Annotated in this window: 62 protein-coding genes (2 of these 62 only partly in view); 22 read left to right on the top strand and 40 right to left on the bottom strand. The window is 71.5% G+C overall.

The window, feature by feature from the left end:
• From OG488_RS37240 to OG488_RS37210, 7 genes are all read right to left on the bottom strand, one after another.
• Positions 1 to 823, bottom strand: partial view of a DUF6397 family protein gene (locus tag OG488_RS37240; protein WP_329237702.1) — the 5' portion only. The gene continues 152 nt to the left of window position 1, outside the view; only the first 823 of its 975 coding nucleotides appear in the window; it begins with the start codon at positions 821 to 823; its stop codon lies beyond the left edge, outside the window.
• Positions 824 to 930: 107 nt separating this feature from the next.
• Positions 931 to 1341 carry a roadblock/LC7 domain-containing protein gene (locus OG488_RS37235; protein WP_329239290.1) on the bottom strand — a complete coding sequence of 137 codons (411 nt, stop codon included), beginning with the start codon at positions 1339 to 1341 and terminating at the stop codon, positions 931 to 933.
• Positions 1342 to 1510: 169 nt separating this feature from the next.
• Positions 1511 to 2146 carry a GTP-binding protein gene (locus OG488_RS37230; RefSeq protein ID WP_329237700.1) on the bottom strand — a complete coding sequence of 212 codons (636 nt, stop codon included), beginning with the start codon at positions 2144 to 2146 and terminating at the stop codon, positions 1511 to 1513.
• 171 nt (positions 2147 to 2317) lie between these two features.
• Positions 2318 to 2746: a DUF742 domain-containing protein gene (locus OG488_RS37225; protein WP_329237698.1), complete on the bottom strand. Its 429-nt coding sequence runs from the start codon at positions 2744 to 2746 to the stop codon at positions 2318 to 2320.
• Positions 2747 to 2849: 103 nt separating this feature from the next.
• Positions 2850 to 3287, bottom strand: coding sequence for a roadblock/LC7 domain-containing protein (locus OG488_RS37220; RefSeq protein WP_329237695.1), 438 nt, complete (start codon positions 3285 to 3287; stop codon positions 2850 to 2852).
• Entirely contained in the window at positions 3284 to 5857 is a 2574-nt protein-coding gene (locus OG488_RS37215; RefSeq protein WP_329237692.1) for a sensor histidine kinase, read from the bottom strand. Before OG488_RS37215 ends, OG488_RS37220 begins: the two co-directional genes overlap by 4 nt.
• Positions 5858 to 5932: 75 nt before the next feature.
• A complete protein-coding gene (locus OG488_RS37210; RefSeq protein ID WP_329237690.1) occupies positions 5933 to 6718 on the bottom strand; it encodes an MHYT domain-containing protein in 786 nt (261 codons plus the stop codon).
• 197 nt (positions 6719 to 6915) lie between these two features.
• Here OG488_RS37210 and OG488_RS37205 point away from each other — a divergent pair, with 197 nt between their 5' ends.
• Positions 6916 to 7515 carry a class I SAM-dependent methyltransferase gene (locus tag OG488_RS37205; protein ID WP_329237688.1) on the top strand — a complete coding sequence of 200 codons (600 nt, stop codon included), beginning with the start codon at positions 6916 to 6918 and terminating at the stop codon, positions 7513 to 7515.
• Between the two features lie 24 nt (positions 7516 to 7539).
• On the opposite strand, the gene OG488_RS37200 is transcribed toward OG488_RS37205, so the two are convergent.
• A complete protein-coding gene (locus OG488_RS37200; protein ID WP_329237686.1) occupies positions 7540 to 8445 on the bottom strand; it encodes an oxygenase MpaB family protein in 906 nt (301 codons plus the stop codon).
• A gap of 197 nt (positions 8446 to 8642) precedes the next feature.
• On the opposite strand from OG488_RS37200, the gene OG488_RS37195 reads away from it, so the two are divergent.
• The gene (locus tag OG488_RS37195; protein WP_443074262.1) at positions 8643 to 9512 is read left to right on the top strand and encodes a hypothetical protein; all 870 of its coding nucleotides are present in this window, start codon (positions 8643 to 8645) and stop codon (positions 9510 to 9512) included.
• 40 nt (positions 9513 to 9552) lie between these two features.
• On the opposite strand, the gene OG488_RS37190 is transcribed toward OG488_RS37195, so the two are convergent.
• From OG488_RS37190 to OG488_RS37180, 3 genes are all read right to left on the bottom strand, one after another.
• Positions 9553 to 10095, bottom strand: a complete 543-nt coding sequence (locus OG488_RS37190) for an MOSC domain-containing protein (RefSeq protein ID WP_329239287.1) — start codon at positions 10093 to 10095, stop codon at positions 9553 to 9555.
• Entirely contained in the window at positions 10092 to 10274 is a 183-nt protein-coding gene (locus tag OG488_RS37185) for a hypothetical protein (RefSeq protein ID WP_329237680.1), read from the bottom strand. The genes OG488_RS37190 and OG488_RS37185 overlap by 4 nt, the downstream gene beginning before the upstream one ends.
• 108 nt (positions 10275 to 10382) lie before the next feature.
• Positions 10383 to 11447: a fatty acid desaturase family protein gene (locus tag OG488_RS37180; protein WP_329237677.1), complete on the bottom strand. Its 1065-nt coding sequence runs from the start codon at positions 11445 to 11447 to the stop codon at positions 10383 to 10385.
• A gap of 258 nt (positions 11448 to 11705) precedes the next feature.
• Between OG488_RS37180 and OG488_RS37175 the strand changes: the two genes are divergently transcribed.
• The 3 genes from OG488_RS37175 (at position 11706) to OG488_RS37165 (ending at position 16557) form a co-directional block, all read left to right on the top strand.
• Positions 11706 to 14585 carry a DEAD/DEAH box helicase gene (locus OG488_RS37175; RefSeq protein WP_329237674.1) on the top strand — a complete coding sequence of 960 codons (2880 nt, stop codon included), beginning with the start codon at positions 11706 to 11708 and terminating at the stop codon, positions 14583 to 14585.
• The gene (locus OG488_RS37170) at positions 14582 to 15874 is read left to right on the top strand and encodes an SWIM zinc finger family protein (protein ID WP_329237671.1); all 1293 of its coding nucleotides are present in this window, start codon (positions 14582 to 14584) and stop codon (positions 15872 to 15874) included. Before OG488_RS37175 ends, OG488_RS37170 begins: the two co-directional genes overlap by 4 nt.
• A gap of 101 nt (positions 15875 to 15975) precedes the next feature.
• Positions 15976 to 16557 (top strand): N-acetylmuramoyl-L-alanine amidase, encoded by a 582-nt coding sequence (locus OG488_RS37165; protein ID WP_329237668.1) that lies wholly within the window; start codon positions 15976 to 15978, stop codon positions 16555 to 16557.
• A 27-nt stretch (positions 16558 to 16584) separates the two neighbouring features.
• On the opposite strand, the gene OG488_RS37160 is transcribed toward OG488_RS37165, so the two are convergent.
• The 13 genes from OG488_RS37160 to OG488_RS37100 all read right to left on the bottom strand — a co-directional run bounded on the left by OG488_RS37160 (position 16585) and on the right by OG488_RS37100 (position 25038).
• The gene (locus tag OG488_RS37160) at positions 16585 to 18249 is read right to left on the bottom strand and encodes an MFS transporter (RefSeq protein ID WP_329237666.1); all 1665 of its coding nucleotides are present in this window, start codon (positions 18247 to 18249) and stop codon (positions 16585 to 16587) included.
• A gap of 194 nt (positions 18250 to 18443) precedes the next feature.
• The gene (locus tag OG488_RS37155; RefSeq protein ID WP_329237663.1) at positions 18444 to 19118 is read right to left on the bottom strand and encodes a lytic polysaccharide monooxygenase auxiliary activity family 9 protein; all 675 of its coding nucleotides are present in this window, start codon (positions 19116 to 19118) and stop codon (positions 18444 to 18446) included.
• 107 nt (positions 19119 to 19225) lie between these two features.
• Complete coding sequence (locus OG488_RS37150) at positions 19226 to 19381, bottom strand: DUF6131 family protein (RefSeq protein WP_329237660.1); 156 nt, start codon at positions 19379 to 19381, stop codon at positions 19226 to 19228.
• 126 nt (positions 19382 to 19507) lie between these two features.
• Positions 19508 to 19804, bottom strand: a complete 297-nt coding sequence (locus tag OG488_RS37145; protein WP_329237657.1) for a gas vesicle protein K — start codon at positions 19802 to 19804, stop codon at positions 19508 to 19510.
• Complete coding sequence (locus OG488_RS37140) at positions 19801 to 20028, bottom strand: gas vesicle protein (RefSeq protein ID WP_329237654.1); 228 nt, start codon at positions 20026 to 20028, stop codon at positions 19801 to 19803. The genes OG488_RS37145 and OG488_RS37140 overlap by 4 nt, the downstream gene beginning before the upstream one ends.
• Positions 20029 to 20030: 2 nt before the next feature.
• The gene (locus tag OG488_RS37135) at positions 20031 to 20855 is read right to left on the bottom strand and encodes a GvpL/GvpF family gas vesicle protein (protein ID WP_329237651.1); all 825 of its coding nucleotides are present in this window, start codon (positions 20853 to 20855) and stop codon (positions 20031 to 20033) included.
• 24 nt (positions 20856 to 20879) lie between these two features.
• A complete protein-coding gene (locus tag OG488_RS37130) occupies positions 20880 to 21218 on the bottom strand; it encodes a gas vesicle protein (RefSeq protein WP_329237648.1) in 339 nt (112 codons plus the stop codon).
• Entirely contained in the window at positions 21215 to 22297 is a 1083-nt protein-coding gene (locus OG488_RS37125) for an SRPBCC family protein (protein WP_329237644.1), read from the bottom strand. Before OG488_RS37125 ends, OG488_RS37130 begins: the two co-directional genes overlap by 4 nt.
• Before the next feature lie 6 nt (positions 22298 to 22303).
• Positions 22304 to 23221 carry a histone protein gene (locus OG488_RS37120; RefSeq protein WP_329237642.1) on the bottom strand — a complete coding sequence of 306 codons (918 nt, stop codon included), beginning with the start codon at positions 23219 to 23221 and terminating at the stop codon, positions 22304 to 22306.
• Positions 23222 to 23234: 13 nt separating this feature from the next.
• Complete coding sequence (locus OG488_RS37115; RefSeq protein WP_329237639.1) at positions 23235 to 23483, bottom strand: gas vesicle protein GvpG; 249 nt, start codon at positions 23481 to 23483, stop codon at positions 23235 to 23237.
• 1 nt (position 23484) lies between these two features.
• A complete protein-coding gene (locus tag OG488_RS37110; protein ID WP_329237636.1) occupies positions 23485 to 24234 on the bottom strand; it encodes a GvpL/GvpF family gas vesicle protein in 750 nt (249 codons plus the stop codon).
• A 3-nt stretch (positions 24235 to 24237) separates the two neighbouring features.
• Positions 24238 to 24687, bottom strand: a complete 450-nt coding sequence (locus OG488_RS37105; RefSeq protein ID WP_329237633.1) for a gas vesicle structural protein GvpA — start codon at positions 24685 to 24687, stop codon at positions 24238 to 24240.
• 30 nt (positions 24688 to 24717) lie between these two features.
• Entirely contained in the window at positions 24718 to 25038 is a 321-nt protein-coding gene (locus OG488_RS37100; RefSeq protein ID WP_329237629.1) for a gas vesicle protein GvpO, read from the bottom strand.
• Between the two features lie 124 nt (positions 25039 to 25162).
• Between OG488_RS37100 and OG488_RS37095 the strand changes: the two genes are divergently transcribed.
• From OG488_RS37095 to OG488_RS37075, 5 genes are all read left to right on the top strand, one after another.
• On the top strand, positions 25163 to 25606 hold the full coding sequence (locus tag OG488_RS37095; RefSeq protein WP_329237627.1) for a hypothetical protein: 444 nt from the start codon (positions 25163 to 25165) through the stop codon (positions 25604 to 25606).
• A 2-nt stretch (positions 25607 to 25608) separates the two neighbouring features.
• Positions 25609 to 26628, top strand: coding sequence for a PHP domain-containing protein (locus tag OG488_RS37090; protein WP_329237625.1), 1020 nt, complete (start codon positions 25609 to 25611; stop codon positions 26626 to 26628).
• A 110-nt stretch (positions 26629 to 26738) separates the two neighbouring features.
• Complete coding sequence (locus tag OG488_RS37085; protein ID WP_329237622.1) at positions 26739 to 27701, top strand: iron-containing redox enzyme family protein; 963 nt, start codon at positions 26739 to 26741, stop codon at positions 27699 to 27701.
• Between the two features lie 45 nt (positions 27702 to 27746).
• The gene (locus tag OG488_RS37080; protein WP_329237620.1) at positions 27747 to 28430 is read left to right on the top strand and encodes a HemK2/MTQ2 family protein methyltransferase; all 684 of its coding nucleotides are present in this window, start codon (positions 27747 to 27749) and stop codon (positions 28428 to 28430) included.
• The gene (locus tag OG488_RS37075) at positions 28414 to 28614 is read left to right on the top strand and encodes a CDGSH iron-sulfur domain-containing protein (RefSeq protein WP_329237619.1); all 201 of its coding nucleotides are present in this window, start codon (positions 28414 to 28416) and stop codon (positions 28612 to 28614) included. The genes OG488_RS37080 and OG488_RS37075 overlap by 17 nt, the downstream gene beginning before the upstream one ends.
• A 6-nt stretch (positions 28615 to 28620) precedes the next feature.
• On the opposite strand, the gene OG488_RS37070 is transcribed toward OG488_RS37075, so the two are convergent.
• Positions 28621 to 29859, bottom strand: a complete 1239-nt coding sequence (locus OG488_RS37070; RefSeq protein WP_329237616.1) for an FUSC family protein — start codon at positions 29857 to 29859, stop codon at positions 28621 to 28623.
• Positions 29860 to 29986: 127 nt separating this feature from the next.
• On the opposite strand from OG488_RS37070, the gene OG488_RS37065 reads away from it, so the two are divergent.
• Complete coding sequence (locus OG488_RS37065) at positions 29987 to 30169, top strand: DUF6480 family protein (RefSeq protein ID WP_329237613.1); 183 nt, start codon at positions 29987 to 29989, stop codon at positions 30167 to 30169.
• Positions 30166 to 30780 carry an endonuclease gene (locus tag OG488_RS37060; RefSeq protein WP_329237609.1) on the top strand — a complete coding sequence of 205 codons (615 nt, stop codon included), beginning with the start codon at positions 30166 to 30168 and terminating at the stop codon, positions 30778 to 30780. Before OG488_RS37065 ends, OG488_RS37060 begins: the two co-directional genes overlap by 4 nt.
• Positions 30781 to 30786: 6 nt before the next feature.
• Here OG488_RS37060 and OG488_RS37055 read toward each other — a convergent pair whose 3' ends face one another.
• The 8 genes from OG488_RS37055 to OG488_RS37020 form a co-directional block, all read right to left on the bottom strand.
• On the bottom strand, positions 30787 to 31536 hold the full coding sequence (locus OG488_RS37055) for a hypothetical protein (protein WP_329237606.1): 750 nt from the start codon (positions 31534 to 31536) through the stop codon (positions 30787 to 30789).
• Positions 31537 to 31697: 161 nt separating this feature from the next.
• Positions 31698 to 31892, bottom strand: a complete 195-nt coding sequence (locus OG488_RS37050) for a hypothetical protein (protein ID WP_329237603.1) — start codon at positions 31890 to 31892, stop codon at positions 31698 to 31700.
• 136 nt (positions 31893 to 32028) lie between these two features.
• Positions 32029 to 32910 carry a phosphatidylinositol-specific phospholipase C/glycerophosphodiester phosphodiesterase family protein gene (locus OG488_RS37045; protein WP_329237600.1) on the bottom strand — a complete coding sequence of 294 codons (882 nt, stop codon included), beginning with the start codon at positions 32908 to 32910 and terminating at the stop codon, positions 32029 to 32031.
• A gap of 230 nt (positions 32911 to 33140) precedes the next feature.
• Positions 33141 to 34262 (bottom strand): acyl-CoA dehydrogenase family protein, encoded by a 1122-nt coding sequence (locus OG488_RS37040; protein ID WP_329237597.1) that lies wholly within the window; start codon positions 34260 to 34262, stop codon positions 33141 to 33143.
• The gene (locus OG488_RS37035; RefSeq protein WP_329237594.1) at positions 34259 to 35449 is read right to left on the bottom strand and encodes an acyl-CoA dehydrogenase family protein; all 1191 of its coding nucleotides are present in this window, start codon (positions 35447 to 35449) and stop codon (positions 34259 to 34261) included. The genes OG488_RS37040 and OG488_RS37035 overlap by 4 nt, the downstream gene beginning before the upstream one ends.
• The gene (locus OG488_RS37030; protein ID WP_329237591.1) at positions 35446 to 36414 is read right to left on the bottom strand and encodes an NADPH:quinone oxidoreductase family protein; all 969 of its coding nucleotides are present in this window, start codon (positions 36412 to 36414) and stop codon (positions 35446 to 35448) included. Before OG488_RS37030 ends, OG488_RS37035 begins: the two co-directional genes overlap by 4 nt.
• Positions 36415 to 36516: 102 nt before the next feature.
• Positions 36517 to 37116, bottom strand: coding sequence for a helix-turn-helix domain-containing protein (locus OG488_RS37025; RefSeq protein WP_329237588.1), 600 nt, complete (start codon positions 37114 to 37116; stop codon positions 36517 to 36519).
• Between the two features lie 91 nt (positions 37117 to 37207).
• A complete protein-coding gene (locus OG488_RS37020; RefSeq protein ID WP_329237585.1) occupies positions 37208 to 37939 on the bottom strand; it encodes a PIG-L deacetylase family protein in 732 nt (243 codons plus the stop codon).
• Positions 37940 to 38152: 213 nt separating this feature from the next.
• On the opposite strand from OG488_RS37020, the gene OG488_RS37015 reads away from it, so the two are divergent.
• Positions 38153 to 38725, top strand: a complete 573-nt coding sequence (locus OG488_RS37015; RefSeq protein ID WP_329237582.1) for a rhodanese-like domain-containing protein — start codon at positions 38153 to 38155, stop codon at positions 38723 to 38725.
• 47 nt (positions 38726 to 38772) lie between these two features.
• Here the strand turns inward: OG488_RS37015 and OG488_RS37010 are convergent, their stop codons facing one another.
• Positions 38773 to 40074 carry an alpha/beta fold hydrolase gene (locus OG488_RS37010; protein ID WP_329237579.1) on the bottom strand — a complete coding sequence of 434 codons (1302 nt, stop codon included), beginning with the start codon at positions 40072 to 40074 and terminating at the stop codon, positions 38773 to 38775.
• Positions 40075 to 40387: 313 nt separating this feature from the next.
• On the opposite strand from OG488_RS37010, the gene OG488_RS37005 reads away from it, so the two are divergent.
• Positions 40388 to 41212 carry an aldo/keto reductase gene (locus OG488_RS37005; protein WP_329237577.1) on the top strand — a complete coding sequence of 275 codons (825 nt, stop codon included), beginning with the start codon at positions 40388 to 40390 and terminating at the stop codon, positions 41210 to 41212.
• A 65-nt stretch (positions 41213 to 41277) separates the two neighbouring features.
• On the opposite strand, the gene OG488_RS37000 is transcribed toward OG488_RS37005, so the two are convergent.
• Complete coding sequence (locus OG488_RS37000; protein WP_329237574.1) at positions 41278 to 41553, bottom strand: DUF2087 domain-containing protein; 276 nt, start codon at positions 41551 to 41553, stop codon at positions 41278 to 41280.
• Between the two features lie 130 nt (positions 41554 to 41683).
• On the opposite strand from OG488_RS37000, the gene OG488_RS36995 reads away from it, so the two are divergent.
• The 3 genes from OG488_RS36995 (at position 41684) to OG488_RS36985 (ending at position 44859) form a co-directional block, all read left to right on the top strand.
• Complete coding sequence (locus tag OG488_RS36995; RefSeq protein WP_329237572.1) at positions 41684 to 42658, top strand: acetylxylan esterase; 975 nt, start codon at positions 41684 to 41686, stop codon at positions 42656 to 42658.
• Positions 42659 to 42766: 108 nt separating this feature from the next.
• Positions 42767 to 43933, top strand: a complete 1167-nt coding sequence (locus OG488_RS36990; protein WP_329237570.1) for a Gfo/Idh/MocA family protein — start codon at positions 42767 to 42769, stop codon at positions 43931 to 43933.
• The gene (locus OG488_RS36985) at positions 43930 to 44859 is read left to right on the top strand and encodes a PmoA family protein (protein ID WP_329237567.1); all 930 of its coding nucleotides are present in this window, start codon (positions 43930 to 43932) and stop codon (positions 44857 to 44859) included. The genes OG488_RS36990 and OG488_RS36985 overlap by 4 nt, the downstream gene beginning before the upstream one ends.
• A 73-nt stretch (positions 44860 to 44932) precedes the next feature.
• Here OG488_RS36985 and OG488_RS36980 read toward each other — a convergent pair whose 3' ends face one another.
• Positions 44933 to 45376: a nitroreductase family deazaflavin-dependent oxidoreductase gene (locus OG488_RS36980; protein WP_329237565.1), complete on the bottom strand. Its 444-nt coding sequence runs from the start codon at positions 45374 to 45376 to the stop codon at positions 44933 to 44935.
• A 322-nt stretch (positions 45377 to 45698) separates the two neighbouring features.
• On the opposite strand from OG488_RS36980, the gene OG488_RS36975 reads away from it, so the two are divergent.
• Positions 45699 to 47060: an FAD-dependent oxidoreductase gene (locus OG488_RS36975; RefSeq protein ID WP_329237562.1), complete on the top strand. Its 1362-nt coding sequence runs from the start codon at positions 45699 to 45701 to the stop codon at positions 47058 to 47060.
• A 188-nt stretch (positions 47061 to 47248) separates the two neighbouring features.
• Here the strand turns inward: OG488_RS36975 and OG488_RS36970 are convergent, their stop codons facing one another.
• Complete coding sequence (locus OG488_RS36970) at positions 47249 to 48112, bottom strand: aminoglycoside phosphotransferase family protein (RefSeq protein ID WP_329237559.1); 864 nt, start codon at positions 48110 to 48112, stop codon at positions 47249 to 47251.
• A gap of 91 nt (positions 48113 to 48203) precedes the next feature.
• On the opposite strand from OG488_RS36970, the gene OG488_RS36965 reads away from it, so the two are divergent.
• The 3 genes from OG488_RS36965 to OG488_RS36955 all read left to right on the top strand — a co-directional run bounded on the left by OG488_RS36965 (position 48204) and on the right by OG488_RS36955 (position 49745).
• Positions 48204 to 48824 carry an L-threonylcarbamoyladenylate synthase gene (locus tag OG488_RS36965; protein WP_329237556.1) on the top strand — a complete coding sequence of 207 codons (621 nt, stop codon included), beginning with the start codon at positions 48204 to 48206 and terminating at the stop codon, positions 48822 to 48824.
• 164 nt (positions 48825 to 48988) lie between these two features.
• Positions 48989 to 49180 (top strand): DUF6381 family protein, encoded by a 192-nt coding sequence (locus OG488_RS36960; protein ID WP_329237551.1) that lies wholly within the window; start codon positions 48989 to 48991, stop codon positions 49178 to 49180.
• 175 nt (positions 49181 to 49355) lie between these two features.
• Entirely contained in the window at positions 49356 to 49745 is a 390-nt protein-coding gene (locus OG488_RS36955) for a DUF2267 domain-containing protein (protein ID WP_329239284.1), read from the top strand.
• A 20-nt stretch (positions 49746 to 49765) separates the two neighbouring features.
• On the opposite strand, the gene OG488_RS36950 is transcribed toward OG488_RS36955, so the two are convergent.
• Positions 49766 to 50773, bottom strand: a complete 1008-nt coding sequence (locus tag OG488_RS36950) for an MsnO8 family LLM class oxidoreductase (RefSeq protein ID WP_329237548.1) — start codon at positions 50771 to 50773, stop codon at positions 49766 to 49768.
• A gap of 7 nt (positions 50774 to 50780) precedes the next feature.
• Positions 50781 to 51209 carry an ArsR/SmtB family transcription factor gene (locus OG488_RS36945; RefSeq protein WP_329237545.1) on the bottom strand — a complete coding sequence of 143 codons (429 nt, stop codon included), beginning with the start codon at positions 51207 to 51209 and terminating at the stop codon, positions 50781 to 50783.
• 97 nt (positions 51210 to 51306) lie between these two features.
• Here OG488_RS36945 and OG488_RS36940 point away from each other — a divergent pair, with 97 nt between their 5' ends.
• Positions 51307 to 53331, top strand: a complete 2025-nt coding sequence (locus OG488_RS36940) for a heavy metal translocating P-type ATPase (protein ID WP_329237543.1) — start codon at positions 51307 to 51309, stop codon at positions 53329 to 53331.
• A gap of 155 nt (positions 53332 to 53486) precedes the next feature.
• On the opposite strand, the gene OG488_RS36935 is transcribed toward OG488_RS36940, so the two are convergent.
• Positions 53487 to 53932, bottom strand: the 3' portion of a protein-coding gene (locus tag OG488_RS36935) for an endo alpha-1,4 polygalactosaminidase (RefSeq protein WP_329237540.1). The gene runs 433 nt beyond the window's last position; 446 of the gene's 879 nt are visible here — the last part of the coding sequence; its start codon lies off the right edge, out of view — the gene reads right to left on this strand; the stop codon is at positions 53487 to 53489.

Raw genomic sequence — 53932 nt, 5'->3', positions numbered from 1 at the left:
CGGGCTCCGGTCGGAACGCGGGGTCGCATCCGGGCCGCGGGGCGCCGCGGATCTCACGCGCCCGTTCGAGCTCCAGCGTCAGATTCACCCGACGCCAGAGGATTTCATCCGGATCGTCCGCCAGCATCAGCTTCGCCATGGCCTCCCTCCCGGCCATCGACCCCGGCCGGCCGAAGGCGGGATCCGGCTGCACACGGGCCAGATAGGCACGCTCGTAGGGGTCCTCCACCACCTCGGCGAGCTGCACCGGGTCCAGAGCGGATGCCTGCAGGGCGGCGCGTGCCCACGGGTCCGCCGCCCGGCTCAGCGACCGGTCGATCCTGCGCGAACGCCAGTTGCGCGCACGCCGGTCGGTGCCCGCCTCCAGCATGGTCCGCATTCCCACCGGGCTCTTCCCCGCGATCAGGTCGGGTTCCCGCGCGGCGAAGCCGAGGAGCTCGTCGACCAGGTAGAGCCAGACCACTGCGCGATAGCGGTTCAGATAGAACGCGACCGGCGAGACGCAGCCGATGCGGGCCAGGCCCGTGAAGCGCACGGGGCTGACTCCGAGCAGGGCGGCGCCTTCCGCCGTGCCCGCGGTACGCACCTGGTCGCGAAGCGATTCGGGGAATCCCGGCCGGGCGCGCAGCCGGTCGATCTCCTGCCGGCGGATACGCGGCCTCGCCCCTCCCGCGGCGGGCTCCGCTTCGATCAGGCCCAGATGGACGGCCAGGTCGAATTCACCTCGCTTCAACGTCAGTTCCTGAGCCGCGCGACCTGCCGACACACGCTCCGGCTCCGCCGCACCGGCGGTGGGCCTACGGGTGTCCTCCGTGATGGTCATGGCTTCTCTCCCCCGTGAGTCGAATACTCTGTGTGACCACGGTAGCCGGGGGAGGACACGCTCGCGGAGCCTGTGGACAACTCCTGCCGGTCCACGGAAAGAGCAGGTCAGAGGCGGTCGATACTCTCCACACCCTGCCGTGCCGTCACACCGAGGTGTTCACCCACGCGATTGACCAGCAGGGTCATCTCGTAGGCGACCTGGCCCACATCGGCTTCGGCCGCGGTCAGGACACAGAGGCAACTGCCGTCCCCCGCCGCTGTCACGAAGAGCAGCGCCTCATCGAACTCCACCATGGTCTGGCGCGCCCTCCCGGCCCCGAAGTGCCGTCCGGATCCTCGGGCCAGGCTCTGCAGTCCGGACGAGACCGCCGCCAGGTGTTCCGCGTCCTCCCGGGCCAGGCTCGTGCTGGCGCCGGTCACCAGCCCGTCGTTCGAGAGCACCAGCGCGTGCCGGATGTGCTCCACCCGGCCGGTGAGATCGTCAAGAAGCCAGTCGAGTCCCCGGTCCAGCGCCATGTGCTCGTCCTCCCCGTTCATCTGTTCCCCACGTCCGCGCAAGCCTTGCGCACGGCTCCCCTGCGGGCAAGCGCCGCACGGTCCCGGGGGCGTTGCTTCGCGCCACGGCCCGCCCGCCGTCGAGGACGGGGCTCCGGCACGCCCCCGGGCGGGGACGGCCGTGACGTTCTCACCCCGGACCGGACGCCTGACCGACCGATTCGAGCAGCCGCGCCGTATGCATGCGCCCGGCGTATTCGACCATGCGGATGAGGACCTCCTTGCCGGAGGCGCGGTCACGCGCGTCGCACAGGACGACGGGCGTTCCCCCGTCCAGATCCAGTGCCCGCGAGACGTCGTCCTCCGCATAGGTCCGTGCGCCCGTGAAGCAGTTGACGGCGACGACGAACGGGATACGGCGGTGCTCGAAGTAGTCGACGGCCGGGAAGCAGTCCTCGAGGCGCCGTGTGTCGGCGAGGACGACGGCTCCGAGCGCACCCTGCGCGAGTTCGTCCCACAGGAACCAGAACCGGTCCTGCCCCGGGGTGCCGAACAGGTAGAGCGACAGACCCGAGCGGATGGTGATCCTTCCGAAGTCCATGGCGACCGTGGTGGTGGTCTTCTGGTCCACGCCCCCGGTGTCGTCGACGGACTGACCGGCCTCACTGAGGAGTTCCTCGGTCCGCAGCGGCCGGATCTCGCTCACCGCGCCCACGAGGGTCGTCTTGCCGACGCCGAAGCCGCCGGCGACCAGTATCTTCAGGGCGAGCGCTCCGGACTCGCCGGAATCGTCCGCGTCTGTGCTGTCCACATGCTCGGAGGACATCGATCACTTCTCTCGCGAGTGCCGTCAGAGGGCGACAGCATGGCAATCAGAGGCAGTCACCAAGGAGGGTGAACGCAATGTGACTTATGTGTCCGTACGGGTTCGTTCAGTGCCCGGCCGGAGTCGTCATTCTTCGTGAGTAGGCGGTTCGCACGACCGTTCCCGGAGCTCTCAGAGCGCCCGGAGGCCGTCGATCACCTCACGCAGGATGCGTTCGTCAGGCAGTTGTGCGGGCGGGACGGGCCTGCTGACCCGTACGCAGCCGGCCTCCAGCAGGTCGCCGAGGAGCACCCGCACGACGCCGACGGGCAGGTCGGCGTCCGCCGACAGTTCCGCGACCGACTGGATCTCCTCCTGGCAGAGAGCGAGCAACGCCCGGTGCTCGGGGCCGAGCAACGCCTCGCCCTGCCTATCCTCCGCGTCGTCGTCCGCCGCCACGAGGGCGATCAGGTCGAACCGCACGCCGCTGGGACCCGCTTGCGTCCGGCCACCGGTGACCGCGTAGGGGCGGACCAACGGGCCCGCCTCGGCGTCGTACCACTGGCTGCCGGGCGGTACACCGTGTCCGGCGGGGGCGAGACCGTCGCCTGCGGCAGGCACGCCGTATCCGCGGCCGGGCGGCCCTCCGTCGACGCGCCCCGGCGGGGGAACCTCCGGGCGTCCCGGCGACACTCCGCCCTCTTGCATCCGCACGTGCCCGTCCTCAGCCCGTCGCCGGTGGTCCGGCGAGCCTCACCGGGGAGGCGAGGTGTTCGCCGACCCGCTTCACCAGGCGTGCCATCTCGTAGGCAACGAGGCCGATGTCCGCGAGGGCCATGCTCAGCACGGTGAGGCAGGAGCCGTCCCCCGCGGCGGCCACGAACAGGAAGCCGTCGTCCATCTCGACCATCGTCTGACGTACGCCCCCGGCTCCGAAGTGCCGCCCCGCGCCCTTCGCCAGGCTGTTGAAGCCCGATGCCACGGCAGCGAGGTGCTCGGCGTCCTCACGGCTCAGGGCGTGGGACGCGCCGACGGCGAGGCCGTCGTTGCTCAGCACGACGGCATGCCGGATGTCGGCGATCCGTGCGACGAGATCGTCCAGCAGCCAGTCGAGCTCGCCGGAGCCTCGGGAAGCCCTTCCGGGCCTCTCGTTCACGATCATGTCTGGTCTCCTTCGGTGTACCGGCGGAAGAGGGATGCGGGTGCGGAGCGTGCGCTGGGGGTTCTCCCGGGCACCGCCCCGCCGCCGCGGACCCATCCGTCCCGGTAGGCGGTCATGCGGTCGCGTGCCTGCTCGGGGGTACGCCCCACCGCGGGCGCGGACCCGGCGGCGTGGTGCTCGTCCTCCTCCCTGCGCGGCTGCTCGCGCAGTTGCGGTACGAGGCTGGCCTGCCGCACGCGACGGGGGAGCTCTCCGTCCTCCTCCGCGGAAGCCGCCCGCCGGTGGAGGGTCTTCACGGGGGCCGTGCCCGGCCGGGGTCCCGTCCGTCCGCCGGATTCCGTACTCGGTTCGAGGGCCGGTACGGCGACCGGGGCGGGGAACGCGGGGGGACGCGGGTGCGGGCAGGCACCGTGCCCCGGGCCCATGTCGTCCCTGGCCACGGTCGTCGAGCCGGCCGCGGCGTCCGCCGTGCCGACGGGCCGGCCTTCCGGGAGCCCGGCCTGGAGGCACGCGGTCGGCAGCAGGACCACCGCGGTGGTCCCTCCGTAGGCGGAGGTGCGCAACTGCACCTTGACGTGGTGGCGGGCGGAGAGTCTGCTGACGACGAAGAGGCCGAGCCGGTCGCTGTCGAAGAGATCGAGGGTCTCGGACTGCTCGATGCGCCGGTTGGCCTCGTCGAGAAGTTCCTTGCCCATGCCGAGCCCACGGTCCTCGATCTCGAGGGCGTATCCGTTGCCCACGGGCTCTCCGCTGATCCGCACCTTGGTGTGGGGCGGCGAGAACTGCGCGGCGTTCTCGACGAGTTCGGCCAGCAGGTGGGTGAGGTCGGCCACGGCCGCGCCCTTCACACCGGCGTCCGGCAGCGCGCGTACCTCCACGCGCGCGTAGTCCTCGATCTCCGAGACCGCGGCGCGTACGACGTCGGTCAGCGGTACGGGCACCCGCCAGGCGCGTCCGGGGGCGGCGCCGGAGAGGATGATCAGGCTCTCCGCATGCCGCCTCATCCGGGTCGTGAGGTGGTCGAGGCGGAACAGGTCACCGAGTTCGCCCGGGTCGTCGGCACGGCGCTCCATACCGTCGAGGAGGGCGAGCTGGCGGTGGACGAGGACCTGGCTGCGGCGGGCCAGGTTGACGAATACCCCGGAGATGCCGCTGGCGAGTTCGGCGCGCTCGACCGCGGCGTCGAGGGCCGCGCGGTGCACGGTGTCCAGGGCTTCGCCCACCTGACCGATCTCGTCGTGGGACGCACGCCCGGCCGGGGTCTCGGCCCGCACGTCGATCTCCTCGCCCGCGCGCAGCCGCCGCATGGCATGGGGCAGTTTGCGCCACGCGATCTCCAGCGCGGTGTCGCGGAGACCGACGAGTTCGACGACGAGCGCACGGCCGATCCGCACGGAGATCACCAGTGAGGCGGCGACGGCGAGGAATCCGAGGAGGACGGCCGCACCGGCAGGGCTGAGGAGCGCGCGTGCGAAGGGGCCCGCCGGGTCGGCCGCCCGGTCACCGGCACCCGTCTCGATGGCTCGCAGCGCCGTGCGTACCGCCGCCGCGTCCCGCTCCCAGGTGGCGGGCACCGCCTTCGCCGCGCGGCGGCCCGGCGGTGCTGCCAGCACCGCGTCCTCGGCCGCGGTGAGCCGCCGGTAGGCGCCGCGTTCGCCGAGGGCCCTCCAGGCCTCGCGCCCGGCGGCCGGAAGGTCGCCGCCGGACGCTGCGGCCAGCGTCCGGCGGGTCGCCACGGCCCCGGTGAACAGACGGAGCTGTTCCCCTTCGAGCGTGCCGGCCGGTGCGGCCGACGCCAGCAGCGTCTCCTCGCGTGCCAGCATCTCCCCGCTCCGGGCCAGTTCGAGCTGGACGCGGGACTCGGAGCCGGTCTCTGCGTCCTGGGTGCCGGTCAGGGCCCCGGAGACACCGAAGGCCGCGGTGATGGTCTCGGTGTACTCCGTGAACGCGGTGCGGGTCCCGGCGTCCGTGGCCGAGGTCGTGCCGGTCTCTTTCCGGGGCGGGTCCAGGAGCCGGGTGCGCAGGGCGCCCAACTGCTCCGCACGGTCCAGGAAGGCGCCGAGCCGGGCGGCCGCCCCCGCGGGAAGGATGCCCGCGTCGGCGACGGTGTGGTCGTCGTCCAGGCGGAGGGCTTCGAGCGCGGCGTCCGTCCGTGCGGCCCGGTCCTTCAGTGCGGCCACGTGGTCGGCGCCGGGATCCGCCAGTTGGCGGAGCGCCGCCGTGCGTTCGCTCTGGAGGGCGCCCACGGCCGAGGTGACCGGAGCGCGCACCGCTCCGTCCACGCGCTGGACCTCGCGCAGGCGCGCCACGTCCTGGGCCGTGGTGACGGTGGCGAACCCCCAGAGGGCGAGGAGGGAGACGACGGGCACCATCAGCAGCGAGATGATCTTCGCCCGTACCGTCCGGGGGCGCAGGGACCTCCCCCGCCCACCCTGCCCGGGCGGCTGTGCGTCGTGCCCTGGGCCTTCGTCGGCGGGCCGTCCTGCGTGTGCGCGCCTGCCGCGCGGCGGTGTCACCGGCCCGTCGGCGTGTGCACCGGGGTCCGGGGTCGTCGTGCGGGGTCTGCGCATGGCCTCCTCGTTCCGGGTGGGGAGCTCTGTGCCCCGAATGCTCTGTACGACAGGGGGGCCGTGGTCCGGCGTTCCTCAGGGGGTCGCCGCCCTCGCGGACTTGTCGTCGAAGGCCGCGACGGGCGTTTCGGAGGGACGTTCCCGGGCTGCCGGAGAAAGCGCGACGAACGCCGAGGTGAGGAAGAGGTACGACCCGAGGCCGACGGCGAGGGGAAAGATGAACTGCATCACCGTCGCGCCGGGCAGGGCGGATCCCGAGGGTGCGACCCGGACACCGACGGCCAGCATGCCCGTGTAGTGCATGCTGCTCACCGCCGCTCCCATGACCAGCGACGCGAGCGCCACCGCCCCCGGCGACTTGATGTTCAGTGCGGCCCACAGAGCCGCGGTGGCCGCGATGACGGCGATGGTCACCGACACCCCGACCAGCATCGGGTCATAGGTGACCGTGCCGTGGAGGCGCAGGGCGGCCATGCCCAGGTAGTGCATGCTGGCGACGCCGAGGCCGGTGGTGAGACCGCCGGCGAGCAGGGCCCGCGAGCGGTCGCGGCTGTAGCCGACCGTGAAGACTCCCGCCCCCACCACCAGCATGGCGACCAGCAGGCTGAGCAGGGTGAGCGGCACGTCGTAGCGGATGTCGGTGCCGGTGACACCGAATCCGAGCATGGCGACGAAATGCATCGTCCAGATGCCGGTGCCGAGCGCGGAGGCGGCCGTGAGGAGCCAGTTGCGGCGCGAACGGCCGTGGGTACCGAGTGCGCGCACGGTGCAGCGCAGTCCGAGAGCGGCGCCGATCGATGCCATCGCGTACGACAGCACGGGTGTCAGCCAGCCGAAGGTGGCGTGGTCCAGGTGTCCCATGGGTCCGGGACGCTAGCCCGCTCCGGAGCGCATACCAGGGGCGCATTCCGAAAGGTGCTGGGATATGACAGAGAGATGTTCCCGAACGATCGGGCAGGGTTCGAACGTGTGCACCGTATCGCGTCGTTTGCAGAGTTCGAACGTGTGCACCCACGCGCGTCGTTTCGCTCGGGTGCGGACTGAGCGATCATGTCCCCATGGCCGACGACCACACGCACGTCCAAGACTTCTTCACCCCGCGGGCGGCGGGCTGGGACAGCCGTTTCCCCGATGACGGCCCCGCCTACGCCGCCGCCGTCGACGAGCTGAGGCTGCGTCCCGGGGGCGCCGTGCTCGACGCGGGCTGCGGCATGGGACGTGCCCTGCCGGCCCTGCGGACGGCGGTCGGCCCCGGTGGGACGGTGCTGGGCGCCGACCTGACACCCGCCATGCTGGACGCTGCGCTGCGCGCGGGACGAGGAACGAGCGGCGCGCTGCTCCTGGCCGATGTCGGGCAGCTCCCCCTGCGCGCCGGAGCCCTGGACGCCGTCTTCGCCGCCGGCCTGGTCTCTCATCTCCCGCACCCGGCGCGAGGGCTCGAAGAGCTGGCGCGCGTGGTGCGCCCGGGTGGCCGGCTCGCCCTCTTCCACCCCGTCGGGCGTGCCGCGCTGGCCTCACGGCACGGCCGGGACCTCTCCGACGACGATCTCAGGGCCGAGCCCCGTCTCGCGCCGCTGCTGGCCGATGCGGGATGGCGGATGGACACGTACACCGACGAGGACAGCCGATTCCTGGTGCTGGCCGTGCGGAACGGCTGAGCGGTCGCCGGTGCCCGCTCGCCCTCACTCGGCCGAGGCGTCCGGCGTCCGTCCGCGCGGTACGGGACATCCCCACACGCCCGGGGTGGGGAACGTGCCGAGCCGGGCGACCTCGTAGCCCTCCGGGTACCCCTTGATCTCGGGGTTCTGCCGGGCGTGATGGGCCCTGGTACGCGGCGGCATGAACCGTACGGCACGTGCCCTCAGGCGCAGTGCGCCGCGGGTCAGCGCCCGGGCGGCCGGGCCCGGCCGCCCGTACCGGAACGCCCGCAGCAGCGCGTCGTCGAGCAGGGCGAGGGTCGCCTTGCGTACGACGGGGGCGAGCGGCCGCGGGTACCAGGAGCCCATCAGGTCCAGGGTGGCGTCGGAGACGGCGCGTGCGCCTTCGTCCCAGCCGAAGTGCTCGTCCTCGTAGGCGTCCAGCGCGTGCTCGAAGTCCTCGTACGTCCGCGGCACGTCCTGGATGCCCATGCGGGCACCGAGCGTGCGGTAGTACGCCGCGAAGGCGCGCTGCTCGTGGCCGGACAGCCTGCGCCAGCCGTAGGTGTCGAGCCAGCGCTTGGGCGTGACGACGAAGGTGCACAGCACATAGCGCATGTCGTCGTTGCTGATGTCGTAACTGCGGTGCATCCGGTTGATCCGACGGACGGCCGTGCGGCCGTCCTCGCTGTCGAAGCCGTGCTCGACCACGGCGTCGAGAAGGAGTGCGGTGTCGTCGTACCTCTTCTGTGAACGTTCCGTCAGTTCGCCCGTCTCCGCCAGCAGTCGGCCGATGCTGGGGACCGCGTAGGTGCGGTACAGGGCGAGTTCGAGGGCGCGGGTGATGTCCCAGGGGAATTCGTACGTCACGGTGAGGCGGTAGATCTCCAGGAAGTCCCGCTCCGGGTCGAGGCGCTGGATCTCCTTCAGCCGTGCGTACCGTTCCACCATGCTGTCCCCCTCGTCGGCCGGGCTCACCACCCTACGGGTGACGGACGGAACAGCACCACGGCACGAGGGGTCCCGAAGCGTACCCTCGCGGCCGGTCGTGATCTCCGGTTACCTGGCCGTTATCCCTTGTCAGGGCCTCGACGACAGGGTTACCGAGTAGTTAAGGTGCGCCGACGGCTCAAGCGATCTGATCTGGAATGAGGGTGGGTGCTGTGGCAGGGACGGACGACACGGTCGCCGATGACGACGCGCTGTTTGTGCTGACCGCGGTGCTGCTGACCCCCGCGCAGTTCCCCAGCGTGCTGGGCGACGACTACGTGGCCGCGTGTGCCGCGCTCGGCCTCGAGCCGTACGCCGAGGGGTACGGCCTCGTGCTCGGCCAGGACAGCGGGGGCGCCCGTTGGACCGTCGTCGTCGAGGACGTCTCGCTGGTGGCCGTCGCCATCGCCTCGTGGGACTGCGGGATGGAGTACGACCTCTCCCCCGACGACCGCTCGGTGGTGTGCGCGTTGCCGGGGTGGCCGCTCGCGCTCGCGGTCTCCGCGCCCGGGGTCCCCGAGCCGCACGACCCGTTGCCCGATCCCGACGGTGAGGGCCCCGATCCGCTGACTCCGCCGGACACCGAGGTCTGGGGCGCTCCGCAGCGGCGGCTCGGGGCGGACGAGATAGCTCTCCAGTGGGCCGCGTGGCGCGGACAGATCGACGACGAGACGGCGTTCGGCAGCCCCGGGGAGCCGGCTCGGGACGGTGCGGCGACGGCGGACGCCGGGAGCTCCGCCGGGTCCACGGGTTCCGGACAGCACCCCGGTGTGCGCAAGGCGCTCGCAGCGGCCCGGGAGTACGTCAGCTCTCCGCCTCCGCCCGGCCGGATCCGCTCCGCCTTCGCCCCTGGCGGGGCACGGACGCTGCGGGCCGACGGCCCCGGCTGGTCCCTGGTGGCCAGGACGGACGACATCGCCTTCGTCCTCCTGGACGAGGAGCCGGGCGAGGTCATGCCGGTCGGCCGCGGCCCCGAGCTCCCGGGGCTGCTGAAGTCGCTCGACGAGCTGGCCGTACGGCCGTCCTGACCGCGCGTGCCCACGCGGTCCGAGGCTCGCCCCGTGTGTCCTACACGCGCTCAAGGGGGCGGTGCGGTTCGGCGGGCAGCTCTGCCCTGACCGTGTCACCGGGCCGTACGGTTCCGCCGGTCGTGACGATGCCCATGATTCCCGCCCTGCGGACGACGGTGCCGTCGTCCGCCCGGCCGACGACCTGCTTGAGCAGGCCGTCCTGGAAGTGGTCGATCTGCAGGCACGGATTCCGCAGGCCGGTCACCTCGACGACGGCCTCGTCGCCCAGGTGGAGCAGGGTCCCCACAGGGAGGGCGAGGAGATCGATCCCGCTCGTGGTGATGTTCTCCCCGAGATCGCCCGGCATGACCTCGAACCCCGCCGCCCCCAGCTCGGCGAACAGTTCCTGGTGCATGAGGTGGACCTGACGCAGGTTGGGCTGCGTCGGGTCCTGGGCGACCCGGGAGCGGTGCTTGACCGTGACCCCGGCATGGACGTCACCCTCCACCCCGAGCCCGGCCAGCAGCGTCACGCTGTCCCGGTTGGGCTTGGTGAAGGAGTACTCGCCGTTGCTGCTGACCGCGGTGACCGTGCTGTTCAGCGCCCTATCTCCTTACGACTGATCCTGCGGAGCCTGCGTCGCTGTGCGGGGTCGAGCATGAGGTACCCCACCGTGGGTACGCCGATGAGGACCAGCAGCGACCACCAGAATCCGATGAACGGAATCAGGACGACTGCCGCGACGACTCCCCCGATGGCGATCTTTGCACCGTTCGACATGATCCGTGCCTCCTCCGCGGCCGGAGCCGCTCCTGATGGGAGAACGCCTGTGGTCCCCTGTCGGTTCCAGCCGCGCGGCGGCATCCTGCGGGCCGCCGGGCGGAGGTCCTAGCGGAGCGGCTCTCCGACCTCGTGCATGTGTTGCAGGGCCTGACGGTAGGACTCGATGATGCCCGTCTCCGCGTACGGCATCCCGATGGACGCGCAGTGCGCCTTGACCAGGGGTTGCGCCAGTCGCAGGTGGGGCCGGGGCATGCTCGGGAAGAGGTGGTGCTCGATCTGGTAGTTGAGCCCGCCGAGCAGCCAGTCGGTGAGGACGGCCCCACGCACGTTGCGCGAGGTGAGGACCTGGCGCTGCAGATGCCCCCAGCGGTCGCCGTCGGGGTCGGGCATCTCCATGCCCTTGTGGTTCGGAGCGAAGGCCATGCCCAGGTGGAGGCCGAAGAGCGCGTGGTGCACGAGGGCGAAGACGACGGCCTTGCCCGGGGACATGACGGTCAGGAGCAGCGTCGCGTACAGCGCGAGGTGCCCGGACAGCAGGATGCCGGAGAGCGTGCGCTCACGGACGGGCTGACGGCGCAGGAACTGGAAGCCGTAGATCTTGAGGGCGATGCCTTCGAGGAGCAGCATCGGGAAGAAGAGACGCGCCTGGTTGCGGGTGAGCCAGCGGGAGAAGCCCTCGCGCTGAGCGGCCTGCTTCTGGGTCCAGACCAGGGCGCCGACCCCGACGTCGGGGTCCTTGTCTACGTGGTTCGGGTTGGCGTGGTGACGTACGTGCTTGTCGTTCCACCAGGCCTCGTTCATCCCGAGGAGGAGGTTCGCGTGCACGAGGCCGAGCGCCCGGCCCGCCTTGCGGTCCCCGGTTATCTGGGCATGGCCGGCGTCGTGTCCGAAGAAGGCCGTACGGGTCCAGAGAACGGCCAGCGGCACGGCGAGGAACAGGTTCCACCAGGTGTCGCCGAGCATCACCATGCCGCCGATCACGACGCCGAGAGCGGTCAGGTTCGCGGCGATGCCCGCCGCGTACCAGCCGGTGCGCCGTTCGAGGAGACCCTGACCCTTGACGGTCTTCAGGAGTGGTGCGAAATCACTTCCGGGAGGCGGCGGGCCGGCCGGACTCTCCGATCCGTCGCGGGTGTTCGGCGCAACGGTGGCTTCTACCGCCTGGGGCATGACGTCTCCGGTTTCTGGGCATCTGCGCTGACCTCGTCAAACGTACGGATGGCGGGCCTGCGGCAGCCATGGCGCCATCACCCCGGCCGTACGGGGGGATTCCCCCGTGTCCGATGGTGGTGCGGGCTGTACCCCAGGCTTCAGAAGGCAGAGACGAGTGAGGTGGATCACTGCGCATCTCTCCCGGAACGGGCCGCGGGTGGAGTACCCTCGGCGACCCCGGGCTCACTAGTCAAATTTGAGGAATCTGACATCGCTGTGCACAGGCTCCCTGCGGCAACGCTCAACGAGATCACCGAACTGTCCCGCTGCTCCGCAGTCTTCCTCCCCGCGGATCCGGCCCGTACCGGCCTGATCGCGTTCTGGAATGCGGACGGTAGCACCCCTCCCCTCGATCCAGGGAGTCCGACGGAACTGACGGTCGCCGCGACCGACGGCAGCACGTACCCGGTCCCGGCGTTGCTGATGCCGGTGAGGGAGGCGCTGCCGGTCCTCACACGGGCGCGCGCGGACACGCTGGCTTCCCCGTCCACCGCGTTCTGGGGCACGGCCGGGGTCCTCGCGCTCCAACTCGTCGCGCGAGGACTGCTGCTGCCGGGACTGAGCCCGACGGACCGGGACGCCTGGCGGGCCGGCCCGCTCACCGCTGACGATCTGGAGCGGATCCAGGTCCTTGCGGCCTCCATGCCTCCCGAGGCCCACGCGGTGCCGCTCGAAGCCGAAGGGGCGGACGGCCCGGTGCTGCTGGCCGATCCCGAGCCGCTGCTGCGGTCGTTCCTCGACGCGGTGGTGGACGGCATGCCCCGTACGCCCGCGGCCGAAACCGTCACCGGCACACCGGTGTTCACCTCGCACGCCGCACAGCACCGCCCCGGGCTGCGCCCCTGGGCGGCCGATGTCGCCGCCGGTCACGATGCCGGTGTGCGGCTCTCCCTGCGCGTCGAGGTCTCAGGACTCACCGACGCGGAGGGGGCGGACGGCACCGGGCCCGCTCCCTCGTTCCGTGCGGTCCTCCAGATCCACAGCGTCCAGGATCCCGCTCTGGTCGCCGACGCGGCCGATGTGTGGGCCGACCGCTCCCCCGCCGCGTCGCTGTTCGGTCCGCGTGCCCGGATGGACGCCCTGCTCGCGCTGCGGCGCGCCGCGCGGGCCTGGCCCCCGTTGGCCCCTCTCCTGTCGGCCGCCGTCCCGGACGCGGTCGAGCCGGCCGACGAGGAGATCACGGAGTTGCTGGGCTCCGCCGCGAGGGCACTGGCGGCGACGGGTGTCCAGGTGCACTGGCCCAAGGAGCTGGCGAGGAGACTCACCACGCGAGCGGTGATCGGCCCGCGGGACGACGGCGCCGGGACGGCCCGCCGAACCGGGTCGGACACACCGTCCTTCCTGTCGGCCGACTCCGTGCTCGCGTTCGACTGGCGGTTCGCGCTGGGCGACAGACAGCTGAGCAGGGAGGAGCTCGACCGGCTCGCCGAAGCGGGAAGACCACTGGTCAGACTCCGTGACCAGTGGGTGCTCATCGACCCCGAGGACGCGGGACGGGCCCGCGGGACCCAGGACCGCACGGTCACGCCCATCGACGCACTGGGTGCCGTGCTGACCGGGACCACCGACATCGGCGGACGCCGGGTGCAGGTGGCCGCCACGGGCTGGCTCGAGCAGCTGCGGGCACGGATCGCCGACCCGGAGTCGGCTGAACACCGCGCGGTCGGACAGCCGGAGGCGCTGGACGCGACGCTGCGCGACTACCAACTGCGTGGCCTGAACTGGCTGCACACCATGACGTCGCTCGGCCTGGGCTGCTGCCTAGCCGACGACATGGGACTGGGCAAGACCATCACGCTGATCGCCCTCCATCTGCACCGGCAGGGCGTCGGATCGGCCGCGGGACCCACACTCGTGGTGTGTCCGACCTCCCTGATGGGCAACTGGCAGCGGGAGATCGAGAGGTTCGCACCCGGCACACCGGTACGCCGCTTCCACGGCGCGTCCCGCTCACTGGAGGGCCTGGCCGACGGCGAGTTCGTCCTCACCACGTACGGCACGATGCGTCTCGACGCCGCGCGGCTGGCGCAGGCGTCCTGGGGCATGGTCGTGGCCGACGAGGCGCAGCACGTCAAGAACCCGCGTTCGGCGACCGCCCGCGGGCTGCGCACCATCGGAGCGCGGGCCCGCGTCGCCCTGACGGGCACTCCGGTGGAGAACAACCTCTCCGAGCTGTGGGCGATCCTCGACTGGACGACCCCGGGGCTGCTCGGCCGGCTCGGGACGTTCCGCACCCGCTACGCGAGCGCGGTGGAAGGCGGCAGCGACCCCGCAGCTGCCGAGCGGCTCGCCTCACTGGTCCGCCCGTTCCTCCTGCGCCGGTGCAAATCCGATCCGGGTATCGCGCCGGAGCTCCCCCCGAAGACGGAGACCGACCGCACCGTCTCGCTCACGGCGGAGCAGACCGGCCTGTACGAGGCGGTGGTGCGCGAGACGCTCGAGGAGATCACCGGCGCGGACGGCTTCGCACGGCGCGGGCTGGTCATGAAGCTGCTGACGGCGCTCAAGCAGATCTGCAACCACCCGGCGCAGTACCTCAAGGAGGAGCAGCCACGGATCGTGGACCGGTCGGGCAAGGTGGAACTGCTGGACGAACTGCTCGACACGATCCTCGCCGAGGGGGCCGCCGTGCTGGTCTTCACCCAGTACGTGCAGATGGCACGCCTGCTGGAACAGCACCTGGCGGCGCGCGGAATCCGCACCCAGTTCCTGCACGGCGGCACCCCGGTCCCCGAGCGGGAGGCCATGGTGAACCGCTTCCAGGCGGGCGAGGCGCCGGTGTTCCTGCTCTCGCTCAAGGCCGCGGGCACGGGGCTCAACCTCACCCGCGCCGGCCATGTCGTGCACTTCGACCGCTGGTGGAATCCGGCCGTGGAGGCTCAGGCCACGGACCGTGCCTACCGGATCGGGCAGACGCAGCCGGTGCAGGTGCACCGGCTGATCGCCGAGGGCACCGTGGAGGACCGCATCGCTGCCATGCTGACGCGGAAACAGGGTCTGGCCGACGCGGTGCTCGGCGGGGGCGAGGCCGCGCTGAGCGAGTTGAGCGATGCCGAACTGGCCGAGCTGGTCGAGCTGCGAGGGGCTGCACGATGAACGAGGGTCACGAGCCGGAGCGTACGTTCGCGCCCCTCCCGCCCGCACAGGGCCGCGCCTTCGCCTCGTCCTGGTGGGGCCGGGCCTGGCTGAAGGCGCTGGAGGACACGGCACTCGACGGCGCGCAGCTGAAGAAGGGGCGGAGACTGGCCCGGGAGGGCGGAGTCGGCGCGGTGTCGGTCCGGCCCGGCCGGCTCACCGCGGTCGTGCAGGACCGCGACTCGTCGGCGTACCGCAGTGACGTGCTGCTCCAGGAGCTGAGCGAGGAGGACTGGGACCGCTTCCTGGACATGGCGTCCGAACGGTCCGGGCACATCGCGGCCCTGCTCGACCGTGAGATGCCGCCGCACCTGGTGGAGGACGCGGCCGCGGCCGGGCTCGAACTGCTGCCCGGGATCGGCGACCTGGAGCCCGAGTGCAGCTGCGACGCGTGGGACCACTGCCCGCATACGGGCGCCCTCTGCTACCAGGTCGCGCGGCTGCTCGACGAGGACCCCTTCGTACTGCTGCTGTTGCGGGGCCGTGACGAGCGGCGGCTGCTCGACGAACTGCAGGCGCGCAGTACGGCGCGAGCGGGCCGCGGGTCCGACGACGCGGCTCCGGCGGAGGACCTCGCCGACAGCCCGTCGCGGCAGGGCGTGCGGGCGGACGAGGCCTTCGCGGCCCGGGACATCCTGCCGCCCCTTCCGCCTCCCCCACCCCTGCCCGCGGAGCCGGGCCTGCCGCCGTCGCTGGACGCGGAGTGGGATCCGGAGGCCGGAATCGACGCTGCCGCGCTGGAGTTCCTGGCGGCGGACAGCGCCGTGCGGGCGTTCGCGATGCTGGCGGACGCACTCGGCGCGCGCCACGGACAGCAGCCCCCGGCAGCGGAGCTGACGCCCGAGCAGGACGCGGTGCGGCTGGCCGCCGGCAGCAGGGCCGGCACCCACGTCACGGCGCGGCTGGCAACGGCGTCCGGTCGCGGGCCGGCCGGGCTGGACGCCGCGGTACGGGCCTGGCGGTACGGCGGGGCGGCCGCGCTCGCGGTGTGCGACGAGGAGTGGCTGCCGGACCCGGAGATGCTCGCCCGGGCCCTGGCGCAGCTCGCCGCGGCATGGGAGGAAGGCGAGGGGCCCCGGCTCCGGGCGGCCGGAAACCGCTGGACGCTGGTCGGTTCCGGTACGCAGCTGCGGCTCGGACGCGACGGGCGGTGGTGGCCGTACATCCAGGAAGCGGGCCGGTGGCTCCCCGCCGGACCGGCGGAGGACGACCCCGGGGCAGCACTGGCCGGGGTCCTGTCCGGCACCTGAGGGCGGGACGTCACGCGCGGTTCCGCGCCTGCGCGGAACCGTACGGTGGGGCGGCGCGTGTGAGCCGTAGACCGGACCACGTCCCACGCACAGGAGTGCTGATGCAGCGCAGGCGGATTCTTCAGGGCGCCGCGGTCACGGCCGCCGCGGCGCTCCTTCCCGCGTCCGTCCGGGCCGTGGCCGCTCCCCCGGCGGAGACCGACTACGGGGGCGCACAGTGGTTTCCGGCGTCGGAGTCCAACTGCACGCCGTCGAGACGTTCTTCGGAGCGTCCTGTCGACCTGGTCGTCATCCACGTCGCCCAGCAGACGTTCTCGCAGACGGTCGGCATCTTCCGGAATCCGGCCAAGGAGGTGTCCGCCCACTACGTGGTGCGCTCGGGCGACGGATTCGTCGCCCAGTGCGTGCGGGAACGGGACATCGCCTGGCACGCGGGGAGCTGGGACCACAACACCCGCAGCATCGGTATCGAGCACGAGGGCTGGATCGACCAGCCCGCCTACTTCACCCACACGATGTACGCGCGTTCGGCGAAGCTCACCGCGGACATCTGTGACCGCTACGGCCTGCCCAAGGACCGCGCGCACATCATCGGCCACCACGAAGTGCCGGGAAGCGACCACACCGATCCGGGTCCCCACTGGGACTGGGTGCGCTACATCCGTCTCGTCAACCTGGCCTGAGACCTGTCCGCCGATGAGCGGCACACCCTAGCCAGGGGGCGCGGACCCGTCGCCTCCACCTCGTTCACGTGTCGGCATTCCGGCGTCGCGCACCCCTTCCGCACGCTCGTGACCGGCCGGGCCCTCCGCGGTGTCGTCGTCCACCATCGGCGTCGCCATGGCGCCGCCGCCCCGCAGGCGTTCCAGGTCGGAGGAGCGGACCTGGATGACGAGGACGGCGATCAGCGCGGCCACGACGGCGAAGACCGCCGCGGCGACGAAGGCACTGGAGACGCCCGAGGCCAGCACCTGGTCGCCCCACGGCGAGGGGAGCTCTCCCGTCCTGCGGAATTCGAGCTGCTGGGCCGGGGTCGCCTCGGCCATGAACCGGGGTATCTGGTCCGTCGCCTCGTTGCGGCTGGCCGTGCCGAACACGGTGACCAGGATGGACAGCCCCAGGGAACCGCCCACCTGCTGGGTGGCGTTGAGGACTCCCGACGCGGCCCCCGCCTCCCTCGACGCCACCCCCGACACCGCCATCAGCGTCAGCGAGACGAACTGCATGCCCATGCCGAAGCCGAAGACCAGCACAGGGCCGAGGATGCTTCCGAGGTAGGTGCTGTCGATGTCGGTACGGGTCAGCCAGCCGAGCCCCGCAGCGGCGAAGAGCGCACCGACCACCATGAAGGGTTTGGGCCCCCACCTGGGCAGTAGTTGGGAGGCCAGTCCCGCGCTGATCGCGATGATCACGCTCACCGGCAGGAAGGCCAGTCCGGCCTGCAGCGGGCTGAAATCAAGGATGTTCTGCACGAAGAGCGTCAGGAAGAAGAACATCCCGAACATGGCCGCGGCGAGGCTCAGCATCATCCCGTAGGTCCCGGCACGATTGCGGTCCCGGAACATGCGCAGAGGTGTGATGGGTTGCTTCGATCCGCGTTCGACGGCCAGGAAGGCGAGGAGGAACACCACGGCGGCGACGAATGCCCCGATGGTCACGACGTCGCTCCAGCCGTCCTCGGACGCCCGGATGAAGCCGTAGACGAGCAGCACCATCCCCAGCGTGGACGTGAGCGCGCCGAGCACATCGAAGTGGCCGGGGTGGCGTTCGGATTCCTTGATGAAGCGCGGTGTCGCGAAGGCGATCAGCAGGCCGATGGGCACGTTGACGAAGAGCACCCACCGCCAGTCGAGCCACTCCACGAGCACACCGCCGGCGAGCAGTCCGATCGCGCTTCCGCCCGCCGAGACCGCCGCGAACACGCCGAACGCCCGGTTGCGCGCGGGGCCCTCGTCGAAGGTCGTGGTGATGAGGGAGAGGGCGGTCGGCGAGGCGATCGCGCCACCGACGCCCTGCAACGCACGCGCGGCCAGCAACTGCCAGGACTCCTGCGAGAGCCCGCCCAGCAAGGACGCCAGCACGAAGAGCAGGACGCCGAAGACGAAGACCCTCCGGCGTCCGAGGATGTCACCCAGCCGCCCACCGAGCAGGAGCAGCCCGCCGAACGTCAGGGTGTAGGCGTTGATGACCCACGACAGGCTCTCGGTCGAGAACCCGAGGGACGTCTGGATGTGCGGCAGAGCGATGTTCACGATGGTGATGTCGAGAACCACCATCAACTGGCACGAGGCGATGATGAGCAGCGCGATCCCGTTGCCGCGGCCCCGCTTCGGGGATTCGGCAACCGGCGCGGACTTCGCTCGGGAATCTGTCATAGCGATACGTGCCATACGAGTCAGCGGTGAACAGAAACATTCACTCATCGACGTTAGGACGGACCGGACAGGCACGCCAATCGATCACCGGCCGAGGTCACGAAGGCCTCCTGGTCAACCGCTCGCGGTCCCGCCGGACAGGGTGCGGCCGGCGGGACGGGACGCGATCAGCCTTCAGCTCCGGGCAGCCGGCATCAGGTGAAGTTCACGTCGCTGCAGAGGAAGTAGGTCTGGTCCATGTGCGACGCCTGCCAGATCGTGTAGACCACATGACGGCCGCTGAGGCCGGAGGTGGTCACGGGGATCTCGTAGTTCTGGCTGGGGGCGTAACTGCCGGTCTCGGCGACCAGCTGGAGATCGCTCCAGGCCAGCGCCTCCGTGGCGGGGTCGAAGCCCTCCTTGCTGACGTACACCCGGAAGTAGTCCGCACCGTGACTGGCCTGGTCGTACAGCTTCACGGTGAAGTCGCCGGTGATGTCCGTGGTCTTCCAGGCGCCGACGGTGTCGAGGGCGTTGTACCGGCCGCTCTCCGTCCGGCCGCCGCTGCACAGCTGACCGTCGGGCACGGCAGCCGGGAAGTTACCGCCCGAGCCGTTGCGGTACAGCCCGTTCCAGTTCCACATGGCGTTGGGGTCGGCCTGCCAGGCCTGCCAGCACATGGGGTCCTCCTGCTCCATGGCGGGGTTCTGGAAGTCATCGCCCCAGCGCAGCCAGCAGCCGTAGTTGCGGGAGGCCGGGTCGACGACGGAACCGTGGGCGTTCGCGGTGCCCGTCCACGGGAGGAGGCAGAGGAGGAAGGCGAGGAGGACGCCGAAGAGGCGCAGAGCCAGTCCACTCGCACGTAAACTGACGCGATCATGACAATTCATGGTCCGGTCTCCTTTTCGGGGAGGTGGGGGGATCCACCGGCGTGGGAGCGCTCCCGCGCCACTTGGGCTTTGCCCCGCCACTCCCCCCTCAAACCCTCCGAGCGGTGTCACCAGTAGTGACGGCGCCCCCCGACCGCGTGCCCCACGGCCCCCAGGATCCAGAGGGCGAGCCCGATGACGAGCAGGATGATTCCGATGGTCCACAGGACACCGAGACCGGTCACCAGACCGAGAATCAGAAGAATGGCCCCAATGATGATCATGACAGCCTCCACTCACGGCACCCTACCCCGATCGATCGGGGTATATATGAGCATATGCCTGGTAGGCCTCCGAGGCCGATGTCAGGACCTTTTTGTTGCTGGTGCGCACGTGCGTCCCGGTCTACGTCAATCACGCGGCAGGAGAGACCCGAGCGGCCCCAGGTCCAGATTGAGGTCTTCCGGACGCACCCCGTGCTGCTCACAGAGTTCCGCCATCCTCTCGTCCAGCAGCATGAGCGTGGTCCCGATCTCGTCCACCTGACCGTCGGTGAGGTCCCCCTGGTCGATACGGCGGATGGCCTGTCGCTCCATCAGCTGCCGCAGCAGTTCGACGACGGTCAGCACGAGGGCCACGAGATCGCGCCCCAACTGGTCCGAGTCGACGTCGAGTCGCGTGGTCGTGTCGAGTCGCGTGGTCGTCACAACGGGCCTCCGTCCGCCCAGGGGGCCGGGACACGTTCGTTGACGGAGGAGAGCAGGGCATGGAGCGAGAGCCTCACGAGCGGAACGTCCGCGATCGCGATGACCAGATCACCGCTGATCACCACGCCCGTCGCAAGAACCCGGTCCAGCAGGTCGACGAGCGGCACCCCGATGGGGCCGCTCAGAGGCTCCGGGTTGTCCCAGGGCACCACGTCACGCACCATCTCTACACCTCTCCGACGAACGAGTACGGCACCCAGGGACCGGAGATCTCGATCCGGGCACCGGTCCCGTCCCGCAGCGTCCGGGTGAGCGCCTCGATGTCGGCCTCCAGATGCTCCGCCACCAGGTACGTGGCGTTGAGCACCTGGACGCGGCCGTTCTCCTCGGGCACGGAAGCGTGCAACCGCAGTCGGCGGCCGGCGGCGGCGAGGTCCTGGAATCCGGCGTCCACCGTCTCGGCGACCCGGAGGGCTTCCTCGTGCCTCTGTTCGCGCCGCGCCTGCACTCCTCGCTTGCGTTCGAGGTAGGCGAGCCCGGCTCCGGGCGCCGGGCGGGTGCCCCGGGCGGCTCTGTCCGGCCGCAGGGGCACCGGCTCCGGGTCCGGTGCCGACTCCGGGGGTTCGGCCGCGTAGACCTTGACCCCCCATTCGGCATGGCCCGCGGTGCGTTCCAGTGCGGCGCGGAAGCGCTCGGATTCGTCGAGGAGCGACTGCCGCGCCCGCGCCTCGCCGTGGTAGAGCGTGGCGAGCGGGAGCGGGACGGTGGGGCACGACGCCGCCACCGCCGACACCACGTCGTGGTGCGCGCGTGCGTAGCGTTCGAGCTCGCTCCGGTCGGCCACGCGGGCCTGCCACACCTCGTCGGTGAAGTCCGCCGCCCTGACGGTCTGGACGATCGCGGTCAGGGCGCCGCACCGCAGACGTCTCAGCGGCTCACCGGCCGCGACGCCCGGCAGCCCGGCGAACGCCGCCGGGTCCGGGGCTTCGCACACCGCGAATACGTACACGGCGCTCTCGTCCGAGGGCTGTCCTGGTCCCCGCTCCGTCATGTTGCTCGATGCTCCTTTCGTCCGTCACCGGTCCGAGGTCTCGTCCGTCTTCGCCTCGAGCGCCTCGAGACGCTCGCGCAGTTCGCGGTTCTCGTCCTGGAGGGAGTTCCGGGCCGCACGCGAACTCAGCGCGGGATCCGTCTCCCACCAGTCGATCCCCGCCTTCTTGGCGGTGTCCACCGACGCCACGAACAGGCGGAGCCGGATGGTGAGCAGTTCGATGTCGAGGAGGTCGATCTTGATGTCGCCCGCGATGACGATGCCTTTGTCCAGGACGCGTTCGAGGATGTCGGCGAGGTTCGTGTTCGCCGGTCCCGGAACCGGGTACTGGTACCCGTCACGCCCCAGGTCGAGATCGGTCACCTCGAGGCCCTCCGCGAACGTCGCTTCCGGGGGGCGGCTTCTTCTTCCTCTTCCTCCTCCGGCTCCTCTTCTTCCTCGGGCTCTACTTCGTCCTCTTCCTCTTCTTCTTCGGGCTCTTCCTCGTCCTCGTAATCGTCTTCGGGTTCCTCGTCGTCCTCTTCGTCCTCGGGCTCGGAGTCCTCGGCTTCCTCCTCGTCCTCGGGCTCCTCCCCGTCCTCGTACTCGGAGTCGTCGGACTCCTCGTTCTCGGCTTCCTCCCTCTCCATGGCGTCCTCGTGCGTCTCCACGACTTCGCCGTCGCGGATCTCACCGCGCCAGCCTTCGGGCTCCTCGTCGGTGAGCGTGACGAACCGCTGGAAGAGTTTGAAGTCGAGCCGCATGCGGCGTCCCTGCACCCGCCACAGGTTTCCCGTCTTCTCGAAGAACCCCGCGGGGTAGTACTCCACCACCAGCACGATCCTGGTGAGGCTCGGCGCCAGTTCGTGGAAGCTGACACATCCGCGCGTGGATCCCTTGGCCCCCTCGGAGGTCCACACGATGCGGTCATCGGGGACCTGCTCCTGGACCGTCGCCTTGAAGCTGCGGGAGGAGGGACCGATCTTGACCTTCCAGTCGCTCTCCGTCTCCTCGTCCCCCATCGAGACGCTCTGGACGCCCTTCGTGAAGCTGCTGAACTCGTCGTACGCCGTCCAGTGGTCGTACGCGGTACGCAGGGGCACTCCGACATCGAGGACCTCGATGATGTTCATGGACTTGCCTCCGCTGGACTTGCTCTTGCCCTTCCCACCCCCGAATGCTTCCTTGGCCTTGTCCACGACTTTGTCCTTGACGCTCCCGGCCTTCTCCGAGACGAAGGCCTTCACGGGTGATTCGCCCTGCATGACGCGGGAGGCGATCGACGGAAGCGATCCGCCGTTCTCGGCGATGTCCGTGAGCTGGCCGGTGAGTCCTGTCAGCTTGTCACCGGCCTTCTGCGCGAGCCGCTCCGACTGCGCGCCGAGGAAGCCGGTGAGCTCCCCGCGGAGACGGTCGATGCCGGACTCCTCCGCCTCTGGTTCGTCCTTGTCCGTCCTGGCCATGGCTGCCTACCTCCGCCGTTCGCCGCGCTGGGACGCGGCTCGCTTCGATGACGTCGTCTTCTTCGCCGGAGTGGACTTCCTGGCCGACGACTTCTTGGCCGGTGCCGACTTCTTGGCCGGTGCCTTCCGAGCTGCGGACTTCTTCGCCGGTGCCGACTTCTTGGCAGCCGCCTTCTTCGCCGGGGCGGACTTCTTGGCCGGTGCGGACTTCTTGGCCGCGGTCTTCTTGGCCGCGGTCTTCTTGGCCGGTGCAGACTTCTTCTCCGGGCTCTTCTTCGCCGCGGCCTTCTTCGCCGGCGCCTTCTTCGCAGGAGCCTTCTTGGCAGCCGGCTGCTTCTTCGCCGCCGCCTTCTTACCGGTCCGGCGACCGCCCGAACGCGGCTCCTCCGGCTCCTCCGGCTCCTCCGGCTCGTTCTCGTCCTCCTCCCCCTCTTCCTCTTCTTCGTCCTCGTCCTCGTCCTCGTCCTCGTCGTCCGTTTCCTCTTCTTCCTCGTCCTCCGGTTCCTCGTCCTCTTCGTACTCCTCGTCCTCGTCCTCGTACTCGGGCTCTTCGTCGTCGTACTCGCCCTCGTACTCCTCGTTCTCCTCGTCCTCTTCGTCTTCCTCCGCGGGCTGCCCGAGCCGCGCCGTCCGGTCGCTGATGGCGTCGGCCAGTGAGTTCATGCCTCGATCGGCCGCCGCCGTGAGTGCCTTGCGGCCGGAGTCGAGGACCTCGCCCTTCAGCTGGTCCTGCAATTCCGCGAACTGCGGCATCTCGCCCAGCCGTCGCATGCCTTCGGCGGCGAGCTGGCGGGGTTCCAGACCGAAGCGCCTGCCTGCCAGATAGGTCGCTACGGAGAGCGCCAGGCGGCCTTTCTTGGTCCGGCCGAGTACGTATCCGCCCACCAGAGCTGCTGCGAGCGTCACCTTCGTCTGTTCTTCCATGAGTGAGTCACCTTCAGTGGTTCGGCGCGGGGCGGACGCGTACGGCGTGCAGCCGGTCGAGCAGTTCCTCCTCCTCCCGTTCGAACTCCTCCAGGCTGACGTCGCCGTTCTCGAGCTCCTGATTCAGCGCGGCGAGCTGCGCCCGGATCACGCCCGGGTCGTGCAGCTCACGTTCGGCGGCGTCGTTCGCCTTCTCCGCCACCCAGATCACTCCGCGGACCGGTGCCAGGGGCAGCAGGAGAAGGCCGCTGAACAGTCCCATGTCAGACCCCCGCGCCCGTTCGCAGCGGACCGCGGGAGGGGACGAAGCTGTAGCAGGGCAACGGCCCCGCGACACGCAGCTCGACGTGCTCCCTGTGCGTGCCGGCGAACCGGCGCGCGGTCGCGAGGAACTCATCGCTCCCCTGCTGTTCGACGAGGAAGGAGACGTTGAGCGCGCACCCTTGCACCTCCGGCCCGGCAGCGACCGCACGGGCCAGGGGCGTGAGCTTGCGCAGGAGCTTCTGGCCCGCATCGGCCGCCCTGCGCGACAGCGCTGTGGCCACGGCCTCACCGAGTCGGACGTTCGCCTCGTAGGTGGGGCGTCTGCGGACTTCCTCGCGCAGGCGCCGTACGTTCTTCTCCTCGGTGACGACGGCCGCGAGTGCGTCCTGGGCGGGGAGCGCCTTGATGTTGATCTCCACGCTGCGGTCGAGGTGGCGGAGCGCCTCGACGTGGTCGGGCTCCGATCCAGCCAACTGGGCGCGGACCGACGCCTCGTCCGGTGCGACCGTGCCGAACCGCATGGGCAGCACGGGGCCGCCGTCCGAAAGGAGGAGCAGAAGATCCTGGTGTGCCATCAGGTCCCTCCGCCGTGCGCGCAGTCGTGGCGGTGCGTCGCTCACGACAGCGGTCACCTGTCCGGCGCCGACCAGCCGCAGTTCGGCCGGGGGACCCCCCACACCGACGGCGCCGGCCGGGAGCGAATCTGCCGCCGGAAGGATCGCGTAGACGTAGACGCCGTTCTCGGTCACGGCTCACGCCTCCACGCGTCGGCGCCGGCTCGAACCGTCGCGCGCCGGTGCCCGGCGCTTCTTCGGACGCTCCTCCTGCTCGTCGTCCTCGTCGTCGTCACCGCTGCCCACCGCCTTGCGGACGGTGTCCCCGACGGACTCCGCCGCCTTGCGCACCTTGCGCTTGCCGACCGACTTGGCGACACCTCCGCCGAGCAGTTCGGGGATGGTGGTGCTGCCCGAATCGCGCTCCAGGTCGAGCCGGTTGCACGCCTCGGCGAAGCGCAGGTAGGTGTCCACGCTCGCGACGACGATGCGCGCGTCTATCTTGAGGATCTCGATGCCGACCAGCGACACCCTGACGAAGATGTCGATGACCATGCCCCGGTCGAGGATGAGTTCCAGGACGTCGTAGAGCGTGCCCGCCCTGGGCGGGCACGGGGCTACTTCGTCGGCGTACATGGTCGTGGTCATGGAGCGTCCTTCCGGGTGGGGGCGAAACGGTCATTCGTCGGCGGAGCCACGCCGGTAGCGGCGGACCCTGCTGTACTCCATGAGCTCGCCCTGCTCGTCGAGCTGCACCTCGTACGAGGCCAGCAGGCTCGTGGTGTCCGGGATGCGGGCCACTTCCAGCACGTCGACGACGACGCACCATCCGTCGTCCTTCCGCCGTACGGCCGACACTCCCTCCGCGGGGTGGCAGATCAGCCTTTCCAGGCTTTCGCAGGCAGCACGGGCAGCGTGCTCGGGGCCGCGTCGGGACGAGGGACGGGGAGCTGCCGTTTTCGCTGTGTGCCCGGTCCGAGCACGACGATTCTCTGCCATGGGACCCAGTCTGATCAGGATCGGCTCGGCCGCATCTCGACGAGGGAGCGCGGGACGGGAGGCCGCTCACCCTTTCGGCGTTCCGGCGGGACGCCGCTCCGGGGACCTGTGCACAGTCGTAGACATGAGTGAGAGCCGCGGCCCCGATGGGCCTGACGCAGACCACGTACGGCCGCCCGGGGCCGGCGACACGACCGTCGAGGCACTCGGGGCGCTGTCGGAGGCGCTGGAGACGGTGGAGCGCGCCCGGGGGCAGCTCTACGGGTTCCATCAGCTCACGGGCGGCGCGGACCTCGCCCTCGACCGCGCGCTCGAACTGCTCCGTATGGGTGGCCACACGGAGCAGGCCGATCTGGTGGAGCGGGAGATCCTCGGCCGCAACGTGATCCCCGGCCGGTGGACCTTCCAGATCGTGGAGGCCTACGACGACACGTACTACCGGCCGTTCGTCGAGGTCGAGCGGCGGGTCCGGCAGGAGCTCCTGGGTGGGCGGCGCCACGTCTACGAGGCGGAGATGAAGGAAGCCCGCCGGACGCACGGGCACCCCCAGCACACGGCCAGGCCCTGATCATGGATCCGGCAGCGGCCCTGCGGCGGATCGCGTTCCTTCTGGAGCGGTCGCAGGCGGCCACGTACCGGGTGAAGGCCTTCCGCACGGCGGCGGACACGATCGGCGGCATGGCCGGCCGGGAGGTGGCCGATCGGGTGGCGCACGGCTCGCTGGAGACCGTGCGCGGCATCGGGCCCAAGACGGCCAAGGTGATCCGTGAGGCCGTCGGGGGTGCGACGCCCGCGTATCTCGCGTCGTTGGAGGCGGAGGCGTCGGCACCGTTGGCCTCGGGCGGTGAGACGCTCCTCGCGGCCCTCCGGGGCGACTGCCACCTGCACTCGGACTGGTCCGACGGAGGCAGCCCCATCGCCGAGATGGGCCGGACGGCGATCGAGCTGGGCCACGAGTGGGCGGTGCTCACGGACCACTCCCCGAGGCTGACCGTGGCCAACGGGCTCTCGACCGAGCGCCTGCTCGAGCAGTTGGCCCTCGTGGCGGAGCTCAACGAGCAGTGGGCGCCCTTCCGTCTGCTCACCGGGATCGAGTGCGACATCCTCGCCGACGGTTCCCTCGACCAGGACCCGGAGGTGCTGGAACGACTCGACGTGGTGGTCGTCTCGGTCCACTCGAAGCTGCGCATGGACAGGGCCGCGATGACGGAGCGGATGCTGGCGGCCGTGCGCAGCCCGCACGCGGACGTCCTGGGGCACTGCACGGGAAGGCTCCTCGGCGGGAAGACACGGCCTCAGTCCGAGTTCGATGCCGAGCGGGTCTTCGCCGCGTGCGCCGAGGCGGGCACGGCGGTGGAGATCAACTGCCGCCCGGAGCGGCTCGATCCGCCGCGCGGTCTCCTCCGCCGGGCCGTCGCGTCGGGGGCTCTGTTCTCCATCGACACGGACGCGCATGCTCCGGGTCAGCTGGACTGGCAGGCCTACGGCTGTGCCCGGGCGGAGGAGTGCGGAGTGCCCGTCGAGCGGGTCGTCACCACGTGGCCCGTGGACCGGCTCCTGCGCTGGACGACGGAGAAGGCGCGCGCGTAGGCCCGTTCCCCGGGTGCGCCTGCGAGGACGCGCCGGACCCCGCCGTCCGGCGTACAGTCGATCACGGTTGTCCACGTGACTCCGGGGCTTGCCGGGGCAGGAGGAACGCCATGTCAGCTCAGCGCACAGGCCCTTCCCTACCGCAGTCCCGCGGGGTGCTCTCCGCAGGTGTGACCCACTACTTGCGGGGCGACGGCGCCCTGCCGGATCCTGGGGCCGCGGGGACTGCGGAACCCTACGGCGAGGACCTCCAGCTCGCCCTCTACGTCTGTTACGAGCTGCACTACCGAGGATTCGCCGGAGTACGCCCCGAGCTGGAGTGGGATCCCCCGCTGCTGGCGGTGCGCGCCGCGCTGGAGGACCGCTTCCTGACGGCCCTGCGGCGGGATACCCCGGTGGCCTCGGGCCTCGACGAGGTCCTGGACGGTCTCCTGGTGGAACCCGTCCACGGATCCGGTGTCTCCTGGTTCCTCCAGGAGCGGGGCGAGTTGCGCCATCTGCGTGACTACGCGATGCAGCGTTCGCTCTACCACCTCAAGGAGGCCGACCCGCACGCCTGGGTGCTTCCCCGGCTCAGCGGCCGCGCCAAGGCGGGCATGGCGGCGATCGAGTACGACGAGTTCGGCGCGGGACGCGCGGACCGTGTGCACGCCCAGCTGTTCGCCGATCTGATGACCGATCTGGGCCTCGACACCACGTACGGCCGCTACCTGGACGACGGCCGCGCGTCCATGCTGGCCCTGGTGAACCTGATGTCGATGTTCGGCCTGCACCGCAGGCTGCGCGGAGCGCTGGTGGGCCATTTCGCCGCCGTCGAGATCACCTCCTCCCCCGCGTCCCGCCGTCTCGCCCACGCCATGAAGCGCACGGGAGCGGGTCCGGCCGCGGAGTTCTTCTACACCGAGCACGTCGAAGCCGACGCGGTCCACGAACAGGTGGTGCGCCGCGACGTGATCGGCGGTCTGCTCGACGACGAACCCGCCCTGGCGGACGACGTCGCGTTCGGCATCGGTGCCACCTCGTTCCTCGAGGACCGGCTCGGAGACCGGCTGCTGGCGGACTGGCGGTCCTGACCCGCCCGACCGCACCCACCGGACCAGCATCGAAGGGAACCCCAGATGTCAGCAGACGTGGCACAGGACACCCGTCCCACCCGGTTGATGACCCTCCCCGGGGTGTACGCGCCCCAGCACGACACCCGCCTGCTCATGGCCGCCCTGAACCGGGAGGACATCGGGCCGGGCACCGAGGTCCTGGATGTCGGCACCGGCAGCGGAGCGCTCGCCCTGCACGCGGCGCGCGTGGGGGCGCGGGTGACCGCCGTGGACATCGCACGCCGGGCCGTCATGACCGCCCGGCTCAACGCGTTGATCCACCGCCGGCGTATCAGCGTGCGGCGCAGCGACCTGTTCTCGGCGCTGCCGGGCCGGTCCTACGACCTCGTGATCTGCAACCCGCCGTACGTGCCGTCGCCCGTGGGACGGCTTCCCGGGCACGGCGCGGCTCGGGCCTGGGAGGCGGGATCCGACGGCCGGGCGATCCTCGACCGGGTCTGTGAGACGGCCCCGGCCGCACTGCGTCCCGGTGGCCGCCTCCTGCTCGTGCACTCCGGCCTCTGCGACAGCGAAATGACCCTGCGGAGGCTCGCCGACGCGGGGCTGCGGGCCCGGGTGAGTGACCGGGCCCTGGTCCCGCTGGGACCCGTTCTGCGCTCCAGACTGAGCTGGCTGCGGGAGACGGGGCTGGTGGACCGGGGAGAGACCGCGGAGGAACTGGTGGTGATCCGTGCCGAGCAAGCCTGAACAGCCCTGCCGGGTCACGCTCGGCGACGAGGGTCCGCTGCTCGTCGAAGGACCGGTGGAAGTGACCTGCGCGGACGGCAGTGTGGCCGTCTCCGACCGGTTCGTCGTGGCCATCTGCATGTGCCGGCGCAGCCGGATGTACCCGTGGTGCGACACGAGCCACCGGCGCCGTTCACGGGACTGACGCCGCTCACTCGCCGAGCCGCAGGCGTGCCGACCTCACGCCGCGGAGCCGGCGCGACATGGCCCGCAGGCGCGGGTGGCGTTCGTGGGCCTCGGCGGAGCGGCGGTCCAGCTCCTCGGCCAGTCGCTCCGTGCGCTTGTCGATGTCGAGCTCGTCGAGGATGCGGTCCACCTCGGCGAGCAGCGCGCCGTGCAGCTGCCACTGCCTGGGGTGTTCCTGCACGTCCTCCAGCAGCAGATCCGCGACGCGGTCGCGCGACGCGCGACTGCGGGCGAGCGCGTCGGACAGAGCTTCCTCGGCCTCCTCGCCGCTCTCGGCCAACGGCGTGGTGATCATGACCGCGAATCCCTCGATGGCATCGGACATGTGGCCGAACAACTCCCTGAGGCCCCTGGCCACGTCCTCGGGGAAGAGCGCCTCGTCGGTGCGTGCCTTGGCGAGGTCGGTCAGGGTGCGGGTCAGGACACGCAGCACCACGGCGCAGATCTCCAGCGTGTCGAGGCCGGTCCGCAGGACGACACGGGAGAGCAGCCCCTGCCTGACGCGAGGGTTGAGCATCAGGCTCTCCTCGGCCTGCCGCAGGGACGCGTCGACCTCCACGATGTCGTGGTCCAGACGGCGCGCCTGGTGCAGGCGGGCGGCGGCCTCCCTCACCGGGTGATTGCCGCCGATCTCCTCCCCCAGGGCCCGGAACATCGTCCCCATCCGCTTCCCCAGACCGCCGATGGAGACGCCGGCCGACTCGACCCAGACGGGCGGCGCCAGCAGGAGGTTGAAGAGCAGCCCGACACCGGCGCCGATCAGTGTTTCCAGCACACGCAGCCAGGCGCTCGCGGCGACCTGTGAGACACCGAGGACGAGCATCGCGCTGATCGCCACCTCGGGCACGAACTCGTTGACCCGGACGAGGCGCCCGATCAGCAGGGAGGTGAAGATCGTCAGCCCCAGGCTCCACCAGCTCAGCCCCACCAGGGCGCTGAACCCGCCGGAGATCAGGACCCCGACGACGACGGCGTTCACGCGGCGGATCCCGGTGGTGAGGGTGGCGTAGAGCGTCACCTGGACCACGAGGAGGGCGGTGAGGGGCGCGGTGAGCGGTGAGGGGTGTGGATCGGGCAGGGCCCACTGGGCCACCACGAAGGCGATGACGGCCGCCGCCGTGGACCGGAGCGTCTGGACCGCGGCCGGCTCGGTGGTGCGCTGGACGAGCTTGACGACGGGTTCGGGCGTGGAAACGGCAGGCATTCCTTGACGGTGCCCCGAAGTGCCGGTTCGCAGCGCTTCGGTGCCCGGTCGGACTCCGTACGGACGCACGCGTGCCGCCATCGGGCAAGCGTTCGCGGCAGCGGCCACCCGGGAGGATGGTTGACGTATGGCTATTCCACTCACGCCGCCCGGGGAGACACCTCCCGCCGAGGGCTGCATAAGCGAAGCACATGTCGAGCGCGCCGACGGAGGGATCTGGGAACATCCCGGGGTCTGGGCAGCCGTGGTGCTGCTGGGCTCGCTCGTGGTCGCCGGATTCTTCCTCGCCCGCATCTTCGGGTTCACGTGAGCGCGCGCCGGACCCTGGACGACCTGTTGGAGCGGCACGGCACCACGTATGCGGACGAGGCCGGGATCCGGCTGCGGGACACGCCCCAGCCGCTCTACCAGCTGCTCGTCCTGAGCCACCTGCTCTCCGCACGGATCCGCGCGGAGATCGCGGTGGCCTCGGCGCGGGCGCTCTTCTCGCACTGGCTGCGGACCCCCCGCCGTATGGCCGACGCCCCATGGCAGGAGCGTGTCGACGCGCTGGGCGAGGGCGGCTACCGCCGGTACGACGAGCGGACAGCCACTCAGCTCGGGGACGGTGCTCTCCTCCTGCTCGACGTGTACGGAGGCGATCTGCGCCGCCTGCGCCGGGAGGCGGACGGCGACACGGGCACGCTGCGGGCGGGGCTGCGGCGCTTCCCCGGGATAGGGCCGGCCGGCGCCGACATCTTCCTGCGCGAGGTGCAGACGGTGTGGCCGGAGACGGCTCCTCACCTCGACGCCAAGGCCCTCCAGGGCGCGGAACGGCTGGGGCTGCCCACGGAGCCGGACAGGCTTGTCCGGCTGGCGAAGGGCGAGGATCCGGCTGTGCTGGCCGCCGCGCTGGTGCGGGGCGCGCTGGACAGGGGCTGAGCCGGCTCAGCCCGTCGGCCGCCGCTTGCCCGGCTTGGTGGAGCGGCCCTCCACGAGCGCCCGCCGGATCTGTGACGCCGCCGCGCGGGCGTGGTCCGTGGTCGCCGTCCGGTCGGCCACCGACGTGACGAAGCGGTGGGTGGGACGCAGACACTGGCCGCACGGTGTGTCGGTGGTGATCAGGTAGCCGTCCTCGCACTGGGGGTTCGCGCAGTGGCTGGGCCCCACGAGTGCCTCGGCGATCTCCTGCGGTGCCCAGCGGCGCCGGCCGTCCTCGTCCTTCTCGTGCAGGGCGTGGGACCAGCGGACGTTCCACCGGCGTTCGAGCCGCTCCAGGAGCTGGTCGGGGGTGCGACGGCCGAGTTCCTGGTGGATCAGATCGTGCACGGTGCGCGGGTGGCGGTGGCCGAGCGCCTGGACCAGGGGTTGCGGAAGGGCCTGAAGGATGTATCCGACCGGGTCGCCGCCCGCTCGCTGGCGCCACTCCCTGCAGGGGCAGGGGCCCCCGGGAGGAAGCGTCCGCTGGCACCGGCCGCACGTGCCCCGGCACTCCGAGCAGAGTCCGTCGTCGAGCCCGTCCAGATGGGGTGCGGGAGCCCGTCCGCAGTCGCGACAGCAGGCGGCGCACGGGCCGCAGAGGCGTTCGTCGCCGTACTTCGTCGTCCACTGGCGCTGCTGGCAGCGGCAGCACAGGGCGTTGTTGCAGTACTCGTGGTGGGCGGCGCCCGACTGGCGTCCGGGGGGCGGGAAGGACATTGCTGCGTTCTCCAGGTGCGTGGCGAGGAGCGGTGAGGTCCAAGCCATGTCGACGAAGCGCGCGCAGGGGCCCTCGGACGACGGTATCGCCCCGGCCGGGTCCCGTGCGGCGCTGTGCCACGATCGGTCGACATTCTCCCGCACCCGGGCGGTGCGTGGTGTCAGGGCCTCAGGCCGCTGACGACGTTCGCGGTGGCGGTGATCCCTTCGTGGATGGTCGGAGCCATGCTGGTGCTCGCGAGAAGGAATCCCAGCAGGGCGCAGACGATGGCGTGCGAGAGCTTGAGTCCTCCGTTGCGCAGGAAGATCGCTGCGAGAACCAGCAGGAGCAGCACCACTGAGATCGAAACGGCCATGGCCAACCTCCTCCGCCGCGCCGGATTTGCGGCATTCGGCCGCCAGTGTGGCGCAGCGGCCGGGCCGTTCGGCGCACTGGCGTGTCCGCCGTACGGGTGTTGACGCACGGTGACGGAAGGCACGGCCCGACGCGGGTCAGCCGTTTCGGCGTGCACCCCGCTCACGGCGGCGGAGGAAGGTTTCGAGTCCTGCCAGATCGTCGCTGTTGAGGTGGTCGACGCCCGCGGCGACGAGCTCGGTCCACACGGCGTCCCGTTCCGGGCCCGCGAGGTCGGGCGTGCCCCAGAAGCGGACCCGTTGCCCCTTCGCGTGGGCAGCCGTGACGAACGTACGGAGCCTGTCCCGTTCGGCGGTGGGGAAGGGGCCGGTCCCCCGCCAGCCGAAGGTCGTGCTCCAGTTCCCGCTGATCAACGGCATGAAGGAGGCGGGCGCCGCGGTGCCTAGGTCCTCCGGCCGGCCGTCGTAGAAGGCGTACCGGGTGGTCTGCGCCTCCATCGGGGCCCTGGCGGCACGGTCCCCCGAGATGACGGGGGCGACCGCGCCGGTGCGGACCCGCCCGTGGACGGAGGCGCTGAGGATCGGACGGTAGCGGCGGAGCACGCGGTCGAGTGCGAGGTAGGTGGCGGCGCCCTCGGTCTTGATGTCGATCAGCAGCTGCAGCGGCTCGGGGTACCCGGCGTGGACGGTGCCGTGGTGGGCGCGGACCCGGGCCAGCAGGGGGTCGAGGTACAGCGAGACGAGGGTGCGCGCGGGGTCCAGGCTCCCGGCCTCGTGGGCGACGAGCAGCTCGCCGTCGACGAGGAAGATGTCCGCTTCGACGCTGGTGAAGCCGTGCGCGAGCGCGTCGTGGAGGGGGCGCGCGTGCAGGTAGTCGTTGTGCGCGTGGGCCCGCGCCAGCGGACGCGGGCCGTGGGGGCGCGCGGGCGTGGCGGCGGCGGCCTGGGCGGGGATGGACACGCCTGCTGCGGCGGTGGCGAGGGCGGTGGTGACGACTCTGCGACGGGTCAGGTGTGCCATGGGGTCTCCCTGAAGCGGTGGGGTGGGCAGAGTGAGCGGGGGGACGCGACGAGTATGGGGGCGCGGACGCACCGAAAGGCAGGTACCTGCCAAGAGTTGGATCCTTCGTCGTCCGCGCGTCGGCTGTGCCCCACCTGGTGTTCCCCTGTCCCCCGCTCCGTCGTGTCCGGCGCCGGACACGACGGAGCGGGGGTGCACGCGATCGCGTGCACCCCCGCCCACGGCCCGCCCTACGGAGCGGGGAGCTCCACCAGCCCGGCGACGGACGCGCGGTGCCGTCCCGCGGTGCCGTACGCGATCGAGTCGGCCTTGGCCCGCTTCAGATAGAGATGCGCGGGATGCTCCCAGGTCATGCCGATCCCACCGTGCAGCTGGACGCACTCCTCCGCCGCGTGCACCGCGACCCGGGAGCAGTAGGCCTGCGCCACGGCCACCGCGAGCGGGGCGTCCGGGCTGCCGGTCGCCAGCGCGTCAGCGGCGTTGCGTGCGGCGGCGCGCGCGGAGACGACCTCCAGCCAGAGCTGTGCCATCCGGTGCTTGAGCGACTGGAAGGAGCCCACCGGCCGGTTGAACTGGTGGCGTTCGCGGGTGTGGCGGACGGTCTCGGTCAGGCACCATTCGGCCAGTCCGAGCTGCTCGGACGCGAGCAGTCCGGCGCCGGCGAGCAGTCCCCTGCCGACTGCCTCGGCAGCGGGGCCCGCCTCGGCGAGCCGGGTGCCGGTGGCCCCGGCCAGGGTGACCGTCGCGAGCGGCCGGGTCAGGTCGAGCGCGACGAGCGGCTCGACGGTGACACCGTCCGCACCCGCCTCCACCGCGTACAGGCCCTCGGCGGTCGGCACCAGCAGCACGTCGGCGGCCGCCGCCTCCGCGACGCCGGTCACGGTCCGCTCCAGGGTGCCGGTCATCGCCCCGGCTCCGTCGGCGGGGGGTGTGGCGAACGGAAGGGCCAGGACCGCGGTCCTTCGGCCCGACGCCAGCTCGCCGAGGAGTTCGGCGGCCGGACCGTCCTGGGCGCCCAGCGCGAGGAGGATCTCGGTCGCGACGACCGCACTCGTCAGAAACGGCGCCGGGGCGACACTGCGGCCGAGCTCCTCCAGGACCACCGCGGCCTCGCGGTGGGTGGCGCCCTGGCCGCCCAGCTTCTCCGGCACCAGCAGCCCGGCTGCTCCGATCCCGGCGGCGAGCGATTCCCAGAGACGCAGGTCGTACGGCGTGTCGGACTCGATCCCGGCGATCACGGTCGGCGCGTCGGCCCGGTCGGCGAGGAGGGACCGCACGGCGGAGCGCAGGTCCTCCTCCGCCTCCGAGTAGAGGAGGTCGGGCGCCTGGGCGGCTTCGGTCTGTGCGGTCATCGGGCAAGATCCTTCCAGGCGACGTCCTTGTCGTTACGCGGCTCGACGGGCAGACCGAGGACGCGCTCGGCGACGATGTTGAGCAGGACCTCGCTCGTCCCGCCCTCGATGGAGTTGCCCTTGGACCGCAGGTAGCGGTAGCCGGCGTCGCGTCCGGTGAAGTCGACGAGCTCCGGGCGGCGCATGGTCCAGTCGCCGTACAGCAGGCCTTCGTCACCGAGGAGTTCGACCTCGAGCCCGCTGATCTCCTGGTTGAGGCGGGCGAACGCGAGCTTCATGCCGGAGCCTTCGGGGCCGGGCTGGCCGGCGACGAGCTGCTGGCGCAGCCGTTCGCCCGTGAGCCTCGCGACCTCGGCCTCGACCCACAGGGTGAGCAGCCTCTGATGGAGGTCGTGGGTGCGCAGGGCGGGCTGTTCCCGCCAGGTCTTCGCGACGGTGCCGATCATTCCGCCCTCGCGGGGGATGCGGGCTCCGCCGATCGAGACGCGCTCGTTCATCAGGGTGGTCTGGGCGACCTTCCAGCCGTCGCCGACGGGTCCGAGGCGCCTGCTGTCGGGGATACGCACGCCGGTGAGGAAGACCTCGTTGAACTCCGCCTCACCGGTGATCTGGCGCAGCGGCCGCACCTCGACACCGGGATCGGTCATGTCGCAGATGAAGTAGCTGATGCCGCGGTGCTTGGGGACGTCCGGGTCGGTACGGGCGATCAGGATCGCCCAGCGGGCCACGTGGGCGCTGGACGTCCAGACCTTCTGCCCGTCGACCACCCAGTCGTCGCCGTCCCTGACCGCGCGCGTACCCAGCGCGGCGAGGTCGGACCCGGCTCCGGGCTCGCTGAAGAGCTGGCACCAGACCTCCTCGCCGATCCACAGCGGCCGCAGGAAGCGCGCCTTCTGCTCCTCGGTCCCGTAGCCGAGGATCGTCGGGGCGGCCATGCCGAGGCCGATTCCGATCCGGCGGGGATCGTTGTCGGGGGCGTCGGCGGCGGCGAGTTCGGCGTCGACGACGGGCTGCAGGGAACGCGGCGCGTCCAGTCCACCGAGCCCGACGGGGTAGTGCACCCAGGCCAGACCGGCGTCGAAGCGTGCCGCGAGGAAGTCCGCGCGTCCGGTGGTCGCCGGCGGGTGGGCAGCCAGCAGCTCCTGGGTGAGACCGCGGATCTGTGCCGCGTCGATCGCGGTGCTCATCGGGTGCCTCCTGACGGCAGGACGACGATTCGGCCGGTGCTGGTCCCGTCGGCGACGCGCTGGACGGCTCGCGCCGCGTCGGCCATGGGCACGCGCTCACTGATCAGCGGCTTGATGACGCCCTGCGCGGCGAGCTTGGTGAGCTCGTCGTGGCAGGCGCGCACGGCGGCGGGGTCCTTGGTGTTGTAGAGCCCCCAGTGGAGCCCCGCGATCGAGTAGTTCTTCACCAGGGCGTGGTTGAGGCCGGGTGCGGGGATGGTGCCGCTCGCGAAGCCCACCACGACCACACGGCCTTCGAAGGCGATGCACTTGACCGACTTGGCGTAGGCGTCACCACCGACCGGGTCGTAGACCACGTCGGCGCCACGTCCGCCCGTGGCCTCCTTCACCGCCGCGACGATGTCCTCGCTCCGGCGGTCGATGACGAGGTCGCAGCCCAGTTCACGGGCGATCGCGGCCTTGTCCGGTCCGCCGACGACACCGATGACGGTGGCACCCGCGGCCTTGCCGAGCTGGACCGCCGCGCTGCCGACGCCGCCCGCGGCCGCGTGCACCAGCAGCGTCTCACCGGCCTGCAGGTGCGCGCGCCGGTGCAGGCCGAACCAGCCGGTCTGGTAGCCGATGTGCAGCGCTGCGGCCTCGGCGTCGTCCAGGGTGTCGGGGGCCGGGAGCAGGGCCGCCTCCTCCGCGACGACGTACTCGGCGAATCCGCCCTGCGGGAGTGCGGGGGTGGCGAGCACCCGGCGGCCGTCCTCCGTCTCGCCGCAGATCTCCACACCGGGGGTGAACGGCAGCGGGGGCCTCACCTGGTACTGGCCGCGGCAGAGCAGCGCGTCGGGGAAGTTGATGTTCGCGGCGCGTACCTTCAGCAGCACCTGCCCGTCCCCGGGCGTCGGCCGGTCCGTCTCCTCGAGCTCCATCACCTCGCCCGGCTCGCCGTTCCGGTGCACTCGCCATGCCTGCATGAGGGGCCTCCACAACACTGTCGGCATTACCACTGCTCCGGCGCATACTAAGCGGTCGCTTGCCGGTCTGGGAACACCTCGCGCCCGTCGGTCCGGGAGCGGTCACGACCGTTTCGGCCTGGCCCTCACATGCATGCGCTCCCCCTGCGGCCCGAACAGGCTGAGGAATTCGACCGGCTCGTCGCCCGCAGGGCCGAACCAGTGCGGCAGGCGGGTGTCGAACTCGGCGGCCTCACCGGGGGCCAGGACCAGGTCGTGGTCGGCGAGCTTGAGGCGCAGCCGGCCGTTGAGGACGTACAGCCACTCGTACCCCTCATGGGTGCGCTGCTCGGGCCCCTCCGTACAGGGGGCCTCCTGGATGACCTTGTACGCCTGGAGACCACCCGGCCGGGCGGTGAGGGGCAGGGAGGTCTTCGTCCCGTGGACGATCGGCTTCGCCTTGACGCGCGGATCACCGACCGGTGGCGCGCCGACGAGATCGTCGAGCGGCACCTCGTGCGCCCGGGCGATCGGGAGCAGCAGTTCCAGGCTGGGGCGCCGCCCGCCCGATTCGAGGCGGGAGAGGGTGGAGACGGAGATACCGGTGGCCTCGGACAGTGCGGCGAGCGTCACGCCCCGGTCCTTGCGCAGGCGGCGCAGCCGCGGGCCGACCCCGGTGAGTACGGCGTCGAGCTCCGGGTCGTCCTGGTTCTGTTCCTTCATGCCGTCCATTGCAGAATCGGCAAGGTCGTTTGTCAATCAGGCACTCCCCGGCCGGCTGCCGGAGCGACGCGGGGAGTGCCGGGACGACGGCTCAGCGGGGAAAGACCTCGAAGAGGACCGCCGGGCGTCCGCCGAAGCGCTCGGCCGCCGCGGCGTTGAGATCCGAGAGGAACGTGCGGCAGTACGCCTCGGGGTCCTCGTCCGTCAGCACCTCGATGTACGTGCGGTGGGCCAGCAGCGACTGCACGGAGCGCTCGAATCCGGGTTCCGCGTCGACGGCGTGGGTGGGCCGGTCGGTGCCCGCGACGGCGACCCACCGCACCCCGTCCCACGGCTCGAGGCCCTGCTCGCCCAGCTCCGGGAAGATCCAGCGGTTCCCCGCGTCACCGGCGGCGTCCAGGGTCGCCCTGCCGACCGCGAGGTGGTCGGGGGTGTTCCAGGCGACGCCGCCCCAGGTGTCACGGTGGTTGAGGGTGATGAGCAGCTCGGGCCTGTAGCGGCGGATGGCGGCGGCGATGTCCCGGCGCAGGGCCGTGCCGTACTCGATGACGCCGTCAGGGTGGCTGAGGAACTCCACCGTCTTGACGCCGACGACGGCGGCGCTCGCCCGCTGCTCCCGCTCGCGCAGCGGAGCGCACTCGGCGGGGGCGATCGTGTCGATACCGGCCTCGCCGCGGCTCGCCATGAGGTAGGTGATCTCGCGCCCCCCGTCCGTCCAGCCGGCCACGGCGGCGGCGCAGCCGTACTCCAGGTCGTCGGGGTGGGCGACCACCGCCAGCGCCCGGTGCCAGTCGGTGGGCATGGGTTCGAGCTGCTCAGTCATACCCGGCAGGCTATCCGGCGGAAGGTGACGGACGCCTGCATTCCGGAAGAGGTTCGGGGCAGGGGCATGGAGTTGCTCCGGCAGGAAGCGTCGTACCGTCAGCCGCACCGAGCCGGAGCTTCATACCCCTGGGGGTATTATTTGACGTCCGGGCGCCGGGGTGAGCAGGACCCCGGCCCGCCCCGCACCGGCGACCGAAAGGAAACCCCGCTCGTGATCAGCCCCGCCTCCCTCTCCCCCTCCGAGGCCGCAGCCCGCCTGGAGGAGTTCACCGTCATCGACGTGCGGGCCCCCGGCGAGTACGCGTCCGGGCACGTACCCGGCGCCCTGAACGTTCCGCTGGACCGGCTCCCCGAGGCGGTGCCCGCCCTGAAGTCGGCCTCCGCCCGCGGCTCACTGCTGGTGGTGTGCGCCTCCGGCGTACGGTCCACCCGGGCCTGCGAGATCCTCGCCGACGCCGACATCGACGCGGCCGCCCTGACCGGCGGGACCTCCGCCTGGGAGGGCGACGGGCACGGACTGGACCGCCCGTCGGGCGCCCGGGCGACCTGGCCGATGGAGCGCCAGGTGCGCCTCGCGGCCGGTTCCCTGGTCGTGGCCGGCCTGGTGGCGGGCCGGCGCATCCCGGCGGCGCGGTGGCTGTCGGCCGGCATCGGCGCCGGACTCGTCTACTCCGCGGTGAGCGACACCTGCGGCATGGCGGCCGTCCTCGCGAAGCTCCCGTACAACCGCGCGCCCCGGTCGGCGGCCGGCCTGGACGCCACACTGGACGCCATCCAGGGCTGACCGCAGCCAGGTCGCGGCAGGTCAGGGGTGCCGGGCGGGGAGGGACTTCAGCGGTCGCTCTCGCCCCGCACGAGGGCGAGCAGCCGGTCCAGTACGCGGGAACCGCCCGCGCGCACACCGTCGTGCTCGTACTCGCTGGTCACCCAGGTGCGCAGCCCGCGGATCGAGGACGCGGTCCGCAGCGAGTGGCCGGTGTCCACGTACATGTCGTCGTGGTAGACGGCGGCGGCCACCGGCACCTCGTTGGCCGCGAGCCGCTCGGCGTCGTACAGGACGGGCCAGTCGGTCCGGGCGGCGAGCAGCTCCGCCGTCGCGCGCAGAGGGCGCAGCGCGGGATCGACGTCGAAGTGCCAGGGGTGGATGCTCTCCCCGGTGAAGAGCACGGGACCGTCGCCCGCCAGCGCGGCGACCGCGTCGAACTGCGGGAACTCGGCGCGGACGCGCTCGGCCGACCAGTCGGTGGGCCGGGCGCCCTGGCCGTAGATCGGCTCGTGCATCAGGGCGTACAGCGGATGGCCCGCGAACGAGGTGGCGGTGCGCATGGCCTCCTGGAAGGCGTCGGAGAGCTCGGCACCGTGCGGCCCCGTCACGAACGCGTTCTCCAGCAGGTAGTGCAGTTGGTGGCTGCCGTTCCCGGTGCCCAGCATGATGCCGAGGGACTGGAAGCCCTCGGGCGTCAGCGTGTGGCCCGCGCTGTCCGGACGGTGCTCGGCGAGGTACGCCGTGATGGCGCGGGCCCGGGCGACGTCCTGCGGGTAGCGGGCGTAGTGTGCCGCGACCTTCCGCTCGATCCGCGGATAGCCGGCCCGGTAGACGTCGTCGGCGTGTGCGTCCAGGGAGGGCAGGCCTCCGGTGATCAGGACGGCTTCGAGCCCCTCCGGGGCCGCGGACAGGTAGCGGACGGCGCAGAACCCACCGAAGGACTGCCCCAGGACCGTCCACGGTGCGCCGCCGGTCAGGCGGGGGCGGATCAGTTCGCAGTCCCGGACGATGCTGTCGGAGCGGAAGTGGGCCAGGTAGTCGGCCTGCTCACGCGGGCCGCCGCGGAGCGGCAGGGTCTGCCGGTTGGCCGGGGTGGACAGACCCGTGCCGCGCTGGTCCAGGAGCAGCACACGGAACTCCCGCACCGCGCGGCCCAGCCAGGCCTCGGTGCCGACGAAGCGGCGGGCGCCGAAGCCGGGGCCGCCCTCCAGATAGACCAGCCACGGGAGCCGCTCGGACTCCCTCCCGCTCGCCACGGCTTCGCGGCCGAAGATCTCGATCGTCTCGCCGCCCGGCTCGTCGTGGTCGAGGGGGACCGTGAACCGTCGGTCGGTGAGGACGATGCCGGGCTGGCGGTAGCTGTTCAAGAGAACTCCTGTATCCGGTGCTTCCCGGACAGTTCAGCACACCGGCGCGCCCCGTTCGGCCCCGGCCCGCGTGCGTCCCGGACCGCGGCTCGCACCGCGCACCCGTGGCCCGGCGATGCGCGGGCGCCTGCGGAGCGGAACCCTCACCCTGCGGTCAAGGGTGAGACGGACCGTTTCGTCCATGCCGTGGCAGCACCGAGGCACATCGCCCCACTTACCGGCGTTTGCCATTAACCCGCGTGTGCAATTATTGTTTACGCCAGTAACCATCGCACGCGGATCGAACCGGTCCGACCCCACGAGAGGCCCTGCCATGCCCACGGTCCCCACCGTCACGCTCAACGACGGCGTCACGATCCCGCAGCTCGGATTCGGCGTCTTCCAGGTCCCCGACGACGAGACCACCACCGCGGTCGCCGCCGCACTGGAGGCGGGCTACCGCTCCATCGACACGGCCGCCGTCTACGGCAACGAGGCGGGCGTGGGCCGGGCGCTCGCCGAGTCCGGGCTCGCCCGCGAGGAACTGTTCGTCACGACGAAGCTCTGGAACGCTGACCAGGGGTACGACGCCACGCTCGCCGCCTTCGACGCCAGCCTCGCCAAGCTCGGCCTCGACCACGTCGACCTCTACCTCATCCACTGGCCCACCCCCGCCCGCGACCTCTACGCCGACACCTGGTGCGCCCTGGAGAAGCTGCGGGCCGACGGCCGGATCAGGGCCGCCGGTGTCTCCAACTTCCAGCCCGCGCACCTGCGCCGCCTGCGACAGGAGAGCTCACTCGTCCCCGCGGTCAACCAGGTCGAACTGCACCCCGGGCTCCAGCAGAGCGAGCTGCGCGCCGCGCACGCGGAGTACGGCATCGCGACCGAGGCCTGGAGCCCGCTGGCGCAGGGTGCCCTGCTGGACGAACAGCTCCTGGTCTCCCTCGCCGAGCGCCACGGAAAGTCCCCGGCCCAGGTGGTGCTGCGCTGGCACCTCCAGCTCGGGAACATCGTGATCCCCAAGTCCGTCACACCGGCGCGGATCCGACAGAACATCGACGTCTTCGACTTCGCGCTCTCGCCGGCCGACATGGACGCGATCGCGGGCCTGGACCGCGGCATGCGCACGGGCCCGGACCCCGACACCCTCAACTGAGCCGGCCGGCCCCCACCGGGCGGGCCCCGCGTCTGCCCGGTCGGGGGCCGCCCGGGCCCCGCGCCCTACCGACCGCGCCGGTTGACACTGCCGCCTCCGGGGCGTTCCAGAAGGCCTGCCACCACGAGGTAGCGGCGCAGGGCCGAGTAGTCCGCGTGCACGGTGAGCAGGGCTTCGTCGACCTCGCGTTCGGTGTAGGCACGGTCCTGCTCGAAGAGCGTCCGCGCGAGATGCTCCAAGAGCTGCTGACGGCGGGCGGGCTTGCGGGGAATCGCCGTGAGACGCCCGCCTGAGAACAGCGCGGCCACCTGGTGCGAACCACGAGGTTCCGTATCGGGCATGCGGGAACCCTCGCAGGAGCGGCCCCGGCGGGCAGCGCCATTTCGCCCGCCCCAGGATCCCTGTCGACTTCCGGGCCGACCGTCGTACGGTATGACCATTCATTCACTGTGCGATTGAAGGCGGTCCCGCATGGCCCTGTTCGACATGCCCCTCGACGAACTGCACGCCCACCGCAGCCGGTCGGTCGAGCCGGAGGACTTCGACGCGTTCTGGTCGGCCACGCTCGACGAGGCCCGAACCCACGACCTGGACGCCCGGTTCGAGCGGTGCGCCGATACCGGGCTCGTCACCGTCGACGTCTTCGACGTGACGTTCTCCGGCTTCGGCGGCCACCCCGTCAAGGGCTGGTTCGTCGTACCGGCCGGAGCGACCGAACCTCTCCCGGTGGTCGTGGAGTTCATCGGGTACGGCGGCGGCCGGAGCCTGCCCCACGCACACCTGCTCTGGGCCTCGGCGGGCATGGCCCACTTCGTGATGGACACCCGGGGCCAGGGCAGCGGCTGGGCACCGGGCGACACCGCCGACCCCGTCGGCTCCGGGCCCTCCCTGGCCGGGTTCATGACCCAGGGCATCGAGGACCCCGCGACGTACTACTTCCGGAGGGTGATCACCGACGCCGTGCGCGCGGTGGCTGCGGCCCGCTCTCACCCGCTGGCCGACGCGTCCCGCACGGCGGTGTTCGGCGCGAGCCAGGGCGGCGGTCTCGCCCTCGCGGCCGCCGGGCTGATTCCGGACCTGACGGCGGTCGTGGCGGACGTACCGTTCCTCTGCGACTTCCCCCGGGCGACCCGGATCACCGACCGCAAGCCGTACCGCGAGATCGGCGACTACCTCAAGACGCACCGGGGCCGGGCCGAGCAGGTCAACCGGACACTCGCCTACTTCGACGGGGTCCACTTCGCCGCGCGCGGCCGGGCACCCGCACTCTTCTCCGTCGCCCTGGAGGACCTCACCTGCCCGCCGTCGACGGTGTTCGCCGCCTACAACGCGTACGCGCACGCCGAGAAGGAGATCGAGGTCTACGACTTCAACGACCACGAGGGCGGCGGCCCGTTCCAGCACGCGCTGCAGCTCAGGCGGCTGCCGCAGATGCTGAAGGCCTGACCCCCTGACGTGGCCCGGACCCCTTGACCCGCTTCGCGCGCGGAGCCTAGGTTTCCCGGAGAGAAAGCGCTTGCTGTCCGGCAGGTGCCCGTATCTCCGCCTGAAGGGGTGTTTGTCACGACCAGCAATCCTTCGCACCGGGAGCAGCCGGTGCGGGTCGCGATCGTCGGCACGGGTGCGATCGCGCGCGGCAGCCATCTGCCCGCGCTGACCGCACTCGCCGCCGGCCGGCCCCTGGAGATCGTCGCCGCGGTCGATGTCGACGCGGCCTCCGTCGACGCGTTCTGCGCCGAGGCGGGCATCGCCCGCCCGTACACCGACCTCGACCGGATGCTCGCCGAGCAGCGCCCGGACCTGGTCACGCTCGCCACCCCGCCCCGGTTCCACCGCGACCAGACCGTGGCCGCGCTGCGCGCCGGGGCGTGGGTGTGGTGCGAGAAGCCGCCCTGCCCGTCCCTGGAGGACTTCGACGCGATCGAGGCGGCCGAATGCTCCCGGGACGACGGTCCGTACGCGGCGATCGTGTTCCAGCACCGCTTCGGCTCGGGAGCCCGGCACGTCCGGGAACTGCTCGCCGGACAAGCCATGGGCAGGCCGCTGGTGGCCCACTGCCAGACCACCTGGTACCGCGACGAGGCGTACTACTCCGTTCCCTGGCGCGGCAGTTGGAGCAGCGAGGGCGGCGGGCCCGCGATGGGGCACGGCATCCACCAGATGGACCTGCTCCTCGATCTGCTGGGGCCGTGGGCGGAGATCAGGGCGATGGCCGGGCGCCTGGTGCACGACGTGGAGACGGAGGACGTGTCCACGGCGCTCGTCCGCTTCGAGAACGGCACGATGGCCACCGTGGTGAACAGCGTGCTCAGCCCGGACGAGGTCAGCCGGATACGGATCGACTGCGAACGCGCCACGGTCGAGCTCACGCACCTGTACGGGCACCGCAACGCGGACTGGCGGATCACACCGGCCCCCGGGGTCACGCCGGAGGAGGCGGACGCCTGGCGGGACTTCGGCCCCGATGTGCCCAGCTCGCACGAGGCACAGCTGGAGGGTCTGCTGGATGACCTGCGGGCAGGACGGCGTCCACGGAGCAGCGGTGCGGACGGCCGCAAAAGCCTGGAACTGGTCGCAGCACTCTACAAGGCGGCCTTCAACGGGGGCACTGTACGGGCGGGCGAGATCGTCCCCGGCGATCCGTACTACAGCGCGCTGCACGGAAACGCCCCTGGCTGGGCGCCCGAGCCCTTCGGGAGCGCGACGGAGGTCCCCGCATGACGAAGGCCCTGGAGCTCGTCCACCACCACGGCCGGCACCTCTCGGTGACCGCCGCGGAGAGTGGGGTGGAGCTGCTTCGCTACGTGTACCGGGCCGAGGACCCGTGGGAGGCGCCGAAGCCGTACATCCATCCCCTGCGCACCCTGTCCGGCCGGGTCGTGACCGGATACCGGCCCAACGACCACCGCTGGCACAAGGGTCTGCAGATGACCGCCTCGCACCTGTCGGGCGCGAACCTGTGGGGCGGCAACAGCTATGTGCACGGTGAGGGGTACCTCGCACTGCCCGAACGCGTGGGTTCCATGGCACACACGGGGTTCGACGAGGTGTCGGCGCACGACGACGGCGTCCGCTTCACGGAGCGGCTGACCTGGCATCCGCACAGCGGCGCCCTCTGGGCCGAGGAGACGCGGCGCATCGAGGTCCACGACGTCGACGGGGCGAACGGCAGCTGGGCGCTGACCTGGTCGTCCGCGATCACCAACCGCCGTGCGGAGCCGCTGCGGTTCGGCAGCCCGACGACGCACGGCCGCCCCGCGGCGGGGTACACCGGACTGTTCTGGCGAGGGCCGCGCGCCTTCCGGGACGGGCGGATCGTCGCACCGCACGCGGAGGGGCCGGAGCTGATGGGGCAGCAGGCACCCTGGCTCGCGTACGGCGGGGAGCACGACGAGACGGACGGGCACGCGACGCTCGTCTTCGTCCACGCCCCCGAGAACGACCACGCCGGGGCGAACGGCGAGCATCCGGCGCACTGGTTCGTGCGTAATACGTCCTTCGCGGCCGTCGCCCCGTCGCTCGCCTTCCACGACGAGCTGGTGCTCGACCCGGGCGCGACGCTGACGCGGCGCTACCGGGTGGTGGTGGCGGACGGTGCGTGGGAACGCGACCGGATCGCGGCCGTGGTCGGCGGACTCTCCTGGTAGCGGCCCGGCGGGACAGGGCCGGAGGGGCGGGCATTTTCATGCCCGCCCCTCCGACCCTGTCGCGGTCGTCGCCTCAGCTCTTTGCGGACGGCGTGAGGACGAACACCGGGATCTCCCGGTCGGTCTTGGTCTGGTAGTCGGCGTAGTCGGGGAACGCCTTGACGGCGCGATCCCACCACAGAGCCTTCTCCTCGCCCGTGACCTCGCGGGCGACCATGTCCTGCCGTACGGTCCCGTCCCGCAGCTCCACCTCGGGATCGGCCTGCACGTTGTGGTACCAGACGGGGTGCTTGGGAGCTCCGCCGAGGGAGGCGACGACGGCGTACTCCCCGCCGTGCTCGACCCGCATGAGCGGGGTCTTGCGGATCTTGCCGCTCTTGGCACCGCGCGTCGTGAGGAGGATGACGGGCATGCCGCGCATGGTGGTGCCCTGTGTCCCGCCGGAGCTCTCGATCAGCTCGACCTGCTCACGGACCCACGTCGTCGGGCTCGGCTCGTACTCGCCCTCGATCGGCATGTCTCGCGTCCTCTCGTCGGAGTGCTTCGGTCGTACGCCCATCATGGCTCCGTCGGCGAACCGCGGCGCGCCATGACACCGGCGTACAGCCTGCCCGCCCTCCGCCGTCTCACTCCCTGGAACCACGTGAGACGGCGGAGGCCGGTTCCGCTCACAGAAATCGAGCCTTTTAAGACTCATACGTCCCTTTATTTCCGAAATATCCTCTCGCCCCGCTCCCGGGACTTCCGGGGACAGGCCGTACCGTGGGTGCAGCGGAGTAAGCCAAGCCTTACCCCGCTGCACTCTGCCCGTGCTCGTCCGCCCTAAGGAACAACACTCCATGACACGCCCCGTCCGCGTCGCCATCGTCGGAGCCGGTCCCGCCGGAATCTACGCAGCGGACGCGCTTCTCAAGTCCGAGGCCGCCCAGGAGCCGGGCGTATCGATCGACCTGTTCGAGCGCATGCCCGCTCCCTTCGGCCTGATCCGGTACGGGGTGGCCCCCGACCACCCGCGGATCAAGGGCATAGTCAAGGCGCTGCACCAGGTCCTGGACAAGCCGCAGCTGCGGCTGTTCGGCAATGTCGACTACCCGAACGACATCGGCCTGGACGACCTCCGGTCCTTCTACGACGCCGTGATCTTCTCGACCGGCGCCGACGCCGACCGCGCCCTGGACATACCCGGGATCGAGCTCGAGGGTTCCTACGGCGCGGCGGACTTCGTCGCCTGGTACGACGGGCACCCGGAGGTTCCGCGCACCTGGCCGCTGGAGGCCGAGAAGGTCGCGGTGCTCGGTGTCGGCAACGTCGCGCTGGACGTCGCGCGCATCCTCGCCAAGACGGCGGACGAGCTGCTCCCGACCGAGATCCCCGCGAACGTCTACGACGGTCTCAAGGCGAACAAGGCGCTCGAGGTGCACGTCTTCGGCCGTCGTGGGCCGGCACAGGCGAAGTTCAGCCCGATGGAGCTGCGCGAGCTGGACCACTCGCCGAACATCGAGGTCATCGTCAACCCCGAGGACATCGACTACGACGAGGGCTCGATCGCCACCCGCCGGGAGAACAAGCAGGCCAACATGGTCGCCTCCACGCTGGAGAACTGGGCGATCCGGGACGTGGGCGACCGCCGACACAAGCTGTTCCTGCACTTCTTCGAGTCCCCGGTGGAGGTCGTCGGCGAGGACGGCCGCGTCGTCGCCCTGCGCACCGAGCGCACGGAACTGGACGGCACGGGCAACGTCAAGGGCACGGGCCGCCACACGGACTGGGACGTGCAGAGCGTCTACCGCGCGGTCGGCTACTACTCGGAGGAGCTCGCGAAGCTCCCCTTCGACGTGGTCTCCGGCACCGTCCCCCACGCCGCGGGACGCGTGCTGACCGGCGACGAGCCGATGCCCTCGGTGTACGTCACGGGGTGGATCAAGCGCGGCCCGATCGGCCTGATCGGGCACACCAAGGGCGACGCCAACGAGACGGTGGCCTGCCTGCTGGAGGACCACGCCGCCGGCCGGCTCCCCGAGCCGGCGCAGCCGGGGTCCGACGCGATCGTCGACTTCCTGGAGCAGCGTGGTGTCCGGTACACCACCAAGGAAGGCTGGCACCGCCTCGACGCCCACGAGCAGGCGCTCGGCGCCGAGCAGGGCCGCGAGCGCGTCAAGGTCGTCGACCGCGCGGCCATGCTGGACGCGTCCGGAGCCTGAGCCGCAGGCAGCACCGCGCCCCCGGAACCTCCGCCGAAGGAAGGTCCGGGGGCGCGGTGCTGTCCGGGGTCGTGCGAACGGAGGCGGACGGACAGAACCGGCCCTCGCTCACCACTTTCCCCGCAGGCCTGGACGGACGGCGGTCCGGTCGGTACACCCGGAGCAGGACAGCCCTGTGACGCATCAGTTCATCCGGGCCCGGCGCCGGCGGGCCGACGCGCGGTGAACGGCACGTCCGGCGGTGCAGCGGCCCGTCCGCCCTCTTCGCCCGTGGGGACGCGGCGTGAGGAGGAGGTGCTGCGAGGGAACGGCCGGAGCAGGGCGTCCGTGAAGACGTCGTGGTGGTCGGCCGTGAAGGCGTGTTCCCGCCGGGACCAGTCGATCCGGGCGCGGATCTGCGGACCGTCGGCCATCGTCCACGTGGAGTCGCCGAGCAGCCCATGCCACCGGAGGGCGTTGCCGGTCTGCCGGTCGAGCACCGCGTCGAGGAGACGGCCCCGGGCGGGGACGTCCAGGCCGTATGCGTCGGCGAGTACCCGCAGCTGTGCCGCTTGCGCACGGACGGACGGGGCCTGCGGCTTGGAGGAGACACACCAGGTCCATGCCATGTAGCCGAGGTCTTCGAGCGGGTCGCCGGGCCTCGCCATGTCGAAGTCGATGAAGGCGACCGGCAGGCCGTCGCGGAAGACGGTGCTGTTCGGGCCGGGATCGTGATGGCAGACGACCGGATGCGCTCCCGCGAGACAGCTGCCACGGGTGGCTTCGTGGAACGACCTCAGCAGCCCACCGGCTGCGGCGACCTGGCCGTCGCCCCAGCGACGGAACCGGGACGGCACCTCGCCGGGCAGATGGCTGAACGTGTCACGGCCGGCCTCGTCGACGCCGAGGTGGCGTGGAGCGCCGGCGAATCCGCGCCGCTCGAAGTGATGGAGCAGATCGGCGACGAAGGCGGAACGGTCGGTGACCGGCCGCCGGACGGTGTCGCCCACGCGGACCACCCCCGGCGTCATCCGGCCTCCCCGCAAGGGCACTTCCTCTTCCCGTGCACGCATGCCCCAGTCTCTCCCCGACGGGCGCCCGGGCGCGGCGCCGTGCACCCGCCACAAGCGGAACGCGTGTGCCTCCAGGCCGTAGACTCGCCGAATGGCCAAGTACTTCGACGTGCACCCCGAGAACCCCCAGCGCCGCACCATCACCAGCGTGGCCGAGAGCATCAGGTCGGGCGCCCTCGTCGCGTATCCGACCGACTCCTGTTACGCCCTGGGATGCCAGCTGGGCAGCCGCGACGGGATCGACCGCATCCGGTCGATCCGGAACCTCGACGACCGCCACCACTTCACCCTGGTGTGCCAGAACTTCGCGCAGCTCGGCCAGTTCGTCCAGGTCGACAACGACGTCTTCCGGGCGATCAAGGCCGCCACGCCAGGCAGTTACACCTTCATCCTTCCCGCCACCAAGGAGGTGCCGCGCCAGCTGCTGCACCCGAAGAAGAAGACCGTCGGCGTCCGCATCCCGGACCACACCGTCACGCAGGCACTTCTGGCCGAGCTCGGTGAGCCGCTGCTGTCCAGCACGCTGCTCCTGCCGGACGAGGAGGAGCCGCTGACGCAGGGCTGGGAGATCAAGGAGCGGCTCGACCATGTCGTGGACGTCGTACTCGACTCCGGCGACTGCGGCACCGAGCCGACCACCGTCATCGACTTCTCCGGCGGGGAGCTGGAGGTCGTACGGCGAGGAGCAGGCGACCTGACCCGCTTCGAGTAGGACGCCCGCTCACGGTCACGGTCCGACTCACGGTCACGCCCCGCTCACGGTCACGCCCCGCTCACGGGCACTCCGCGCTTCCGGTACCCCCCGCTGAGATGCGCGCACCCCCGGGTGCCTGGTTCGGTGGAGGGGTCCGCTCCGCCCATTGCCAGGGAGTGATCATGAGCGAGTCAGAAGACGTCAGGGCCAGTCTCCAGCAGATGCGCGGCCGGGCCGAGGACCTCGAGAAGGCCGCCGAGCAGGCCACCGACCCCGCGGAACGACAACGTCTGAAGGACGAGGCACACCAGCTCGAGTCACGGAGCGTGCAGGTCAGCGGGATGGCGAGCGGAGACATCTACCCCATGCAGTAGGCGCGGGCGTGGCTCCGGAGGCGGAGGACCCGGCCCCGGCTTGCCCTCACCGGAAGGGCGTGTTACCACCGGAACTGAGGTGACATGCGGTGGATACGCGGAGGGCGGGGCACGGGCTTCCCCTCCCCCGCCCCGCTCTCCGCCCGCGCTCCGCGAAGGGGAACCCGTGACGTACATGAGATGGCAGCCGTTCCTGGAAGCCGTTCAGGAACGCGGCGCATACCCATCGGCCCTGGAGGCGGAGCGCGCGTCACGCGTGGTGCTCGCGCTGCTCGGCGCACACGTGGTCGGCGAGGAGCGGAACGATCTGGCGGCCCGGCTGCCGGAGACGTTCGCCATGATTCTCCTCAACCCGCTGCAGGCCGCCGAGCCCCTCAGCTCCGAGCGGTTCGTGCGCGCGGTCTCGGCCTGGATCGAGGGTGCGAACGAGCAGACCGCGGCCTGGGACACGAGTGCCGTTCTCAGCGTGGTGGCCGACGCCTCCGGCGAGGAACTGCTGGAGCGTGTACTGCTGCAACTTCCGCCCGGCTACGACCTCTTGTTCGGCCACCCGGAGAGCAGCTGAGGCCCGAACGCGGCTGAGGCTCAGCCCGGGCCCGCGATCCTCGCGAGCCGCCGCATCGAGTCCACCAGCGCCTCACGGTCGTACGTGCTCGTGGTGACCAGCACCTCGTCCGCACCGGTCTCCTTGATCACCAGCTCCAGCCCTGACTTCACCGTCTCCTCGGTGCCGGCGAGGTGTCCACGCAGCCCGCCCTCGAAGAGCCCCCGCTCCTTCTCCGTCATGGTCAGGGCCTCGATCCGCTCGGCGGGTGCCAGCGGCGGGAAGGAGCCGTGGGTGCGCGAGTACGCCATGGACCAGGCCTCGGGGACCAGCAGCCGCCGGGCGTCCTCCTCCGTGGCGGCGACGGCGACGGTGCCCGCCACGATCACATAGGGGTCCCGCGCCCACGCGGAGGGGCGGAAGGCGGCGCGGTACTCCTCGACCGCCCGCATCAGCTTGTCGCGGCCGCGGAGATCGCCCACGACGAGCGGCAGACCGGCGGCCGCGGCGATGGCCGCCCCCTTGCCGGTCGCCAGTACGTACGGGGGGATGCGCAGCCCCTCGGCGGGACGGGCGTGGACCTGCGGGTGGGCGCGCTGTGTGCCGTCCATCCATCCGAGGAGCTCGGTGAGCTGCCCGGCGAAGGCGTCGGCGTCCTCCTTGTCCCGGCCGAGGGCCTTGCGTATCCCGTCGGTGAAGCCGACCGAGCGCCCCAGCCCCATGTCGATCCGGCCGGGGAAGAGCGAGGCGAGCACCCCGAACTGCTCGGCCACGACGAAGGGCTGATGGTTCGGGAGCATCACCCCGCCGGTTCCCACCCTGATGGTGGAGGTGGCTGCCGCGACCGCGGCGGCCAGTACCGTCGGCGCCGAGCCGGCCACACCGGGGACGCTGTGGTGTTCGGACACCCAGAAGCGGTGGTAGCCGAGGGCCTCGGCCGTGCGTGCCAGCGCGACGGTGTCCCGCAGCGCCTGCGGGCCGTCGTACCCCTCGCGGGTGCGGGAGCGGTCGAGGAAGGAGAACCTGGTCGGTGCGGTGGAAGAGCTCACGCATGGTTCAACGCCGCGCGCGCTCCCGGATTCCCGGCTCCGGGTGACCCTCAGCGCCCCGGGCCGCCGCAGCGGTCTCGGAGGGCGTGTCGCGGAGCCCGAGGCGGAGGTGCTCGACGTGGTAGAGCGCCTGGTCGAGGAGTTCGGCGACGTGATGGTCGTACAGGGAGTACACGATGGAACGACCCTGGCGCTCACCGGCGACCAGACCGAGGTTCCGCAGCAGACGCAGCTGGTGGGAGCAGGCGGAAGGCTCCATCTCCACCGCTTCGGCGAGATCACCGACCGCGCAGGGGCCTTCCTGGAGGTGCGCCAGAATCCGCAGCCTGGAGGGGGTGGCCAGCGCCTGGAGGGTCGCGGCGACACCCGCTGCCCCCACGGCGTCCAGGCGCTCGCGGGTGGTGGCGGTGCTCTGCTCGTCGCGTCCGTGACCCATGGAAGCCATTCTACGGATGACACATGAAGACCTGTTCATATATTCCTGTACGGTGATGGCGTCGTCGTTCCCGCCGCCCGTGAGGGGTCGTTCCGTCATGCCCACCGCCGTCCTCCCACGCCCCTCGCGCACCGCTTCCGCCGGTGACGGCGGCGTCCCCCGGCGCCGCACGCGCGTCCTCGCCCTGACCGAGGCCCGCTGGGCGGGCGCGGCTCTGGCGCTCTTCCTGCTCGCGCTCCTCTTGGAGCTCACCGGCGCCCCGGCTTGGGTCTGGGGGCCGTTGTACGCCCTCGTGTACGCCGCCGGAGGGTGGGAGCCGGCCCTGTCGGGACTGCGGGAGCTCCGGGAGAAGGTCCTCGACGTGGACCTGCTGATGATCGTGGCGGCGCTCGGCGCCGCTTCGATCGGGCAGGTGATGGACGGGGCCCTGCTCATCGTCATCTTCGCGACCTCCGGCGCGCTGGAGGCGCTGGCCACCGCGCGCACGCAGGACGCGGTCCGTGGTCTCCTCGACCTGGCCCCGGCCACCGCCTCCCGCATCACCCCCGCCGGCGAGGAGACCGTCGCCACCGAGGAACTGGTGATCGGCGACGTCATCAGGATCCGGCCGGGCGAACGGGTCGGCGCGGACGGCCGGGTCCTCGACGGCGCGAGCGACGTCGACCAGGCGACCATCACCGGCGAGCCGCTCCCCGCGCCCAAGGAGCCCGGGGACGAGGTGTTCGCCGGGACGCTGAACGGCACGGGCACGCTGCGGGTCACCGTCGAGCGGGACGCCGCCGAGTCGGTCATCGCGCGCATCGTGGCGATGACCGAGGAGGCCTCCCGGACGAAGGCCCCCACGCAGCTGTTCATCGAGAAGGTCGAGCAGCGCTACTCGCTCGGCATGGTGGCCGCCACCCTGGCCGTCTTCCTCGTCCCCCTCGCCTTCGGCGGCGACGTGACCGGCAGCCTGCTGCGCGCCATGACGTTCATGATCGTGGCCTCCCCCTGCGCGGTGGTGCTGGCCACCATGCCGCCCCTCCTCTCGGCGATGGCCAATGCGGGACGCCACGGCGTCCTCGTCAAGTCAGCCGTGGTCATGGAGCGCCTCGGGCAGACCGACGCGGTGGCGCTGGACAAGACGGGAACTCTGACCGAGGGCACTCCCCGGGTCACCGGGATCCGCCCGTTGCCCGGCGCCGGACTGTCCGAGGACGGACTGCTCGCGCTGGCGGCCGCCGCCGAACACCCCAGCGAGCACCCGCTGGCCCGTGCCGTCGTGAGCGCCGCCCAGGAGCGCGGGCCGGCCCTGTCCACGGCGTCGGACTTCACCTCGGCGCCCGGCACCGGCGTCGCGGCCACCGTCGACGGACACCTGATCGCGGTCGGCTCCCCCGCCCGCCTCCTGCGCGACGACGCCACCCCGGCGGGCGCCCGGGCTGCCGCCGTGGCCGGCGGGCTGGAGGAGACGGGACACACCGCCGTGCTCGTCCTGCGCGACGGGCTGCCGGTCGGAGTCCTGGGGATCGCCGACCGCATCCGGCGGGACGCCGCCGCGACCGTCGCCTCACTGGCCCGCCTGACAGGCGGATCACCGGTGCTGCTGACCGGCGACAACCCCCGCGCCGCTGCCCGGCTGGCCTCCGAGGCCGGCATCACCGACGTCAGGGCGGAGCTCCTCCCCGAGGACAAGGCGGCGGCCGTACGCGCACAGGAGCAGGCCGGGCGCCGGGTCCTGGTCGTGGGCGACGGCGTCAACGACGCGCCCGCGCTGGCCGCCGCACACGTCGGGATCGCGATGGGGCGGGCGGGCTCCGATCTCGCCCTGGAGACCGCGGACGCGGTCCTCATCCGCGACGAACTGGCCACCGTGCCCGCAGTGGTGGCCCTCTCCCGGGCGACCCGCCGACTGGTCGTGCAGAACCTGGTCGTCGCCGGCGTGTTCATCACCGCCCTCGTCGTCTGGGACCTCGTCGGCCATCTGCCGCTCCCCCTGGGCGTTCTGGGACACGAGGGCTCCACCGTCATCGTGGGCCTCAACGGCCTCCGGCTGCTGCGCGAATCGGCCTGGCACCGCGCCGCCGGGCACGGCACGAACGCGTCCCCGCCCACCTCTCGTCCCGCCTCCGCCAACGGCTGACGGCGCGTCACCGGCGTACGCGGAACCCCCTCCGATGGGACCGCGCGAACGTCGGTGGGGACCGCCGTGTCGCGGCGGATGCGCGCGGGGACCACGAGAGCCGCTGGGGCGCACCGGGCTTCCTGACGCCGTGGAGACCATCGGCGTCGGGTGCTTCAGCAGGACCGGTACACGTACTCCTTCTCGCCCGCCGGGAGAACATCGAGATCCCGCAGGACGAGGGAGATCCTGTCGCCCCAGCGGGAGCAGGCCTCGTCGAAGCTCACATCGCCCTCGCCCTCGTACTCGATGGCGAGGACCCGGTCGTCGTAGGCCTCGGCGTACGCGCCGCATTCGTCGAACTGGGCGCACTCCTCCGCCACCGCGAAGTCGAAGCCGATCGCTGTGTGCCGGTCGAGCAGGTCGGTGGTGTTCTTCTGCCCGATCGCGAGGCCGTCGCCGTGCGCCCGTTCGGCCAAGGCGGTGGCGAAGGCGGCGTTGTGTGCCGCCGTCAGCCTGCCCTTGGAACGTTCGAAGGAGTCGAGGTTGTCGGGCTCCACGGCCTGGAAGCCGCTCTCCTCGCAGCCGTCGATCCACTCCCCGACGATCTCCGCGAGCCGGG

Source organism: Streptomyces sp. NBC_01460, from assembly GCF_036227405.1.
Lineage (GTDB): Bacteria > Actinomycetota > Actinomycetes > Streptomycetales > Streptomycetaceae > Streptomyces.
Note: the sequence above shows the minus strand (reverse complement) of the source record. Positions and strands in the feature narration are given on the sequence as shown.

Bases quoted from the DNA above. Each gene is read 5' to 3' on its own strand.
- OG488_RS37055 (WP_329237606.1), bottom strand. From the start codon at position 31,536: ATGTCCTTCCCGCCCCCCGGACGCCAGTCGGGCGCCGCCCACCACGAG.
- OG488_RS36985 (WP_329237567.1), top strand. From the start codon at position 43,930: ATGACGAAGGCCCTGGAGCTCGTCCACCACCACGGCCGGCACCTCTCG.
- OG488_RS37210 (WP_329237690.1), bottom strand. From the start codon at position 6,718: ATGGGACACCTGGACCACGCCACCTTCGGCTGGCTGACACCCGTGCTG.
- OG488_RS37195 (WP_443074262.1), top strand. From the start codon at position 8,643: ATGAGGGTGGGTGCTGTGGCAGGGACGGACGACACGGTCGCCGATGAC.
- OG488_RS36995 (WP_329237572.1), top strand. From the start codon at position 41,684: ATGGCCCTGTTCGACATGCCCCTCGACGAACTGCACGCCCACCGCAGC.
- OG488_RS36945 (WP_329237545.1), bottom strand. From the start codon at position 51,209: ATGGGTCACGGACGCGACGAGCAGAGCACCGCCACCACCCGCGAGCGC.
- OG488_RS36980 (WP_329237565.1), bottom strand. From the start codon at position 45,376: ATGCCGATCGAGGGCGAGTACGAGCCGAGCCCGACGACGTGGGTCCGT.
- OG488_RS37025 (WP_329237588.1), bottom strand. From the start codon at position 37,116: ATGAAGGAACAGAACCAGGACGACCCGGAGCTCGACGCCGTACTCACC.
- OG488_RS37050 (WP_329237603.1), bottom strand. From the start codon at position 31,892: ATGGCCGTTTCGATCTCAGTGGTGCTGCTCCTGCTGGTTCTCGCAGCG.
- OG488_RS37205 (WP_329237688.1), top strand. From the start codon at position 6,916: ATGGCCGACGACCACACGCACGTCCAAGACTTCTTCACCCCGCGGGCG.
- OG488_RS37000 (WP_329237574.1), bottom strand. From the start codon at position 41,553: ATGCCCGATACGGAACCTCGTGGTTCGCACCAGGTGGCCGCGCTGTTC.
- OG488_RS37085 (WP_329237622.1), top strand. From the start codon at position 26,739: ATGTCAGCTCAGCGCACAGGCCCTTCCCTACCGCAGTCCCGCGGGGTG.
- OG488_RS36940 (WP_329237543.1), top strand. From the start codon at position 51,307: ATGCCCACCGCCGTCCTCCCACGCCCCTCGCGCACCGCTTCCGCCGGT.
- OG488_RS37100 (WP_329237629.1), bottom strand. From the start codon at position 25,038: ATGGCAGAGAATCGTCGTGCTCGGACCGGGCACACAGCGAAAACGGCA.
- OG488_RS37105 (WP_329237633.1), bottom strand. From the start codon at position 24,687: ATGACCACGACCATGTACGCCGACGAAGTAGCCCCGTGCCCGCCCAGG.
- OG488_RS36960 (WP_329237551.1), top strand. From the start codon at position 48,989: ATGAGCGAGTCAGAAGACGTCAGGGCCAGTCTCCAGCAGATGCGCGGC.
- OG488_RS37040 (WP_329237597.1), bottom strand. From the start codon at position 34,262: ATGACCGCACAGACCGAAGCCGCCCAGGCGCCCGACCTCCTCTACTCG.
- OG488_RS37115 (WP_329237639.1), bottom strand. From the start codon at position 23,483: ATGGGACTGTTCAGCGGCCTTCTCCTGCTGCCCCTGGCACCGGTCCGC.
- OG488_RS37090 (WP_329237625.1), top strand. From the start codon at position 25,609: ATGGATCCGGCAGCGGCCCTGCGGCGGATCGCGTTCCTTCTGGAGCGG.
- OG488_RS37160 (WP_329237666.1), bottom strand. From the start codon at position 18,249: ATGACAGATTCCCGAGCGAAGTCCGCGCCGGTTGCCGAATCCCCGAAG.
- OG488_RS37020 (WP_329237585.1), bottom strand. From the start codon at position 37,939: ATGACTGAGCAGCTCGAACCCATGCCCACCGACTGGCACCGGGCGCTG.
- OG488_RS37235 (WP_329239290.1), bottom strand. From the start codon at position 1,341: ATGGCGCTGGACCGGGGACTCGACTGGCTTCTTGACGATCTCACCGGC.
- OG488_RS36970 (WP_329237559.1), bottom strand. From the start codon at position 48,112: ATGCGTGCACGGGAAGAGGAAGTGCCCTTGCGGGGAGGCCGGATGACG.
- OG488_RS37170 (WP_329237671.1), top strand. From the start codon at position 14,582: ATGAACGAGGGTCACGAGCCGGAGCGTACGTTCGCGCCCCTCCCGCCC.
- OG488_RS36955 (WP_329239284.1), top strand. From the start codon at position 49,356: ATGAGATGGCAGCCGTTCCTGGAAGCCGTTCAGGAACGCGGCGCATAC.
- OG488_RS37080 (WP_329237620.1), top strand. From the start codon at position 27,747: ATGTCAGCAGACGTGGCACAGGACACCCGTCCCACCCGGTTGATGACC.
- OG488_RS37220 (WP_329237695.1), bottom strand. From the start codon at position 3,287: ATGATCGTGAACGAGAGGCCCGGAAGGGCTTCCCGAGGCTCCGGCGAG.
- OG488_RS37095 (WP_329237627.1), top strand. From the start codon at position 25,163: ATGAGTGAGAGCCGCGGCCCCGATGGGCCTGACGCAGACCACGTACGG.
- OG488_RS37165 (WP_329237668.1), top strand. From the start codon at position 15,976: ATGCAGCGCAGGCGGATTCTTCAGGGCGCCGCGGTCACGGCCGCCGCG.
- OG488_RS37230 (WP_329237700.1), bottom strand. From the start codon at position 2,146: ATGTCCTCCGAGCATGTGGACAGCACAGACGCGGACGATTCCGGCGAG.
- OG488_RS36975 (WP_329237562.1), top strand. From the start codon at position 45,699: ATGACACGCCCCGTCCGCGTCGCCATCGTCGGAGCCGGTCCCGCCGGA.
- OG488_RS37120 (WP_329237642.1), bottom strand. From the start codon at position 23,221: ATGGAAGAACAGACGAAGGTGACGCTCGCAGCAGCTCTGGTGGGCGGA.
- OG488_RS37185 (WP_329237680.1), bottom strand. From the start codon at position 10,274: ATGTCGAACGGTGCAAAGATCGCCATCGGGGGAGTCGTCGCGGCAGTC.
- OG488_RS36965 (WP_329237556.1), top strand. From the start codon at position 48,204: ATGGCCAAGTACTTCGACGTGCACCCCGAGAACCCCCAGCGCCGCACC.
- OG488_RS37065 (WP_329237613.1), top strand. From the start codon at position 29,987: ATGGCTATTCCACTCACGCCGCCCGGGGAGACACCTCCCGCCGAGGGC.
- OG488_RS37135 (WP_329237651.1), bottom strand. From the start codon at position 20,855: ATGACGGAGCGGGGACCAGGACAGCCCTCGGACGAGAGCGCCGTGTAC.
- OG488_RS37180 (WP_329237677.1), bottom strand. From the start codon at position 11,447: ATGCCCCAGGCGGTAGAAGCCACCGTTGCGCCGAACACCCGCGACGGA.
- OG488_RS37070 (WP_329237616.1), bottom strand. From the start codon at position 29,859: ATGCCTGCCGTTTCCACGCCCGAACCCGTCGTCAAGCTCGTCCAGCGC.
- OG488_RS37150 (WP_329237660.1), bottom strand. From the start codon at position 19,381: ATGATCATCATTGGGGCCATTCTTCTGATTCTCGGTCTGGTGACCGGT.
- OG488_RS37200 (WP_329237686.1), bottom strand. From the start codon at position 8,445: ATGGTGGAACGGTACGCACGGCTGAAGGAGATCCAGCGCCTCGACCCG.
- OG488_RS37140 (WP_329237654.1), bottom strand. From the start codon at position 20,028: ATGGTGCGTGACGTGGTGCCCTGGGACAACCCGGAGCCTCTGAGCGGC.
- OG488_RS37125 (WP_329237644.1), bottom strand. From the start codon at position 22,297: ATGGCCAGGACGGACAAGGACGAACCAGAGGCGGAGGAGTCCGGCATC.
- OG488_RS37045 (WP_329237600.1), bottom strand. From the start codon at position 32,910: ATGGCACACCTGACCCGTCGCAGAGTCGTCACCACCGCCCTCGCCACC.
- OG488_RS37005 (WP_329237577.1), top strand. From the start codon at position 40,388: ATGCCCACGGTCCCCACCGTCACGCTCAACGACGGCGTCACGATCCCG.
- OG488_RS37215 (WP_329237692.1), bottom strand. From the start codon at position 5,857: ATGCGCAGACCCCGCACGACGACCCCGGACCCCGGTGCACACGCCGAC.
- OG488_RS37035 (WP_329237594.1), bottom strand. From the start codon at position 35,449: ATGAGCACCGCGATCGACGCGGCACAGATCCGCGGTCTCACCCAGGAG.
- OG488_RS37030 (WP_329237591.1), bottom strand. From the start codon at position 36,414: ATGCAGGCATGGCGAGTGCACCGGAACGGCGAGCCGGGCGAGGTGATG.
- OG488_RS37155 (WP_329237663.1), bottom strand. From the start codon at position 19,118: ATGAATTGTCATGATCGCGTCAGTTTACGTGCGAGTGGACTGGCTCTG.